The sequence below is a fragment of the Candidatus Methylomirabilota bacterium genome, assembly GCA_036002485.1.
Taxonomy (GTDB): Bacteria; Methylomirabilota; Methylomirabilia; order Rokubacteriales; family CSP1-6; genus AR37.
This window is the reverse complement of the sequence record DASYTI010000035.1, coordinates 1-55,626: the sequence shown is the minus strand read 5'-3', so window position 1 is coordinate 55,626 and position 55,626 is coordinate 1. Positions and strand designations below refer to the sequence as shown.

General features: G+C 68.0%; 53 protein-coding genes (1 of these 53 only partly in view). 31 read left to right on the top strand and 22 right to left on the bottom strand.

The features are described 5' to 3' along the window. From VGT00_04385 to VGT00_04360, 6 genes are all read left to right on the top strand, one after another. Positions 1–538, top strand: partial view of an N-acyl homoserine lactonase family protein gene (locus tag VGT00_04385; protein ID HEV8530635.1) — the 3' portion only. 218 nt of this gene lie to the left of the window's left edge; the window shows 538 of its 756 coding nt (coding positions 219–756); its start codon lies off the left edge, out of view; its stop codon occupies positions 536–538. A gap of 262 nt (positions 539–800) precedes the next feature. Continuing rightward, positions 801–1,769 carry a D-2-hydroxyacid dehydrogenase gene (locus VGT00_04380; protein HEV8530634.1) on the top strand — a complete coding sequence of 323 codons (969 nt, stop codon included), beginning with the start codon at positions 801–803 and terminating at the stop codon, positions 1,767–1,769. A gap of 10 nt (positions 1,770–1,779) precedes the next feature. Next, a complete protein-coding gene (locus tag VGT00_04375; GenBank protein ID HEV8530633.1) occupies positions 1,780–2,667 on the top strand; it encodes an LLM class flavin-dependent oxidoreductase in 888 nt (295 codons plus the stop codon). Between the two features lie 31 nt (positions 2,668–2,698). Continuing rightward, positions 2,699–3,259: a thiamine pyrophosphate-binding protein gene (locus tag VGT00_04370; GenBank protein HEV8530632.1), complete on the top strand. Its 561-nt coding sequence runs from the start codon at positions 2,699–2,701 to the stop codon at positions 3,257–3,259. Positions 3,260–3,362: 103 nt separating this feature from the next. Then, entirely contained in the window at positions 3,363–3,947 is a 585-nt protein-coding gene (locus VGT00_04365) for a thiamine pyrophosphate-dependent enzyme (protein ID HEV8530631.1), read from the top strand. Positions 3,948–4,250: 303 nt separating this feature from the next. Next, positions 4,251–5,390: an amidohydrolase family protein gene (locus VGT00_04360; protein ID HEV8530630.1), complete on the top strand. Its 1,140-nt coding sequence runs from the start codon at positions 4,251–4,253 to the stop codon at positions 5,388–5,390. Positions 5,391–5,509: 119 nt separating this feature from the next. Here VGT00_04360 and VGT00_04355 read toward each other — a convergent pair whose 3' ends face one another. Continuing rightward, complete coding sequence (locus VGT00_04355) at positions 5,510–6,457, bottom strand: patatin-like phospholipase family protein (GenBank protein ID HEV8530629.1); 948 nt, start codon at positions 6,455–6,457, stop codon at positions 5,510–5,512. A 115-nt stretch (positions 6,458–6,572) separates the two neighbouring features. On the opposite strand from VGT00_04355, the gene VGT00_04350 reads away from it, so the two are divergent. Continuing rightward, entirely contained in the window at positions 6,573–6,902 is a 330-nt protein-coding gene (locus VGT00_04350) for a carboxymuconolactone decarboxylase family protein (GenBank protein ID HEV8530628.1), read from the top strand. 38 nt (positions 6,903–6,940) lie between these two features. Here VGT00_04350 and VGT00_04345 read toward each other — a convergent pair whose 3' ends face one another. Beyond that, positions 6,941–7,135 (bottom strand): hypothetical protein, encoded by a 195-nt coding sequence (locus VGT00_04345; GenBank protein HEV8530627.1) that lies wholly within the window; start codon positions 7,133–7,135, stop codon positions 6,941–6,943. Positions 7,136–7,210: 75 nt separating this feature from the next. Here VGT00_04345 and VGT00_04340 point away from each other — a divergent pair, with 75 nt between their 5' ends. Both VGT00_04340 and VGT00_04335 read left to right on the top strand, forming a co-directional pair. Continuing rightward, positions 7,211–8,668, top strand: a complete 1,458-nt coding sequence (locus VGT00_04340) for a chlorohydrolase family protein (protein ID HEV8530626.1) — start codon at positions 7,211–7,213, stop codon at positions 8,666–8,668. 26 nt (positions 8,669–8,694) lie between these two features. Beyond that, positions 8,695–9,780 carry an Ldh family oxidoreductase gene (locus tag VGT00_04335; GenBank protein HEV8530625.1) on the top strand — a complete coding sequence of 362 codons (1,086 nt, stop codon included), beginning with the start codon at positions 8,695–8,697 and terminating at the stop codon, positions 9,778–9,780. 127 nt (positions 9,781–9,907) lie between these two features. On the opposite strand, the gene VGT00_04330 is transcribed toward VGT00_04335, so the two are convergent. Genes VGT00_04330 through VGT00_04315 form a run of 4 tightly spaced genes read right to left on the bottom strand, consistent with a single transcriptional unit; the run spans position 9,908 to position 14,064 of the window. Continuing rightward, the gene (locus tag VGT00_04330; protein HEV8530624.1) at positions 9,908–10,954 is read right to left on the bottom strand and encodes a Gfo/Idh/MocA family oxidoreductase; all 1,047 of its coding nucleotides are present in this window, start codon (positions 10,952–10,954) and stop codon (positions 9,908–9,910) included. Between the two features lie 10 nt (positions 10,955–10,964). Next, entirely contained in the window at positions 10,965–11,750 is a 786-nt protein-coding gene (locus VGT00_04325) for a substrate-binding domain-containing protein (GenBank protein HEV8530623.1), read from the bottom strand. Positions 11,751–11,806: 56 nt separating this feature from the next. Then, complete coding sequence (locus VGT00_04320; protein ID HEV8530622.1) at positions 11,807–12,562, bottom strand: SDR family oxidoreductase; 756 nt, start codon at positions 12,560–12,562, stop codon at positions 11,807–11,809. Continuing rightward, positions 12,559–14,064, bottom strand: a complete 1,506-nt coding sequence (locus tag VGT00_04315; protein ID HEV8530621.1) for an amidohydrolase family protein — start codon at positions 14,062–14,064, stop codon at positions 12,559–12,561. Before VGT00_04315 ends, VGT00_04320 begins: the two co-directional genes overlap by 4 nt. Positions 14,065–14,228: 164 nt before the next feature. On the opposite strand from VGT00_04315, the gene ligD reads away from it, so the two are divergent. The 7 genes from ligD to VGT00_04280 all read left to right on the top strand — a co-directional run bounded on the left by ligD (position 14,229) and on the right by VGT00_04280 (position 23,853). Then, the gene (gene ligD, locus VGT00_04310) at positions 14,229–16,907 is read left to right on the top strand and encodes a DNA ligase D (GenBank protein HEV8530620.1); all 2,679 of its coding nucleotides are present in this window, start codon (positions 14,229–14,231) and stop codon (positions 16,905–16,907) included. Beyond that, the gene (locus VGT00_04305; protein ID HEV8530619.1) at positions 16,904–17,515 is read left to right on the top strand and encodes a hypothetical protein; all 612 of its coding nucleotides are present in this window, start codon (positions 16,904–16,906) and stop codon (positions 17,513–17,515) included. The genes ligD and VGT00_04305 overlap by 4 nt, the downstream gene beginning before the upstream one ends. Before the next feature lie 33 nt (positions 17,516–17,548). Further along, positions 17,549–19,246: a thiamine pyrophosphate-binding protein gene (locus tag VGT00_04300; GenBank protein ID HEV8530618.1), complete on the top strand. Its 1,698-nt coding sequence runs from the start codon at positions 17,549–17,551 to the stop codon at positions 19,244–19,246. Positions 19,247–19,275: 29 nt separating this feature from the next. Beyond that, complete coding sequence (locus tag VGT00_04295; protein HEV8530617.1) at positions 19,276–19,680, top strand: MoaD/ThiS family protein; 405 nt, start codon at positions 19,276–19,278, stop codon at positions 19,678–19,680. A gap of 6 nt (positions 19,681–19,686) precedes the next feature. Continuing rightward, a complete protein-coding gene (locus VGT00_04290) occupies positions 19,687–21,504 on the top strand; it encodes an aldehyde ferredoxin oxidoreductase family protein (GenBank protein ID HEV8530616.1) in 1,818 nt (605 codons plus the stop codon). Positions 21,505–21,656: 152 nt separating this feature from the next. After that, positions 21,657–22,433, top strand: a complete 777-nt coding sequence (locus VGT00_04285) for an SDR family NAD(P)-dependent oxidoreductase (protein ID HEV8530615.1) — start codon at positions 21,657–21,659, stop codon at positions 22,431–22,433. 211 nt (positions 22,434–22,644) lie between these two features. Further along, the gene (locus tag VGT00_04280; GenBank protein HEV8530614.1) at positions 22,645–23,853 is read left to right on the top strand and encodes a CoA transferase; all 1,209 of its coding nucleotides are present in this window, start codon (positions 22,645–22,647) and stop codon (positions 23,851–23,853) included. Between the two features lie 211 nt (positions 23,854–24,064). Here the strand turns inward: VGT00_04280 and VGT00_04275 are convergent, their stop codons facing one another. The 7 genes from VGT00_04275 to VGT00_04245 all read right to left on the bottom strand — a co-directional run bounded on the left by VGT00_04275 (position 24,065) and on the right by VGT00_04245 (position 28,745). Further along, positions 24,065–25,294 (bottom strand): methyltransferase, encoded by a 1,230-nt coding sequence (locus tag VGT00_04275; protein HEV8530613.1) that lies wholly within the window; start codon positions 25,292–25,294, stop codon positions 24,065–24,067. After that, complete coding sequence (locus VGT00_04270) at positions 25,291–26,199, bottom strand: lysophospholipid acyltransferase family protein (protein ID HEV8530612.1); 909 nt, start codon at positions 26,197–26,199, stop codon at positions 25,291–25,293. The genes VGT00_04275 and VGT00_04270 overlap by 4 nt, the downstream gene beginning before the upstream one ends. Before the next feature lie 21 nt (positions 26,200–26,220). Beyond that, complete coding sequence (locus tag VGT00_04265; protein ID HEV8530611.1) at positions 26,221–26,526, bottom strand: hypothetical protein; 306 nt, start codon at positions 26,524–26,526, stop codon at positions 26,221–26,223. A gap of 68 nt (positions 26,527–26,594) precedes the next feature. Then, complete coding sequence (fabG, locus tag VGT00_04260; protein ID HEV8530610.1) at positions 26,595–27,335, bottom strand: 3-oxoacyl-[acyl-carrier-protein] reductase; 741 nt, start codon at positions 27,333–27,335, stop codon at positions 26,595–26,597. Beyond that, positions 27,335–28,126, bottom strand: a complete 792-nt coding sequence (lgt, locus tag VGT00_04255; GenBank protein ID HEV8530609.1) for a prolipoprotein diacylglyceryl transferase — start codon at positions 28,124–28,126, stop codon at positions 27,335–27,337. Before lgt ends, fabG begins: the two co-directional genes overlap by 1 nt. 41 nt (positions 28,127–28,167) lie before the next feature. Next, a complete protein-coding gene (locus VGT00_04250) occupies positions 28,168–28,485 on the bottom strand; it encodes a putative quinol monooxygenase (protein ID HEV8530608.1) in 318 nt (105 codons plus the stop codon). A gap of 20 nt (positions 28,486–28,505) precedes the next feature. Further along, on the bottom strand, positions 28,506–28,745 hold the full coding sequence (locus VGT00_04245; GenBank protein HEV8530607.1) for a hypothetical protein: 240 nt from the start codon (positions 28,743–28,745) through the stop codon (positions 28,506–28,508). A 160-nt stretch (positions 28,746–28,905) separates the two neighbouring features. On the opposite strand from VGT00_04245, the gene VGT00_04240 reads away from it, so the two are divergent. From VGT00_04240 to VGT00_04215, 6 genes are all read left to right on the top strand, one after another. After that, a complete protein-coding gene (locus tag VGT00_04240) occupies positions 28,906–31,320 on the top strand; it encodes a PAS domain S-box protein (GenBank protein ID HEV8530606.1) in 2,415 nt (804 codons plus the stop codon). A gap of 59 nt (positions 31,321–31,379) precedes the next feature. Beyond that, positions 31,380–32,747, top strand: coding sequence for an acyclic terpene utilization AtuA family protein (locus VGT00_04235; protein HEV8530605.1), 1,368 nt, complete (start codon positions 31,380–31,382; stop codon positions 32,745–32,747). After that, positions 32,744–33,070 (top strand): DUF4387 domain-containing protein, encoded by a 327-nt coding sequence (locus VGT00_04230; protein HEV8530604.1) that lies wholly within the window; start codon positions 32,744–32,746, stop codon positions 33,068–33,070. Before VGT00_04235 ends, VGT00_04230 begins: the two co-directional genes overlap by 4 nt. A gap of 40 nt (positions 33,071–33,110) precedes the next feature. Beyond that, positions 33,111–33,386, top strand: a complete 276-nt coding sequence (locus VGT00_04225; protein HEV8530603.1) for a GlsB/YeaQ/YmgE family stress response membrane protein — start codon at positions 33,111–33,113, stop codon at positions 33,384–33,386. Positions 33,387–33,661: 275 nt separating this feature from the next. After that, a complete protein-coding gene (locus tag VGT00_04220; GenBank protein HEV8530602.1) occupies positions 33,662–34,591 on the top strand; it encodes a bifunctional helix-turn-helix transcriptional regulator/GNAT family N-acetyltransferase in 930 nt (309 codons plus the stop codon). Positions 34,592–34,609: 18 nt separating this feature from the next. Then, entirely contained in the window at positions 34,610–35,503 is an 894-nt protein-coding gene (locus VGT00_04215) for a DMT family transporter (GenBank protein HEV8530601.1), read from the top strand. On the opposite strand, the gene VGT00_04210 is transcribed toward VGT00_04215, so the two are convergent. The 4 genes from VGT00_04210 to VGT00_04195 are packed head-to-tail and all read right to left on the bottom strand — an operon-like array spanning position 35,500 to position 39,210. After that, positions 35,500–36,216 (bottom strand): SCO family protein, encoded by a 717-nt coding sequence (locus VGT00_04210; protein ID HEV8530600.1) that lies wholly within the window; start codon positions 36,214–36,216, stop codon positions 35,500–35,502. The two genes, VGT00_04215 and VGT00_04210, sit on opposite strands and share 4 nt — an antisense overlap. A 34-nt stretch (positions 36,217–36,250) precedes the next feature. After that, positions 36,251–37,567: a selenium-binding protein SBP56-related protein gene (locus VGT00_04205; GenBank protein ID HEV8530599.1), complete on the bottom strand. Its 1,317-nt coding sequence runs from the start codon at positions 37,565–37,567 to the stop codon at positions 36,251–36,253. A 39-nt stretch (positions 37,568–37,606) separates the two neighbouring features. Further along, complete coding sequence (locus VGT00_04200; protein HEV8530598.1) at positions 37,607–38,773, bottom strand: acetyl-CoA acetyltransferase; 1,167 nt, start codon at positions 38,771–38,773, stop codon at positions 37,607–37,609. Beyond that, a complete protein-coding gene (locus VGT00_04195) occupies positions 38,770–39,210 on the bottom strand; it encodes a Zn-ribbon domain-containing OB-fold protein (protein ID HEV8530597.1) in 441 nt (146 codons plus the stop codon). Before VGT00_04195 ends, VGT00_04200 begins: the two co-directional genes overlap by 4 nt. Positions 39,211–39,228: 18 nt before the next feature. Between VGT00_04195 and VGT00_04190 the strand changes: the two genes are divergently transcribed. From VGT00_04190 to VGT00_04180, 3 genes are all read left to right on the top strand, one after another. Further along, positions 39,229–39,570, top strand: coding sequence for a hypothetical protein (locus tag VGT00_04190; protein HEV8530596.1), 342 nt, complete (start codon positions 39,229–39,231; stop codon positions 39,568–39,570). Between the two features lie 299 nt (positions 39,571–39,869). Continuing rightward, entirely contained in the window at positions 39,870–40,667 is a 798-nt protein-coding gene (locus VGT00_04185) for a lipopolysaccharide assembly protein LapA domain-containing protein (protein ID HEV8530595.1), read from the top strand. Between the two features lie 150 nt (positions 40,668–40,817). Then, positions 40,818–41,885 (top strand): tartrate dehydrogenase, encoded by a 1,068-nt coding sequence (locus VGT00_04180; protein ID HEV8530594.1) that lies wholly within the window; start codon positions 40,818–40,820, stop codon positions 41,883–41,885. A gap of 36 nt (positions 41,886–41,921) precedes the next feature. Here the strand turns inward: VGT00_04180 and VGT00_04175 are convergent, their stop codons facing one another. After that, positions 41,922–43,184, bottom strand: a complete 1,263-nt coding sequence (locus VGT00_04175; GenBank protein ID HEV8530593.1) for a DUF3179 domain-containing protein — start codon at positions 43,182–43,184, stop codon at positions 41,922–41,924. Between the two features lie 354 nt (positions 43,185–43,538). Here VGT00_04175 and VGT00_04170 point away from each other — a divergent pair, with 354 nt between their 5' ends. From VGT00_04170 to VGT00_04160, 3 genes are all read left to right on the top strand, one after another. Beyond that, positions 43,539–43,733, top strand: a complete 195-nt coding sequence (locus tag VGT00_04170; protein ID HEV8530592.1) for a hypothetical protein — start codon at positions 43,539–43,541, stop codon at positions 43,731–43,733. Next, positions 43,734–44,051 (top strand): OsmC family protein, encoded by a 318-nt coding sequence (locus VGT00_04165; protein HEV8530591.1) that lies wholly within the window; start codon positions 43,734–43,736, stop codon positions 44,049–44,051. A gap of 331 nt (positions 44,052–44,382) precedes the next feature. Continuing rightward, positions 44,383–45,657 carry an NAD(P)/FAD-dependent oxidoreductase gene (locus VGT00_04160; protein ID HEV8530590.1) on the top strand — a complete coding sequence of 425 codons (1,275 nt, stop codon included), beginning with the start codon at positions 44,383–44,385 and terminating at the stop codon, positions 45,655–45,657. 132 nt (positions 45,658–45,789) lie between these two features. Here the strand turns inward: VGT00_04160 and VGT00_04155 are convergent, their stop codons facing one another. Genes VGT00_04155 through VGT00_04145 form a run of 3 tightly spaced genes read right to left on the bottom strand, consistent with a single transcriptional unit; the run spans position 45,790 to position 52,519 of the window. Beyond that, positions 45,790–46,689: a hypothetical protein gene (locus VGT00_04155; GenBank protein ID HEV8530589.1), complete on the bottom strand. Its 900-nt coding sequence runs from the start codon at positions 46,687–46,689 to the stop codon at positions 45,790–45,792. A 14-nt stretch (positions 46,690–46,703) separates the two neighbouring features. After that, complete coding sequence (locus VGT00_04150; protein ID HEV8530588.1) at positions 46,704–48,449, bottom strand: GMC family oxidoreductase; 1,746 nt, start codon at positions 48,447–48,449, stop codon at positions 46,704–46,706. Next, a complete protein-coding gene (locus VGT00_04145; GenBank protein ID HEV8530587.1) occupies positions 48,446–52,519 on the bottom strand; it encodes a sigma 54-interacting transcriptional regulator in 4,074 nt (1,357 codons plus the stop codon). The genes VGT00_04150 and VGT00_04145 overlap by 4 nt, the downstream gene beginning before the upstream one ends. Positions 52,520–52,733: 214 nt before the next feature. Between VGT00_04145 and VGT00_04140 the strand changes: the two genes are divergently transcribed. The 3 genes from VGT00_04140 (at position 52,734) to VGT00_04130 (ending at position 54,881) form a co-directional block, all read left to right on the top strand. Continuing rightward, complete coding sequence (locus tag VGT00_04140) at positions 52,734–53,141, top strand: response regulator (GenBank protein HEV8530586.1); 408 nt, start codon at positions 52,734–52,736, stop codon at positions 53,139–53,141. Positions 53,142–53,352: 211 nt separating this feature from the next. Next, entirely contained in the window at positions 53,353–53,976 is a 624-nt protein-coding gene (locus VGT00_04135; GenBank protein ID HEV8530585.1) for a nitroreductase family protein, read from the top strand. After that, on the top strand, positions 53,949–54,881 hold the full coding sequence (locus VGT00_04130) for an LLM class flavin-dependent oxidoreductase (protein HEV8530584.1): 933 nt from the start codon (positions 53,949–53,951) through the stop codon (positions 54,879–54,881). Before VGT00_04135 ends, VGT00_04130 begins: the two co-directional genes overlap by 28 nt. 122 nt (positions 54,882–55,003) lie before the next feature. Here VGT00_04130 and VGT00_04125 read toward each other — a convergent pair whose 3' ends face one another. Further along, positions 55,004–55,258 (bottom strand): hypothetical protein, encoded by a 255-nt coding sequence (locus VGT00_04125; GenBank protein ID HEV8530583.1) that lies wholly within the window; start codon positions 55,256–55,258, stop codon positions 55,004–55,006. Positions 55,259–55,626: the final 368 nt, after the last annotated feature.

Genomic DNA, 55,626 nt, shown 5'->3' with positions numbered 1-55,626 from the left:
CGCCGGCGTCAAGGCCGCCGACGTGCCGGTGTCGCTCATCACCCACCTCCACTACGACCACTGGGCCGGACACAGCCTCTTCCCGAGCGCCGAGTTCTGGATCCAGCGAGAGGAGGTGGCGTTCTGGACGGGGCGCTACGGGTCGATGCCGGCCTTCCGCGGGTCGGCCAACGTCAATGCCCTGGCCGGCCTGGTGACGCTCAACTACGCCAATCGCATCCGCATCCTCGACGGCGACCAGGACGTGCTGCCGGGGATTCGCGTCCATCGCGTGGGCGGCCACACCGCCGGCCTGCAGATCGTCACCGTCAAGACCGCGCGCGGCACCGTGGTCCTGACCTCCGATGCCTCCCACTTCTACCGCAACGTCGAGACGCGCCAGCCCGTGCAGATCATCACCAGCCTTCCCGAGATGCTCGAGGCCTTCGAGACCATCCACGCGCTGGCGGGGGCCGAGAAGCTCATCGTGGCCGGCCACGATCCCGAGGTCGCCGGCCGCTTCACCACGGTCGAGCCCGGCATCATCAAGATCGCCTAGTCGGCCGCTCAAAAAGGTCCAGATGCGAGGCGGCGCCCCGCAGTTCGAGTTGAGCGGCGGCCATTGGCCGACGCGAGACGAGGGCTGAGTTGATCCGCACGCGAGGCGTAGTTCTCACTCAGCCCTCGCCTCGTGGCTGCGCCTCTCAGCTCGAACTGCCACGTACGTTGAGCGTGCGATCGAGGGCGCCGCACTCCCGCAGATGGGCCTTTTTCAGCGGCCGTTGACCGAGCGAGGCGGGATCGCGTAATGTCGAGGCCCGATGCCCGCCAACCTCCTCATGCTGCCGCCCCAGACCAAGACGACGCACCAGTGGGCGGCGCGGCTCGCCCTCGAGGTGCCCGATGTCTCTGTCGTCGTTGCCGAGGACGCCGACAAGGCCGCCCAGGCCATCGCCGAGGCCGACTGCGCCTTCGGCACCCTGCCCCGCGCGCTCCTGCCCGCGGCCACGCGCCTCCGCTGGCTGCAGGCGCCCCAGGCGGCGCCGCCCGCGGGGTGGTATTACCCGGAGCTGATCGACCATCCGGTGGTCGTCACCAATTTCCGCGAGATCTATAACGACCATATCGCCGCGCACATCATGGCCTTCGTCCTGGCCTTTGCGCGCGGACTGCATCAGTACCTGCCCCGTCAGCTGAAGCAGGAGTGGCGCCCGGGGGCGCACGACACCGGCGTGATTCATCTGCCCGAGGCGACGGCGCTCATCGTCGGGGTGGGCGGGATAGGCGCGGAAGTGGCCCGGCTCGCCTCGGCCTTCGGGATGCGCGTGATCGGCGTGGACGCGCGCCGCCGAGACACGCCGCCGGGCGTGACGGCCCTCCACGGCGCCGACGCGCTCGACGCCCTGCTGCCGCAGGCCGACTTCGTGATCCTGACCGTCCCGCACACCCCCGCTACCGAAGGCTTCATGAACCGCGCGCGCTTCCAGCGGATGAAGCGCACCGCGTTCTTCATCAACATCGGACGCGGCATGACCACCCGCCTCGATGACCTCGTGGCCGCGCTCAAGGCCGGAGAGATCGCCGGGGCCGGGCTCGACGTCTTCGAACAGGAGCCGCTTCCCGCCACGCATCCCCTCTGGACGATGCCGGGAGTGCTGATCACGCCTCACACGGCGGGCTATGGTCCCTATCTCGACGACCGACGCTACGAGATCCTCCGTGACAATTGCCGGAGCTTCCTGGCCGGGCAGCCGCTGCGCAACGTGGTCGACAAATCCAGCTGGTTCTGAGGAGCCGTCCATGCCCATCCCCGTGGGTCTCAATGTCTGGTCGAGGCTGATGGAGGACACCTTTCCGTATCTCGACCAGACCGTCGGGCCCTTCGAATCGCTCTGGTTTCCCGATCACGTGCAGTACGGCGCTCACAAGGTCGCCGAGGGCTGGACGCTCCTCGCGTATGCCCTCGCCCGCTATCCCGACAAGATGTGCACCCACGAGGTGATCTGCAACAGCTTCCGCAATCCCGCGCACCTGGCCAAGATGGTGGCGACCGCTCATGCCCTCTCCGGAGGCCGCGTGGTCCTGGGCATCGGCGCCGGCTGGAACGAAGAGGAGTATCGCGCCTACGGCTGGCCCTTCCCGCCCACGCCCGTGCGCATCGCCCAGATGTGCGAGGCCATCGAGCTGATCCGGCTCATGTGGACGACCTCGCCCGCGAGCTACAAGGGCGAGCACTACCAGATCAGCGGCGCCTACTGCGAGCCCAGGCCCGATCCCCTCCCGCCCGTCGTGGTGGGCGGCCACGGCGAGAAGTATCTGCTGCGCGCCGTGGCCAAGCACGCGGACTGGTGGAACTACAGCTTCCGCGACGACGCGACGTACGCCCACAAGCAGGAGGTGCTCAAGACCCACTGCAAGGAAGTCGGCCGCGACTATGACGAGATCGTCCAGGTCCTCCGCGCGGGCATCCTGATCGCCGAGACGGAGGGCGAGGTGGAGCGACTCAAGACGCAGCCCCATATCCGGCCCATGCAGGACATCCGCCTCGCGGGCACGCCGGCCCAGGTCACCGACGCCCTCCTCGGCATCATCAAGCGCGGGGCCCGCCGGCTCACCGTGAACTTCGCCGACGCGCCACGCCCGGAAGGTACACGGCTCTTCGCGGCCGCCGTCTTACCGCATCTCTAGCCGGTACCGCAACGACTCGAAGGGGAGATCCATGGCCGAATCCATTCCCGCCCCGCTCATCATCGACACGCTGAAGGACACCTTCCGCGAGGCGCGCGCCGCCCTCGCTGCGGAAGTCGCCGAGCCCCCGCGCCACAGCCACCTCGGCTGGATCCTGAGCGTGCCGGACACCCACCAGAAATCGGTGCTCGCCGCGCTCGACAAGGAAGAGGCCATCCGCGTCGTCACCTGCGCCACGGAGGACGAGGCCACCACCATCGCGGCGGGGCTTCACATCGGCGGCGAGCCGGTAGTGCTCATGATCCAGCACGCGGGCCTCTATGCCTCCATCAACACGCTCCGGGGCGTGGCCATGGACGGCCGGGTGCCCGTCTTCTACATGATCGGGCTCCTGAGCCGCGAGAAGGACAAGGATCCGAAGGAGTCGCGCCACTCCATGGTCCGTTACTGCGAGCCGCTCCTCGATACCTTCGGAGTCCCGCATGCGCGGCTCGAGGGCCCCAACGACGTGCGCCTGATTCCCGAGTACTACCGGCTGAGCCGCCAGCGGCGCGGCCCCACCGCCGTCCTCGTCGGGCTGGAGACCATCTAATGAGGACACGATCCGAATCACCCACAATGGGTCAGGTAAATGTGGTGGGGGGGGTCTGGGGGAGGAGCGACGCCGCTCCCTCCCAGATCAAACTAAAATGGCTATGAAGCCAGAAGAAGTCCTGAGCCTCATCGCGGCTCAGCGCGGCACCGCCGTCTGCATCCCGACCATGACCACGGCGCCGGCCTGGCGCACCATCGCTCCCGATGATCTGTCCGCCACCTGCGCCGGTTTCATGGGCGGCGCGTCCTCTCTCGGCCTGGGGATTGCTCTGGCCCGGCCAGATCGGCGCGTCATCGTCTTCGATGGAGACGGCTCGCTCCTCATGCAGCTCGGATCGCTCGCCACGGTCGCGGGCGCCGCCCCGCGGAACCTCGTGCACCTCCTCTTCAAGAACGGCGTCTATCACACGTCGGGCGCTCAGGTCATCCCGGGCGGCCTCACCGTCGACTTCGTCATGATGGCCAAGGCCGCGGGCTATCGTCATGCCTCTGCCATCCGCGACATCGACGACTTCAAGCGACGGCTTCCCGAGCTGCTCAAGACGGAAGGTCCTGTCTTCGTCGAGCTTCACACGGGCCTTGCCGAGCAGACGCCGATGACCGCACGAGGCGGCACGCCGTTTCCCCAGCAAGTGGAAGAGCTTCGCGCGAAGCTCTTGAAGCCCCGAGCGCGCGCGACCTCGTAGCAGAACGTACGTTTCACGTGCCTTTCTTCATCCCTCTCCCCTCTGGGGAGAGGGTCAGGGTGAGGGGCTCGATCGATCACGCGTACCCTTTGCCCCCTCACCCTGCCCTCTCCCCCGAGGGGGGAGAGGGATCACGGAAAGCGCGCCCGCTCTGCCCCGGAATCGCATCGGTCAGACCCGCCGGTAACCCCTGCTCTACCGCTGGGAAGCGAAATCGCCGAGTCTGTGCTAGCGTGGGCGCATCCGGCCCTTTGAGCATCCCGGCGCGGCCGAGCGAGAGAGCCTTCACCGCGGAGGAGCGACATGAGCTACACGAGGATTTCCGCCGACTGCCACCTCGACCTTCCCTGGATGCCGCCGGATCTTTTCACCTCGAATGCTTCGGCGGCCCTCAAGGACCGCATGCCCTTCACGGCAGAAGGGCCGGACGGACCGTACTGGACCTGCAAGAACGGCACGTCTTTCGGCCTCGTCAACGGGGTGGGGCCGGCCGGCCAGAAATATGTGCCCGGCCAGCATCACCGGGTGGACGTCATGGCGGCCACCGGACTCTACGACGACGGCAAGAAGGGCATCCGGCGCGTGTCTGACCCCGCGCTGCGGGCCAAGGACATGGACCGCGACGGCGTCCAGGCCGAAGTGATGTACGGCATTCTCGGCGCGGCCACCCGCCTCCGCGATCACGAAGCGGCCACGGAGATGTTCCGCATCTACAACGACTGGCTCGTGGACTTCTGCCGCCACGATCCCGGCCGCTTCATCGGCCTGGCCTGCCTGCCCTACGGCGACATCGACGCCGCCGTGAAGGAGATCTACCGGGTGGCCAGGCTCGGCCTCCGCGGCGTGGAGCTCTCCTGCTCGTGGGACATGGAGCCGATGTGGCACCCCATCTGGGAGCCGCTCTGGCAGGCCGTCAACGACGTGGGCCTGCCCCTGCACTTCCACACCTTCCCCGCCCTCGATCCGAGCGTGCTCGACAAGGCGCAGGGCCGCGTCCGTCGGGCCGCCTTCTTCACCGTGGTGTCCGCCTTCCAGATGAACCTCGTCAACATCCTGGCCGCCATCATCGGCAGCGCCGTCCTCGAGCGCTATCCCCGGGTGCGCATCGCCTTCGGAGAGAGCGGTATCGGCTGGGTGCCCTACGCGCTCGACCGGATGGACTTCGAATGGGAGGACCGCTTCCACGACCTCGGCCTCAAGATGAAGCCGAGCGACTACTGGCGCCGCCAGTGCAAGGCCACCTTCCAGTTCGACCGCATCGGCACCAAGCTCATCGACGACATGGGTGTCGAATCGCTGATGTGGGGCTCGGACTATCCGCACGGTGACGGCGTGTGGCCGGAGTCGTCGAAATACATCGACGAGCAGTTCGGCCATCTGCCCGCCGAGCTGACTCACAAGATGACCTGCGAGAACGCGGGCAAGTTCTACGGGCTAATTTAGTTCGGAGGGGGCTCCGTCCCCCTTCCGAACCTCCCCCCAGAATCACATTGCGCCGGCGAAGCCGGCGCTCGAACGCGGAAGGTCCTCGCGCGCTGGGCTTCGGCAATCACGGCAGGTCCTCAGCGGCGGTCCCACGCTTCGAGGCAGGTGAGGGCGTCGGCGCGCCCGAGGGCGAGCAGACGCGTGATGGCCTCGGCGTCGAAGTCGAGGGGCCGGAGGAGGAGCGGCGACGAGGGCGCCAGGAGCTGGACGTCCACGGCCGGGTGCCGGAGCCTGGCCAGCTCGGTGTCTCGTCGGATCTGCTGGATCATCATGAGCTCGAAGCTCTCCTCGAGGGCCCTGCGCATCGTCGTGGGCTCCGCCCCGCGCTCCGTCGGCGCATAGCTCATCACCACCACCGCGCGACCCACGGAGGCATCCGCTTCGAGCGCTTCCAGGACCGGCGCGCGACCCGTCAGCCCGCCGTCCACGAGGAGGGTGCCGTCCACCTCCACGGGCGGGAAGAGTCCCGGGACGGCCGCGGCGGCCATGAGGGCATCCACGGTGACGGTTTGGTTGTCGAACACGCGCTTCTCGCGGCTGGCCAGGTCCGTGGCCGTCACGAGGAGACGCAGGGGGGACGCGCGAATGCGGTCGAAGTCGAGGGAGGTGGTGATCAGCTCACGAAGCGGGGCGGGATCGAAGAGCGAGCTGATCTCGTTGAGGGCAAAGAGGGTGAGCCAGCCCGGCAGGAAACCTGCGAAGAACACAGATGCGCGCAGCGTGTAGACCCGCTCGCGCTGGACGGTGCGCCACATCGTCTCCAGCCGATCAGCCCGGCCGCTGGCGACCATGGCGGCATTGAGCGCTCCCGCCGACGAGCCGGCCACCAGGCGGATCGGCAGCCCGCGCTCCACGAAGGCCGCGGCCACGCCGGCCTCGTAGGCGCCCTTGGCGCCTCCGCCCGAGAGCACCAGGACCATCGGCGCGTCGCGGGGAAGGCTGGACCGGGCGCACGCCGCGCCGGCGGGAGTCGGCATCAGCAAGGCGGCGAGGGCCACCACACCAGCAATTTTACGGCGCGTCATCACAATATCTCCCCGATGTCATCACGATTCCCGGTTCCTAGACGAGGGTATACCCGCGCACACCTGTCCCATGTCGGGCTGATTCTCACCCAGCGATTCAACGAGGGGGAACCGCATGAGCCACTATCACGACACCGATGACCTCAAGGTTCTCGGGGAGTTCAAGAAGCTCGCCCCCGCGGAATTCAAGGGTTTTGTCGAGCTGGATTCCATCGTGGGGCGGGACGACGGCAGCATTCCGCGCAAGTATCGCGAGCTGATCGCCCTCGCCGTCGCCTGCACCACCCAGTGCCCGTACTGCCTGGATGTCCACACGCGCAACGCCAAGCAGGCGGGGGCCACCCGCGAGCAGGTCACGGAGGCGGCCTTCATCGCCGCCGCCCTGCGCGCCGGCGCGGCGGTGACGCACGGGGCCCTCGCCCTCAAGCTCTTCGACAAAGCATAGAGGGGGGCGGGAGCCCGAGCTCCGCCCACGGGCTTGGCTCAGCCGAGGAGACCGATCTCCCGGGAGCGGGGCTCGAGGCGCGGGGAGACGCGCCCGGCCGTCACCTGCCCCGTGGTCATGCCGTCACTCCTCTCTGCGGTCGCCGCAGGTCCGCCAAGACTACCCACGCCCGCGTGGCCGGTCAAGAGCCGCACGGGCCCCGCCCGCTTTCGAGGCCAGGCCAGCCTCTCCATCTTGACATCACGGGCCCGGGTTGCTATCGACGGGGGGCCGGTTCCGCGGGTTCCCCTCTTCAGGGAGGTCAGGCCATGAGGACGCTCATCGAAGGCGGCTGGGTGGTCGCGTTCAACGGCAAGAGTCACGAGGTATACGAGCAGGGCAGCGTGGTCTTCGACGACGACCGCATCGTGCATGCCGGCGGATCGTACGCGGGCCCGGCCGACACCCGCCTCTCCGCGCGGGGCAAGCTCGTCTCGCCAGGCTTCATCAATACCCATGTCCACACGACCGGCAACGCGGGCGACTATCTCCTCCTCGACATGGCGAAGAACGACTACCGCACCTCGAACTACATGAGCTTCGCCGCGCCGCTGAAAGGCAAGATGACCCCGCCGCCGCCCGAGGCGGTGGCCGCCCTCCGCACCTTCGTCTTCCTCCACGCCCTCCGGCAAGGCACCACCACCATCATCGACGTGGGGGGCCAGCGCGGGGACTGGGAAGGGTACGTGCGTCTGATCGACGAGCTGGGCGTGCGCGTGTACGGCAGCCCGCCCTTCCGCGATCGCAACACCTTCACCGACGCCCAGGGCCGCCTCTATTACGACCATGACACCAATCTCGGCATGCAAGGACTGAAGGACGCCGTGGCCTTCATCCGCGAGTACGATGGCGCCGCGCAGGGGCGGCTTCGCGGCATGCTCAACCCGTCTCAGGTCGAGACGTGCAGCGAACCCTTGCTGCGCGCGTGCAAGGACGCCGCGCAGGAGCTGGACGTGCCCGTGCACACGCACGCGGGGGGCAACCTCGTGGAGTTCCAGCGGATCATGGACGAGTACCGCAAGACGCCCATCCAGTTCCTCGCCGATATCGGATTCCTCGACGATCGCGCCCTCATCGGCCACGCCGTCTTCACCACGGCGCATGCCTGGAGCCATTACCCGTTCGGAGACGACCTCCGCGTGCTCGCGGAGCGCGGCGCCACCGTGGGGCACTGTCCGTACAAGTACGCCAAGATGGCCATGATCCTGTGCTCCTTCCAGCGCTACCTCGATGCGGGGGTGAACCTCGCCATCGGTACCGACACCTTCCCCATGGACATGGTGGCGGAGCTACGCTGGGCGTCCATCCTGGCCAAGGTCGCCGACGCGAACTACCAGGCGGGCCAGCATCGCGACGTCTTCAATGCCGCCACCCTCGGAGGCTGCAAGTTCCTGCGCCGCGACGACCTCGGGCGCCTCGCTCCCGGCGCCAAGGCCGACATCCTCCTCATCAACCTCGACCATCTCGGCGCCCCCGTCTACGCCGATCCCATCAAGGCCCTGATCGACGCCGGGTCCGGGCGCGACGTGGACACGGTGATCGTGGACGGCAAGATCCTCGTCCAGGGCGGTCGCACCACCCGGATCGACGAGGACGAGGTGTATGCCAAGGCCCGCCAGGTGACCCAGCGCTTCTGGACCCACGTGCCCACCTGGCGCTGGGATGGCGCGTCCGTGGACCGGATCATCCCGCCCGCCTTTCCCATTCACGGCGCCGCCGCCAAATGAGCAGACCCCAGCTCGGGAGCCAAGCCATGCGAGTCCCCTCGGAACAGATCCGCCAGCAGCTCGTGTCCGTGTTTCGCGCCTGGGGCATGTCCCCGCCGCATGCCGACACCACGGCGGAGATGATGGTGGAGACCGACCTGCGCGGCGTCGATTCTCACGGCATCTCGATGCTGCCCAGCTACGACCAGGAATTCCGCCGGGGCCGCCTCAACATGCACCCGGTGTTCAAGACGGTGCGCGACGGAGCGGCCATGGCCCTCATCGACGCGGACGCTTCGCTCGGCCATCCCATTTCCGTGCACGCCATGAACCTCGCCGTCGACAAGTGCCTCGTCACCGGGGTGGCCGTGGTGTCGGTGTTCAACTCCCACCACTTCGGCGCCGCCGGCTGCTACTCGAAGATCGCGGCCGATCGTGGCGTCATCGGCATGGTCACCGCGTCCACCCGGGGCGTGACCCTGGTGCCGACATTCGCTGCGGAGCCCATCATGGGCACGAACCCGCTCGCCTTCGCGGCGCCGGCCCGGCGCAATCCGCCCTTTCAGCTCGACATGGCCACGACCACGGTGGCGGCGGGAAAGGTCAAGGTCTACAAGCTCAACCACAAGTCGCTGCCCCCGGGCTGGGTGGTCGACGCGAGCGGCCAGGCAGTGACGGACCCCGTGGAGGCATTCAGCCATGTCTTCGAAAAGCCGGAGGGCGGTATCACGCCTCTCGGCGGCACGCGTGACCTGGGCGGTCACAAGGGCTACGGCCTGGCCGTCCTCGTGCACATACTCGGCGGAGCGCTCTCCGGCGCCTCGTTCTCGCCGATTCGCAAGCGCACGCAGCGAGAATCGGATCCCCACAATATCGGCCACTTCTTCATGGCCATCAATCCGCGGGCTTTCCGCGCGGAGGGCGAGTTCGAGCGGGATCTCGACGAGGTGATCGACGTGCTGCACGACGCCAAGCGGGCCGATCCGGACCAGCCCGTGCTCGTGGCAGGCGACCCGGAGATGGCCACGCGGAAGGAGCGGCTTCAGAACGGGGTGCCCGTCCCCGACGACCTGATGGAGCAGCTCAGATCAGTGGCGAAGAGCGCGGACGTCCCCTTCCTCCTCGCTCCTTAGCCTGGGTCATTCGCGAGACAACGCCACCCCTCACCCCACCCTCACCCACCCTCTCCCTCTCCGAGGGAGAGGGATTCATTTTGATCCCTCGCCCCCAGAGGGGGAGAGGGCAGGGTGAGGGGTGATTCTAGAGGTCGGCGACGTTCTCGGTCTTGCCGGAGGCAACGCTCCGAGCCACGGCGTCGGTGAACTCCATGTAGCGCACGCCGTCCTCGAAGTTGGTGCGCGAGATCTTCTCGCGGCCACGGATGGCGTTGACGAACTCCTCCTCGACGCGCCAGCCGATCCGCTTCTCCTTGGGAATGGGGATCTCCCGCAGCTCCTTGTCGCCGCGCCGCCCGCCGGACACGCGCTTGGCGTCCGCCTCGAGCCGCAGCGTCCCCTCGCTGCCGAAGATCCACACCTCGGACTGCGGCCCGAACGCCGTGACCGCGCTGAAGCGAAGGTGGGCGACGCCGCCGCCCCGGAGGGCTCCCAGGATGTCTATGTGATCGGCCACCTTGACATCCTGCAGGGCGCCTTTGGCGTCGCGCCGTCGTGGCACGGCGATCTTGGTCATGGCCGTCACGCGCTGGAGCGGACCCAGCCAGCGCATCATCGCTTCGTACCAGATGCCCATGTTGAGGACATTGTTTCCGCTGAGCGACACGTCTTGGCGCCAGTGCAGCGGCTCCTCGCGCTCGACGAAACGGCCGCCCTGGGTGGTCTGCAGCTCGACGGCGAGCACCTCACCGACATACCCCTCGCCCAGCAGGGACTGCAGAGTCGAGTCGACCTCGAGGGTGGGGGGCGAGGGCACGAGCTGGGTGATCAGGTGGGGCGCCCGTCGCGAGGCCTCGAGCATGCGCCGCCCCTCGGCGGCATTCATGGCCATGCGCGCCTCGCAGAGGACGTGCTTGCCCTGCTCGAGGGCGGCCAGGGTGATCTCACAGTGCATGTAGGGCCAGGTACCGATGCAGACCGCGTCGATGTCCTTGGCCCCCACCACCTCCCGCCAGTCCCCGTGGACCCGGCCGATGCCGAACTCGCTGGCCACGCGCTCGCCCGATTCCTTGCTGCGATTGGCCACGGACACCAGCTCGACGCCAGGCTGCGCCTTGAGCTTCGGAATGTGGTGGAGCTTGGTGTTCTTGCCGGCTCCCACGAACCCCACGCGTATCGGTCGATCGGTCATGATTCGGTCCTCACTCGCGGTAGTCGAGACCCGCAACGACGAATTTTTGCTTGAAGGAGGGTCTGGTCACGAACGCGATGAAAGAACGCGCCGTCTCGGGGGTGGCCGCCCGTGTGGAAATGGCGGCGGAATAGGTGGTGATCTTCTGAAGCTCCCTCGGCAGCGGCCCCACGAGCGTCACGCCCTTCACGGGGAGGATCTCGCTGATCTGATGCACGCAGAGCTCGGCCTGGCCCTTCACGATCGCCTCCGCCGCGTAGCCGCCCGGCCAGAGCACCGTCTTGTCCTTCACCGCATCGGCAATGCCCAGGCGCTGGAGGACCCCGGCGAAGTGAATCCCGCTGGTGGCGCCGCGGCCCGGATCCGTGTACACGAGCGACTTCGCGGCCAGCACCGTCTGCTTGAACGCCTCTACCGTCGAGATGTCGGGAAGGGGGGCGCCCTCGCGTACCGCGACCCCGATGGCCGTCCGGGCCAAGTCGGCCCGCGTGTCCGCCACCACGAGCCGCTTCGCCGCGAGCTGCTCCAGCACGGTGTCGGTGACGATGACCACATCCGCAGAATCGCCCGCCTCGACTTTCTGCCTCAGCTCGCCCGCCGTCCCCGGCGTGATGGTGACCGTGTGGCCCGTCTCCTGTCGGAATGTCTCCGCGAGCTCCGTCACGATACCCTTCACGGCACCAGCGCTCAGCACCTTGATCTCCGCGGCCTGGGCCGAAGTTGTCCAGGTCCACATCCCCAGCCCGGCGATGGCGAGGGCCAGCCACCGGCTCGTAGGCGAAGCTTTCCGTCTCATCGCGCCTCCTGGTCGTCCGCGCTCGGACGAGCTGATGTCACTAGCCCCAACTGCTGCTATCCAATGATCCGCCCCCCCATCACGCGGATCTCGTCCCCGGTGATATAGGCCGAGGCATCCGAGGCGAGAAACACGCAGGCGTCGGCAATCTCCTCGGGCCGCCCCAGCCGCCCCAGCGGGATTTGCTTGAGCTGCTCCGGCGCCCCCGGCGGCGTCGGATACCACTCGGCATAGCGCCGCTCGGTGTCCATGGTGCCCGGGATGACCACATTGGCGCGAATGCCGAACGGCCCCAGCTCGGCGGCGAGGGCCCGCACGAAGCCGAGCATTCCCGTCTTGGCCGCGGTCACCGCGGCGGTGTTCGGCCGACCGGTCAGGCTCGACTGCCCGCCGATCGCGATGATGCTGCCCCGCCTCCGCTCCTTCATGCCCGGTATGACGGCGCGCGCGAGGTAGAAGGCGGAGTGGAGATTGACGCCCATCACGTGATGCCAGTCCTCGAGCGAGGTCTCCGCCATGGACTTGTGGGGCCGGATGGCCGCATTGCACACGAGAATGTCGATGGCCCCCAGCTCCGCCAGCCCCTCCTTCACCATGAGGTCCACGGCCGCGGCATCGGCGATGTCGCCGAGGGCGGGGACGGCACGCACCCCGGCCTTGCGGCACTCCTCGGCCACCGCTTCCAGCTCGTCCCGGTTCACCCGCGTGTTGACGATGAGATCCGCGCCCTCGGCGGCGAAGGCCAGCGCGATGGCGCGGCCGATGTTGCGGCTGGCCCCCGTGATGAAGGCCGTCTTCCCGCCGAGCTTCATGCCGAGAGGCGCGAGGGAAGGACATACCCGTAGCGCAGGTTGCTGCGGGTCCCGCCCTCCTTCTCGTACTCGCTCTTCAAGGCCGAGAGACGGTCGGTAGCCAGAGCGGCCCGCTTCTCGTACTTGTAGAGTCGGGCATTGGTCTCGCCCAGGATGGCGCTCTTGACGGGTCCGTCGGCCGCTCCCAGGGGCTTGAATCCGTGCTTCTTCTGCATGTCCTCGGGGATCTCCAGACGCCGGAGCGCCTCGATCTGCCACTGAGGCGAGCCGGTCCAGATGGCGTCCGAGCCCCACACGACGCGGTCCGCGCCCAGCCCGCGCACGAGCTGTCCCATCATGGCCGCGGCGACCCGCGGGTCGGCAATGGTGCTCTGGGCGAAGATCTGGCCGAGGTCGCCGTAGACGTTGGTCACGCCGAACTTCGATGGGATCTCGGCGAGGTCGGTCACCCACTCGATGCGTCCGGTCTGCTCGAACTGGGCCCAGGCCGCTTCGACCTTTCCCCCGCCCGCGAATCGATAGGCCGAGTGATAGATGATGAAGTTGAGCTGCGGCCAGTCCTTGGCCGCCTTGCCCACGTCCCGGACGTCCGAGTAGGCGAGGAGGTGTGGAAATTGCTGCTCGACGGACGGCGGGAAGAGCCCCTTGTGGACACAGACGTTCACCAAACCCGCCTTGAGGAACTTCTCGTAGGCCTTGTAAGTGACCTTGGTGTCGTCCATGCGCCACGGATACTGGCTGAGCTTCTTGTTCGTGTTGTCGCCGATGGTATAGCCCTTGAACGAGTCAGGCTTCAGGTCGCTGATCGCCCGGTCGATCGCTTCCAGCCAGCCGGGCTGCCCCGGGGTGAAGATGGCATGGCTCAGCATCCGGCGGGACCCCGCCTCCCGGTTCACCCGCGCGCGCGCCTCCGCCTTCATCTCGTTGGTGAGGAACCAGTCTTGCGCGATGTCCGACGGCGCCCCCGAGATCAGCGCGACCTTGGTGTCGCTATCGAGAAAGACCTCCTTGTAGTAGTTCGCGAACTTCAGGTCCTCGATCGTCTGCTCCTTGCCGGACAGCGCGGGATTCCATCCCGCCTTCCCCACGGCCTGGCGCTGCATGACGAAGGTCTGGATGCGCGTGTCATCGCGCAGGAAATGCGTGTGGCAGTCCATCACGAACTGGCCCTTAAGCGAATCCGCCCGCTCGGCGGCCATGGCGCGGTCGACGGCCTCGGCCCGGCTCACCCCGTAGAGCGGGCCGTAGACCTCGTTCATGGCGAGGAACGCCGTGGCCATGCCGGAGGCAGTGGCGAGGAAGTGCCGGCGGGACATCCCATGCTTCTTCGCCAGCTCGCCCCCCCAGTCCTTGATCCGCGTCTCCACGCGGCGTTGCTTGTCGGTCTGGGGCGCCGGCATGAACTCATCGCTGGAGACGCTCTGGGTGGGAATCGGGCCGGGAAAGGATGCCGTCTCCGCCCCCCGCAATGCCTTCCGCTCGCGGTCGCTGAGTAATCTCATGACTTCCCCTCCTCGTCGCCAGCTTCAGTTGGTCCGGCCTATCGCCTTCAGAAGATCGACCCTCGGCGGAGATACTGCTCCGGCAACAGCGGCCGCGTCAAGCCGCTCCGGAAGCTCTGGGGCTTCCGGTAGACGGAGAGGGCCACCCGTGGAAAGATGAACCCATGGGATTGCGCGAGTATCGTCGAAAGCGCAACTTCAAGAAAACTCCAGAACCCTCGGGCAAAGCCGCGCCCCGGCGTCGCAAGGGCGAGCTCCTCTTCGTCGTCCAGAAGCACGCGGCGAGCCGGCTGCACTACGATTTCCGGCTCGAGCTCGACGGAGTGCTGAAGAGCTGGGCGGTGCCCAAAGGGCCGAGCCTGGACCCCGCCGACAAGCGCCTCGCCATGCACGTGGAGGACCACCCGCTCGAATACGGCAGCTTCGAGGGCATCATCCCGAAAGGCGAGTACGGAGGCGGGACGGTGCTCCTGTGGGATCGCGGCACCTGGGAGCCCGTCGGCGATCCTCACCAGGCCTACCGGGCCGGCAACCTCAAGTTCGTTCTCAAGGGCGAAAAGCTCCGCGGGGGCTGGGCGCTCGTGAGGATCCGAGGCGGGCGTCGTGGCGACGACAGCGGACGGAGCTGGCTCCTGATAAAGGAGCGCGATGCCGAGGCGCGCTCCGGGCGCTCGGCCAACGTCGTCGAGCTCAAACCCAAGAGCGTGCTCACGGGGAGAACGCTGGAGGAAATTGCCGCCGCCGAGGACCGCGTGTGGCACTCCGATGGGGACGGCGGCAAGAAGACCGCCACCCCGCGGAAGCCGCCGGCCGCGCCTCGCCCGGCCCCGGCGCGCCGGAGCCGCGGTCACGCGCCCGTCTCGGTCGCCGACGTGCCCGGAGCCCGCCACGCGGCGCTTCCGAAGTTCGTTCCACCCCAGCTCGCCACTCTCGTGAGCCAGGCCCCGAGCGGAGATGCCTGGCTCCACGAGATGAAATACGACGGCTATCGCATTCTCGCCCGGCTCGATCATGGGCGCGTCAGGCTTCTGAGCCGCAACGGGCGCGACTGGACCGAGAAGTTCCCCAGCATTGCCGAGGCGGTGGGGCATCTTCTCGCCGAGCGGGCGATGCTCGACGGCGAGATCGCGGTGCTCCACCCCGACGGCACCACCAGCTTTCAGGCCCTGCAGAATTTCCTCTCGGGCACGGGTCGCGGCCAGCTCGTCTACATGGTCTTCGATCTTCTGCACCTGAATGGCTGGGATCTCACGGGGGCCCGGCTCGAAGAGCGCAAGGCGGTGCTCGAGCGTCTGCTCGCGTCGGGCAACGGCAAGTCAGGGTCGGTGCGATACAGCGATCACGTGGCCGGCGACGGGCCGGATTTCTTCACGCATGCCTGCCGGCTCGGGCTCGAAGGCGTGGTCGCGAAGCGACGGGATGCGCAATACCGGAGCACGCGAGGCGCGGACTGGCTCAAGATCAAGTGCGTCAAGCGGCAGGAAGTGGTGATCGGCGGCTATACCGACCCGGAAGGCTCGCGCATCGGGATCGGCGCTCTCCTCGTCGGCGTCTACGAGGACGGGCGCCTCGTCTATGCTGGCAAGGTGGGAACCGGCTTCGACCAGAAGACCCTCCGTGCGCTCAAGAAGCGACTGGCGCCTCTCGAGCAGAAGGCGTGCCCGTTCGCCACGAATCCGACCGGCGTCGGGCGGCCGCACTGGGTCAAGCCCGAGCTGGTGGCCGAGGTGAGCTTCAGCGAGTGGACGGCCGATGGCAAGATGCGCCATCCGTCCTTCCAAGGTCTGCGCGAGGACAAGCCGGCGACCTCGGTGGTGCGAGAGCTTCCAGTGCGCGTGGAGGAGGTGGTCGAGATGCCGACCTCGTCGACGAAAACGGCCAAGGGAAAGAATCGCCAGAGCCCGACCCCCGCATCCGTGAAAGGACCCGGCGAGGCCGTGGTCGCCGGCGTCCGGCTCACCCACGCCGACCGCGTCCTCTATCCAGCTCCGAAGACGACGAAGCGCGACCTCGCGCTCTTCTACGAATCGATCGCCGACTGGATCCTGCCGCATCTCGCGGGCAGGCCGACCGCGCTCGTGCGCTGCCCCGAGGGCGTCGCCAAGGAATGCTTCTATCAGAAGCACGTCGGCACCTGGGCACCCGAGAGTCTGCGACGAGTCAAGATCCGGGAGAGAACGAAGATCGGCGAGTACCTGGTCGTCGATTCGCTCGCCGCCCTCATCGGGCTGGTCCAGATCGGCATCCTCGAGATCCACACGTGGAACTCGGTGGTGGAGCGGCTCGAGCAGCCGGACCGCCTCGTCTTCGACCTCGATCCGGGCCCCGGAGTCACCTGGAAGCGCGTGGTCGAGGGCGCCCGGCTCATCCGCGAGCGGCTCCTCGCGCTTCACCTCGAGAGCTTCGTCAAGACCACGGGGGGCAAGGGTTTGCACGTGGTGGCGCCCCTCTCACCTGGGCCGACCTGGGACGAGGGCGCCGCCTTTGCCCGAACGCTGGCCCAGGGCATCGCCAGAGAGGACCCGCGCGGCTACGTCGCGCACATGGCGAAGAGCGTGCGCCAGGGCAAGATCTTCATCGACTACCTGAGGAATGTCCGGGGAGCGACCAGCGTGGCCGCCTACTCCACGCGCGCCAAGCCCTCGGCACCCGTTTCCGTACCGCTGGGCTGGGAGGAGCTCTCGCCCGCGATCACTTCCGACCACTACACGATCGTGAACCTGCCGCGACGTCTGGCCGGCCTCAAGGTGGACCCGTGGGCGCGCTACTGGACGATACGGCAGAAGCTACCGAAGGTAGGAGCTCTCGAGGCCAGGCCAGTGGCCGCGGCCAGGCGGGCGTGAGCCGCATCTTCCTGCTCTCCCCCGCCCACTGTGGCGGAGAGCGTGCCCTGCTCATGCTGAGCGCGCGCGCTCGGTTCGATCTGGCCATGCGCGTCCGTAGCGTGGCCGGGGCACCTCTCGGTGAGGTCTTCTCCTTCCTGAGCGGGCTCTATTTCCGGGGCAAGCTCACCTACGCAGAGGCCTTCGCGAGCCCGCCCCCCGGGCTGCCCGGCGTCTACGTGATCACTCCCACCGACGGGCTCGAGCCCCCGGAGACGCGCGTCGACGTCAAACGACTGCGGCGGTTCGCCAGCGTGGACATTCACGTGGACGACCCCCGGTATCGTCGTCCGCTCTTGCAAAAGGCGCGTCGTCTCGCCGACGCCCTTGGGCCCGGCGGCGAGGTCGTCTTGCTGGGCAGCATCGCCACGGGCAAGTACCTCGATCCGCTCCTCGAAGTCCTCGGCGAGCGTCTGCGCTTCCCGCCGGCCTTCGTGGGCCGCGGCGATATGAGCCGCGGCGGACTCCTCCTGCGCCAGGCCAGGGCCCGGATCGAGCTCGACTACATTCCCGTGAGGGGTGCCCCGCGCCGCGGGGCCCGTCCACCCCGTCTCTTGCCGGTCCGCTGACCTCCCTCCGAGCATGCTAGTGTAGCTGGACCGATGAGCGAGCGGAGCGCCGGACGCGCGGTCGTGGAGCTGCTGAAGGCCGAGCAGGTCCGGTACATCTTCGGGATCGTCGGCTCGACCTTTCTGGATGTGCTCGACGCGCTCTACGACGACCGCAGCGTCGAGTACATCAATGTCCGTCACGAGCAGGCGGCCGCCTTCATGGCCGACGGACTGGCCCGGGTGACGGATGTGCCCGGCGTCTGTCTCGTCACGAGCGGCCCCGGGGCCACCAACCTTCTCACGGGCGTGGCCGCGGCCCATGTCGCCCATTCCCCCGTGGTGGTCCTGGTCGGCGGCGTCGACCTGGACCACTACCGGAAGGATGCGTTCCAGGACTTCGATCTCGTGAGCATGTTCCGACCCGTGACCAAGCTGGCCATCCAGATCCCCTCGCCGGGGCGCATTCCCGAGCTGCTGCGCGCGGCCCTGCGCGCGGCCATGACCGGACGTCGCGGACCCGTCTTCGTGGAGATCCCGCGAAATGTCCTGAACGATCAGACGCTCCCGGGAGGAGAGCTCGCGCCGGGAGGGTATCGAGTGACTCATCCGCTGCCTCCGCATCCAGACGCCATCGCGGAGGCGGCGCGCCTCCTGCGGCAAGCCGAGCGACCGCTTCTCCTGGTGGGAGGCGGCGTCACGCGGGCCGACGCGAATGCCCTCGTGGTGCGTCTGAGCGAGCAGCACGCGATCCCGATGATCACCGCGTATGGCCGCAACGACGCCGTCCCCAATGGGCATCCTCTCTACATAGGGCCGCTCGGCCGCGCCGGATCGCCGGAGGCGGCCGCGGCCTGCCGGCGCGCCGATCTCCTCCTCGTCATGGGCTCGCGGCTTGCGCACTTCACGACCCACTTCGACCACCGCCATATCCGGCCCGAGACCGCCATCATCCAGATAGACGTCGAGAGCAGAGATATCGGCCGCTACTACGCGACGTCGATAGGAATCCAGGCGGATGCGCGGGAGGCGTGCCGGGCCTTGCTGGACACCCTCGGCCGCGACGGCGTTGGCTCGGCCCGCCAGGCGTGGCGACACGAGGCCGAGGCGCTGCGGGCCCAGCGCGAGGCCCGGCTCGCCGCCGAGGCTGGCTTCCAGGCGACGCCGCTCAAACCCCAGCGGGTCTATGCCGAGCTCCGCCGCGCGCTGCCCCCAGAGACCATCGTCGCGCTCGACGCGGGAGCGGCGCCGGCCTACGGATACGATCGCTTGCACTTCAGCCGGCCCCGCACCTTTCTCACTCCCCTCGACCTCGGCGGACTGGGCTTCGCATTCCCGGAGGCTCTGGGGGCCAAGCTCGGCCGTCCCGATGCGCCCGTGCTGGCCATCCACGGCGATGGCGGCTTCCTCATGAATGCCCAGGAGATCGAGACGGCGGTACGGCATGGGATCAATGTCGTCACCCTGGTGATGAACAACAATTGCTGGGGCTCCGAGAAGGCCTACCAGAAGCATTTCTATGGCGGACGCTACATCGGCTGCGATCTCGGGAACCCACGCTACGACCAGTTCGCCCGACTCTTCGGCGCCGAGGGATACTACGTGGAGCATCCCGATCAGATCGGAGACGCCATCACGGCGGCCCTGCGCTCGGGCAAGCCGACCATCGTCGAGGTCCCCATCGACCCGGAGGAGTTTCCCACTCCCGCGACCGCCGTCCGGGGTGAGAAGGCAACCCCCCAGGTCCCATGACCGTAAGGTATACTTTCGCCCAATCGCCCATGAGCCGGCCCAGCGATTCGACTCGCGCGGATGCTCGCACCATCACGATCGCGGTCACCTTCTTCGCCGATCTCCGCCGCTTTCTGCCCCGCGGCGCCGAAGGGCCCCAGCGCTATACCGTGCCGGAGGGCGCCACCGCGGCCGACCTGCTCGTCGCCATCGGCGTCGAAACCGGAGCCGAGGTGACCATCGCGGTGGACGGAGAACTGGCGGGGCGTGAGACACCTTTGCGCGACGGCGCAGACGTCATGCTGCTGAACCCGATGGAAGGGGGAGCCGCAGCCGCAGGCGAGGCGACCACCAAGATGGAAGGGGGAGCCGCAGCCGCAGGCGAGGCGACCATTCAAGACATAGGGGGAGCCGCAGCCGCAGGCGAGGCGACCACCAAGATGGAAGGGAGATAGGAATTCATGGACCGCTACGGCTACTGGAACAAGATCCTGCACGTGAATCTCGGCGACCGGAGCACCTGGATCGAGGAGCCGGGAGACGCTTTCTTCCGTCGCTACGCCGGTGGCCGTGGCCTCATCGGCCACTATCTCCTCAAGTACGTGCCCAAGGGGGCCGACCCCCTCGGGCCCGACAATATCCTGATCATCGCGCCGGGGGTCATCACGGGCGCGCCGGTGCCCGGGGCGGGCCGTCACAGTGTGGGCGCGAAGTCCCCCCTCACCGGAGGCTTCGGCGAGTCGGAGTCGGGCGGCTACTGGGGCGCCGAGCTCAAGCGCGCGGGCTGGGACGCCATCGTCTTCCACGGCGTGGCACCCACGCCCGTCTACCTGTGGATCAACGATGGCGCCGTCGAGATTCGCGACGCCTCCCACCTCTGGGGAAAGATCACCGGAGAGGTGGAAGACGCCATCCTCGCCGAGCTTGGCGATCCGCGCATCCGCGTGGCCCAGATCGGTCCGGCCGGCGAGAACCTCGTCCGCTTCGCCTCCATCGCCAACGACCTGAACGAGGTGGCGGGCCGCACCGGCATGGGCGCCGTCATGGGCTCGAAGAAGCTCAAGGCCATCGCCGTGCGTGGCAAGATCCCTGTCAAGATCGCCGACCAGCCCTCGCTGCTCGGAGTCGCCAAGTGGGTCTCCGGCACCATGGACGAGAAGCACCGCGCCTTCCACGAGTTCGGCACGGGCGCGGCCATGCAGGGCAAGAGCCTGGAGGGGGGCATGCCCGTCCTCAACTATCGCCTGGGCGCCGCTGACACCATCGCCAAGGTGGACGCCATCGCGGTGCGCGACCAGGTGCGCGTGAGGATGGGCGCCTGCTACGCGTGCTCGGTCCGCTGCAAGAAAGTCGTCCACATCGAAGAGAAGGAAGAGAAGGCGCGCGAGCTGTCGGAATCGCTCTACAAGGGCCGCGCCCGCGTGGCCGTGGACCCGCTCGGACGTTATCGCGTGGACCCGCGCTACGGCGGGCCCGAGTACGAATCGCTCGCGTCGCTGGGCGTCAATCTCGGGCTCGACGACCTGATCGCCATCTGCAAGTCCAACGAGATGTGCAACTATCTCTGCATGGACACCGTCTCCCTCGGGGCCACCCTGGCCTGGGCCATGGAGTGCTTCGAGAAGGGCATCCTGACCCTCGAGGACACGGACGGGGTGCCGCTCCGTTTCCACGACGCCGACGGCGTGGTCAAGCTGGTCGAGATGATCGCCTATCGCCGGGGCATCGGCGATCTCCTGGCCGAGGGATCGCAGCGCGCGGCCCGGCGGCTCGGCCGCGGCTCCGAGGCCTTCCTGACCACGGTCAAGGGCATGGAGATGGCCATGCACGACCCGCGGCACATGCCCGTCATGCGGGCGTCGTACTTGCTGGCCCCGACGGGCGGGGACCACATGCGCCAGACCAGCAACCGCAACGGCCTGCGCAACCAGATCGGGCTCTGCCACTTCCTGGCCTACGAGGACGACCAGTCGCTGACCATCCTCCGGGCCGTCACGGGCTGGGACATCACCGCCGAGGAGATGATCACCACCGCGCACCGTGGTCTCACCCTGGCCCGGCTCTTCAACATGCGCGAGGGCTTCGGCCGCGCCCACGACCGCCTGCCCGCGCGCTTCAGCGATCCCCTGCCCAAGCATGCCGGCTTCACGTCGGAGCAGCAGGACAAGATCGTCACCGACTACTACGTCGAGCAGGGCTGGGACCTGGCCACCGGCGCGCCCACGGCGGAGACCATCCGCGCCCTCGAGCTCGAGGAAGACGCCGCGCGCGCGGTCTAGCCGGACCACCGAGGGAGAGCATGGACCGGCTGCGCCCGGTGGGTCGCCTGTGCGGAAACCTCTACACGCACGTCCACGGCATCTTCGAGATGAAGCGCCCCGGGGCGAACCGTCGCGGCTGAGCACCCACTCGACACGCCAGGAGAAGACCCATGGAGCTGGACGGACAGATCGCCATCGTCACCGGCGCCGGACGCGGCATCGGACGCGCCACCGCCCTCGAGCTGGCGCGCATGGGCGCCGACATCGTGATCGCGGAGCTTGACCGGGCCGGCGCCGATCGCACGGCCTCCGAGGTCAAGGGCCTCGGGCGCCGCGTGCTCATCGTGCCGACCGACGTCACCTTGCGCGCCGACCTCCAGGCCATGGCGGATCGCGCCCGGGGAGAATTCGGGCGGATCGACGTGTTCGTCAACAACGCGGGCATCTACCGCGCGGCGCTGCCCCTGGAGGTCACCGAAGAGCACTGGGACGCCGTCCTGAGCGTCAATGCCAAGGCCGTCTTCTTCGCCAGCCAGGCCGTCCTGCCCACCATGATCGCGCAGAAGCGGGGGGCCATCATCAGCCTCGCCTCGCTGGCCAGCAAGGTCGGCAGCCGCAACAACCTGCCCTACAATGCGAGCAAGGCCGCGGTGGTCAGCATCACGAAGAGTCTCGCCCTCGCCCACGCCGCCGACGGGATCCGGGTCAACTGCGTCTGCCCCGGCTTCGTCGAGACCGACATGTGGACCCTCGTCTCGCGCGAGCAGGGGGCGCTCCAGGGTGTGTCGCCCGAAGAGTTCACGCGCCAGCGCCTCGCCCAGATCCCGCTCGGACGAATGGAGACTCCCCAGGACGTGGCGAACGTGATCGGCTTCCTCGCCTCGAGCCGCGCCGCCTACATGACGGGGCAAGCGATCAATGTCACGGGCGGCGTCATCATGCACTAGAGGTTCGGCGGCTGAAAAAGGCCCATCTGCTTCGTTGGCGCCCTCGGCCGCAGGTTCAACGTACAGAGAGTACGCCTCACCTGCGACCTTCGGGCGCCGCCTCGCATCTGGGCCTTTTTGAGCCGCCGAATGGGCAACTGGCCCGGTTGTTGAATTCGGAAGAAACAAGGCACCACATGGTCGTTCCTCTCAAGTGTGGCGTGAGGTAGCGATGAACACGGATTCGCTCCCGCTGGCGGGATTGGTGGTGCTGGATCTCACCCGCGTGCTGGCCGGCCCGTACTGCACGCGGCTGCTCGCCGACATGGGAGCGCGGGTCATCAAGATCGAGCGGCCGGGCGATGGTGACGAGACGCGTCACAACGTGTATCAGCTCGAGCCCGGCCGCGGGGACCAGAGCACCTATTTCGCCCGCGTCAATGCCGGCAAGGAAAGCGTGTCGGTGGACCTCTCCAACCCCGAGGGGCGCCCCGTGGTCGTCGATATCGCCCGCCACGCCGATGTCTTCATCGAGAACTTCACGCCCGGGGTGGCCGCCCGCCTCGGCTGCGACTACCCGGCCATCCGCGAGGTCAAGCCCGACATCGTCTATTGCTCGATCTCGGGATTCGGCCAGAGCGGGCCGTGGCGGCTTCGCCCCGCCTTCGCGCACATCACCAATGCCATCTCCGGACTCATGCATCTCGAGCAAGGAGACGAGGCGAATCCGCGGTCCTCGAACCTCCAGGCCGCCGACATGCTCGCGGCCACCCACGCGGCCACCGCCATCCTGGGCGCGCTCCTTCGCCGCACGCGCACGGGCCAGGGCGCCCGCCTCGATGTCTCGATGCTCGAGGCGCTCGTGGCCTCGGACAGCGTCACCTTCGCGTCCGTGCTGAATGGAGGCGGCGAGCACGGCAATCCTCGGCCGGGCATGCTCGTCCACAAGATCGGCGACCGCTATCTGGCCCTGCAGAGCGTGGGCGCCCCCGATCTCTGGTCGAGGCTCCTCACGGTGATGGAGCGCCCGGAGCTGGCCAAGGATCCGCGCTTCGCCACCCGGGATGGGCGCCGCACGAACTGGCGCGCGCTGCAAGAGCTGATCGGGCAGTGGCTGAACAGGTTCGAGAGCGTGGAGGCCGCTCTCGAGGTTCTCGACAAGGCGCGGATCCCCAGTGCCCCCGTGCTGAACCCCTCCGAGGTCATCGCCTCGCCCCATCTCGCCGAGCGGAGATTCTTCGCCACCCTGCCCCATCGCGCGCGGGGGAGCGTTCGGGTCACCGCCAGCCCCTATCACCTTGACGGAGAGCCCGTGCATCCGCAGCGGCCCGCTCCGTATCGCGTGGGCGAGCATACGCGCGAAGTCCTTGCCAGTCTGCTCGGCTACGACGAGGAGCGCATCAGCGCCCTCCTCGCCTCTCACGCGGTCGAAGCACCCTAGCCCGCGCTATTCGCGAGTTAGCGCCACCCTCACCCAGCCCTCTCCCTCTCCGAGGGAGAGGGATTCATTTTGATCCCTCGCCCCCGAAGGGGGAGAGGGCCGCAATTCGAGCTGAAGGGCGAAGCCCTGAGGCGAGGGCTGAGTAGACAAGGAGGGGGAGGCCAGGATGCGGTAGGCGCTCTCGTGAATAGTCCCGGCTAGAGGAAGGCCCTCAGCCGGGGCGCGTCGCGCCGACGGCGGCGACCACGAAGCGTGGCGCCTTGTCGCGGAGGCGCGGGATGTCCGGCAGGAAGCGCGTGTCCACGAATCCGGCCGCCTCCATGGCCCCCCTCCACTGCTCGGGGGTGAGGAAGCCGCCGCTCGGGCGGTAGAGCGGATGCAACCGAGGCGATCGGAAGGTCTCGGTGAGGTTGAAGACGAACTCCGCCTCGATGGGCTGCCGCGGGCGCGGGCGCACGCACTCGGAGACGACGAGGCGGCCGCCGGGCTCGAGGGCCTGGAATATCTCGCCCAGGGTGAAATCCAGATCGCGCGCCACGTGGAGGGTGTTGACGGCGTAGACGACAGAGACGCTGGCGGGCGCCACGCCCTGCTCCGCGAACGGGCGGTTCATGTCGAGGGTGGCGGCGCTCAGGGCCGAGAGCGCCGGGTAGCGCGCCCGCAGCGTCTGTTCTCCGCGGCGGAGGAAGGCGGGCACGAACTCCGTGAAGCGGTATCCCGCGATCGTGCCGAGCCTTCCTTCGGCCTCGAGGTGTTCCAGGAGCGCCAGGGCGCCGCTGCCCAGGCCCCCGCCCAGCTCCAGAATGGTCCCGCCGGCCGCGGGCATCCACTGCTCCGCCGCGATGGCCCCCACGCGATTGTTGACCACGTAGAGGCCATTGTCATTGGAGAAATAGTCGATCCAGAGCCGGAGCCGCCGAGGGGAAAAGAGCACGTCCTCGCCGGACGTCTCGCCGCGCAGGAACGCCGGGTAGTCGCGAGCCACGGTCTCCGCCAGAACATACGAGGGCATCCAGGTCGGCGCGCTCCGGAGCTGTTCCTCTCTCACCGAGGCGGGGTCGAGCATGGGCAGAGGGCCGAGCGCGCGATACCGGCCTTGTCCTTCGTCCGCCAACGCCTCGAGCAATCCGCGGGCGGCGAGGGTTCGGAGCATCCAGTCCAGCGGCACGAGCGCCTGAGCGCCGAGCTTGGCCCGGCGCGCGATGTCCTCCGCCCTCCCCTCCTCCTGCATGGCGTCCTCGAGCCCGGTCTCCCGGACGACCTGGAGCACGAGCCGGTAGACGAACTGCTCGTAGAGGACATGGGAGCGCACGAACGCAACGTCGAAGAGCGGTCGCAGCTCGAGGGGCAGCAGCCGCGCGAGCAGCGCCGCCGTCTCCCGCGCTTCCTTCTCTCCGCCGGCTCCGAGCACCGGCCCCTCGGCGGCCCCGGGCTGGCTCATGCCGGCCACGGGCTCCAGATGTCGAAGAAGTTGAACCACTGGGTCGGATGCGCGCGGACGACCTCTTCGAGGACGGCGACCCAGGCGCGGGCGGCGTCTTCCGCTCCGCCCCGCGCCACCTCCATGGGCTCGGCCACCTTGACGAGATAGCGATGATCAGGGTCGAGCAGGCAGAAGGCGGGCACCAGGGGCACCCCGACAGCGCCGGCGAGGAGGAATGGACCCAGCGGGAAGGGCGCGGGCGTCCCGAAGAAGGGAATCAGCGCGTCCCCGCGCGTGCCCAGCGCCCGGTCTCCCTGCACGGCCACCACCTCGCCGCGGCGGAGGGCGGCCACCAGCTCGAGCGAGATGGTCGGGCGTGTGCGTGGAACGAAGCGGACTCCATCGCCGTCGCGACGGACCCAGCGCTGAAGCTCGCGCGCCTCTTCCTCGGCCACGACCACGTGAGTCTTCCGCGCCGTGCGGCCGGCCAGGAGGCGGCCCGCCAGATCCCAGTTGCCGACATGGGCGCTCGGCGAGATGAACCCGCCACGGAGCCGGTCCATGTGCTCGACCCCCTCGACCTTTCGGACATGCGCGGTGAGCCGTGCCACGGGTTGGCGATTCGTGGAGACCAGATCGCTGAAGCACATCGCGAAATCCGTGAAGGTCCGGAGCGTCAATGACGCCAGCCGGGATCCCGTGGCGCCCGTCACGCGGGCCAGGGTCTTTTCGATGGCGATCCGCTCCCGCGGCATGAGGCGTGGGGCAAGCCGTCCGAGCTGGCGCGCCAGCGTGAGTCGGATGGGGCGGGGCAGCCAGCCGAGCCCCGCCGCGAGCCGGTACAGATCCGCCCGGTTATAGGCGTGCGAGTACCACCGCGGCCGGGGGGCCGGACGGTCGACGCGGGTCAGCGAGGCGGGCACACGGGCTCGCCGGCCGTGGCGCTAGTCTCCCCAGCGGATCAGCATCTTGATCTTGGGGAACTCCGGGGCCTTCCCCTCGACGTCGACGACCCGCAAGGTGCGATCCGGCGCCTCCAGCAGGAGGTTGTTATTGCTGAAACCGATGAACTTGCCCCAGGCCTTCGGCACCACCACCTCGTACCTCGGCAAGGGGGTCTGCGCCACCGCCGGCTGAGGGCGAAGCAGGGCAGACCATCCCACCTCGGGCAGCCAGGGGCGCGCGGCGATCGCGATGAGCGCCGCGGCGATGACGGTCAGCACGGCCTTGCTGTAGCGGTCGGCGATCATGGGCCCCTCCTGGTGAGAGTGGCGACCGGTTGATGCGGTCCATTCATACCACAGGGTCAGGGCGTGACTTACGTCAAGCCTCCGTCCACCGCGATGATCTGGCCGGTGACGTAGCTCGCCGCGTCGGAGGCGAGAAACGCGACCACGCTCGCCACCTCCTCCGCGGTTCCCATCCGACCATACGCGGTCAGGCCCACGATGCGCTCTCTCACCTCCTCCGGCAGCCCCGCCGTCAGATCGGTCGGCACATAGCCGGGGGCCACGGCGTTCACGGCGATATTCTTGGCGCCGTACTCCTTGGCCATGGCCTTGGTGAATCCGATGATCCCGGCCTTGGCCGCGGAATAGTTCGTCTGTCCCGCGCCGCCGATCAGGCCCACCACCGAGGTGAGGTTGACGATGCGGCCGTAGCGCTGCCTGATCATCTGGCGGACGGCCGCCTTGCTGCAGTTGAAGACGCTCTTGAGATTCTGCGCGATCACGAAGTCGAACTCCTCCTCCTTCATGGAGACGAGCAGGCCATCGCGCGTGGTGCCGGCATTGTTCACCAGGACATCGAGCCGCCCGCGCGCCGCCGTGGCCGTCTTCACCACCTCGAGGGCGGTTTCGAAGCGGCTCACATCGCCTTGCACGGCCAGCGCGCGGCCCCCACCCTTCTCGATCGCGGCGACGACTTCGGCCGCCGCCCCCGCGCTCGTGTGGTAGTTCACGACAACGGTAGCCCCCAGGGCGCCCAGCCGGATGGCACAGGCCCGGCCGATCCCGCGCGAGGCGCCGGTCACGAGGGCAACCTTGCCGCCGAGATCGATCACTGCTTCCCCGGGACCGGAGCCTGGCGGAACACCCACACGAGCCCGCCCATGGCGAAGGCGAGGCCGACCAGACTCGCCAGCTGGGCCACACGGAATCCCGCCACGAAGAAGCTATCCAGCCGCAAGGCTTCGATGGCGAAACGGCCCACCGAGTACAGGCCGATATACGCGAAGAACAAGACGCCCGGCCGCCTCCCATATCTCGGACGGAGCCACCAGATCAGGACCACGAAGAGGGCGAGGTCCCAGAGCGATTCGTAGAGGAAGGTCGGATGGAAGAACTCCGCGGCGGCGTACTCGGGCGGCCGATGCGGAGGCGAGATGTAGAGTCGCCACGGCAAATCCGTGGGCCGTCCAAAGGCTTCCTCGTTGAAGAAGTTGCCCCAGCGCCCGATGGCCTGGGCGATGGCCAGGCTGGGCGCCGCGATATCCAGGCAGCGGAGCACGGGCAGGCCACGTCGCGCGGCGAGCCCGGCCCCCACGAGGCCTCCCACGATGAAGCCGCCGTGAATGGCGAGGCCGCCCTCCCACACGGCGGGGATCTTCTCCAGGTGTCGGCCGTAGTAGTCCCAGTTGAAGGCAACCTCGTAGAGCCGCGCGCCGATGTACCCGGTCACCACGGCCCACCACGCGCAGCGAGAGATCTCCTCCCCGGGAAGATCTTCGGCCCGGGCCTGGCGGTCGGCGAGCCAGAGGCCCAGCGCGATGGACGCCGCGGTGAGGATGCCGTACCACCGGATGGCCAGCGGACCCAGGTGAAAGGCGATGGGGCCGGGAGACCTGAACATGCCCTCCGCTTACCTGCGCGAGCGGTCGACCTCGTTCAGGGCTATGGCTTGCCCCAGTACCCGCGCTCCGCCGGAAAGACGGTCTGGCAGCGGATGGGCTCGGTGGGGCCGTCCAGCGAATCCGCCGCCGCGCGCCACACGGCATAGTGCGGAGCCTTGCGATGCGCCTCCAGGGCCGCCTCGTCCTTGTAGACCTCGTAGAAGTAGTAGACGTTCTCGTCCTGCGCGTCCTGGAGCACATTGAAGCGCAGGCAGCCGGGCTCGTCCTTTTCCGATCCGAGCGCGTCGTGTTCGATGGCCTTGAGGAAGCGCTGACGCTCCGCCGGCTTGACGCGCACCTTCACCCAGATCGCGAGCATAGGGTCTCCTTAGGGAATGATCAGGCGGCGCCGCCCAGCTGCCGCCGGGCCGCGGCGATCTCCTGCTGTACAGCTTGAGGGCCGGGAAACGCGCGGTCGGCCTTCCGATACCAGTAGCGCGCATTGTCCAGATCGCCCTCGAGGGTGTGGACGATGCCGTGCAGCCACGCCGCCAGGGTGGACTTCTCGGCCTGGACGATCTCGTGGGCCTTCTGCCAGGCCCCCGCCTCCAGAAACTCGAGCGCCTCCTCGAGTGCCATGGGGGGAAATATACCATCGTCAAAGAAGATTGGGTCGACGGGGACTTGGGCGGCATGGGCGAGCGCGAAGGGGAAACCCTTGGGTATCTCAGCCTGGGGGCTATACTCGAAGCGAATCGAGCGCTACCAGACCTGGCAACGGAGCCTGGAGGTTGGGGAGATGTCCGCAGCTTCTCGTCTGACCATTGGTCTCGTTGGCGGTGGACAGGGCGGGTCGGCGCTCCTCGATCTGCTGCTGGAGTGGCCGGCCGCGCGCGTGGCCATCGTCATCGACTCTCGTCCCGACGCCCCGGCCCTCGCCCACGCCCGGGCGCTCGGGATCCCCACGAACGCGCATCACCTCGAGGTCTTCTCCCATCCCGTCAACCTCGTGCTCGAGGTCACCGGACACCCCGAGGTCCTGAACGATCTTCTTCGTACCCGACCTCCGGGTGTCGAGGTCATCGGCGCGGGCAGCCTGCGATTCTTCTGGGATCTGCTTCAGGACCGTCGCGAGAGCGACGCTCGTATGAAGGCGATCCTGGAGACCGCCCTCGATTGCGTGATCACCATGGATCATGCGGGCAAGATCCTCCAGTTCAATCCGGCGGCCGAGCGGACCTTCGGGTACTCGCGGAGCGAGGCGCTGGGCCGGGAGCTCGGTGAGCTGATCGTGCCGCCGTCATTGCGGGCCCGCCACCGTCAGGGCCTGGCCCACTACATGGCCACGGGAGAGGGGCCGGTCATCGGCAAGCGAATCGAGCTGACCGCCATGCGGGCCGACGGCACCGAGTTCCCCGTCGAGCTGGCCGTCACCCGCATCGGCCTGGACTCGCCCCCCGTGTTCACGGGATACATTCGTGACCTCAGCGAGCGGAAGCGGACCGAGGCGATCCTGGCGGGAGAGCGGCAGCTGCTCGAGATGATCGCGGCGGGGATCGAGCTGCCGAAAGTGCTCGCCACCCTCTGCGGGATCGTGGAGACCCAGACCGATGGCATGCTGTGCTCGGTCCTCCTGCTCGATCCGGATGGCGTGCATCTTCGTCACGGGGCGGCCCCCAGTCTCCCGGAAGAGTACGTCATGGCCATCGACGGCATCGCCATCGGGCCGAGGGGCGGCTCCTGCGGAACGGCGGCCTACCGGAAGGAAGCCGTCGTGGTGACCGACATCGCCACGGATCCGCTCTGGGTCGGGTTTCGCGACCTCGCCCTCCGGCACAATCTCCGAGCCTGCTGGTCGACGCCCATCCTGGCCTCCGACGGCAGTGTCCTCGGCACCCTCGCCATGTACTACCGGGAGCCGCGGAGCCCGGACGACGCCCACCGTCTCATCGTCGAACGGGCCACCCACATCGCGGGCATCGCGATCTCGCGGAGCCGCTCGGAAGAGGCGTTGCGCCACAGCGAAGCCCAGCTTCGACAGAGCCAGAAGATGGAGGCGATCGGCCGTCTGGCCGGAGGCATCGCCCACGATTTCAACAATCTCCTCACCGTCATCCGCGGGCGGAGCGATCTCTTGCTCCAGCGCCTCAGCCCTCGCGATCCCGTCCAGGCAAGCATCGAGCAGATCAGAAAGACGGCCGAGCGGGCCACCGAGCTGACCCAGCAGCTCCTGGCCTTCAGCCGCAAGCAGGTGCTCCAGCCGCGCGTGCTCGACCTGACCACGGTGGTGAGCGAGCTGGCCCCGCTGCTGCGCCGCCTCATCGGCGAGGACATCAACCTCGTGGTGGTTCCGGCCTCCCGGGGGCGGGTGAAGGCCGATCGAGCGAGCCTCGAGCAGGTGGTCACGAATCTCGTCATCAATTCCCGGGACGCCATGCCGGGCGGCGGGAGGGTCGCCATCGAGACGGCCGATGTCGATCTGGACGCGGCCTTCGTCGGGCAGCACCCGGGGACCCAGGCGGGACCATATGTCGCGCTCCTCGTGCGTGACGAGGGCACGGGCATGAGCCAGGACGTGCAGGCGCAGGCCTTCGAACCCTTCTTCACCACGAAGGAGGTGGGCAAAGGAACCGGGCTCGGCCTCTCGACGGTCTACGGGATCGTGAAACAGCACTCCGGGCACATCACCGTGGAGAGCGTGCTGGGGTCTGGATGCACCTTCACGATCTATCTTCCCCGCGTGGACATGACGTCGGAGGCGGCCTCCCGGCCCCGACCGTCGCCTCACTCACTGCGCGGTACGGAAACGCTGCTCCTCGTCGAGGACGAGGACGACGTCCGCGCCGTGGCTAAGGAAAGTCTCGCGCTCTATGGCTACACGGTGCTCGAAGCGCGCGACGGCGAGGACGCCCTTCGGATCGCGGGGGCGGAGAGCGGCCGCATCGACCTCATGGTCACCGACGTCGTGATGCCCGGCATGAACGGCCGAGAGCTCGCCGAGCGATTGCTGGCCATCCGTCCACACACCCGGGTCCTCTACGTGTCCGGCTATACCGACGATGCCCTCAGCCAGCATGGCATTCTGCATCAGGAGCTCGCCTTCCTGGCCAAGCCCTTCGCGCCGGAGACGCTGGTGCGGACGGTGCGCCAGGTCCTGGACGACATCTCGGGCCCCAGCCCTCCTCCACGAGACAGTAACGCGTTAGACTGCTAGCGCCCCAGGAGCGACGGCCCGCGGTCAAGGGCCGTCGACGGAAAGGGACGCGAGCATCCATGTCGGATCGTCTGACCATTCTCTCGCCGACCGGGCATCTGGGGTTTACCCCCATCGAGCGAGGCAGCTTCGAGATCGGGGTGGCACGTCGGCCCGATGCGATTGTCGCGGACTCCGGGAGCTGCGATATCGGCCCCCAGCCCCTGGGCGCCGACGAGCGCTGCAGTCCCGAAGAGTGGCAGCGGCACGACCTGGAGCTGATGCTCCTGGCCGCGCGGGGGCTCGGCGTTCCCATGATCGTGGGCTCCGCCTCCGACACCGGCACGGATCGCGGCGTGAACGAGTATGCGGAGATCATCCGCGACCTCGCGCGCCAGCATGGTCTGGCGCCTTTCAAGCTCGCCACCATCTACTCTCAGGTGAGCCGCGAGGAGCTGGCGCGACGCCTCGAGAATGGCGTTCACGTCGACGGACTGGACGGACGCCCACGCCTCACCACGGAGACTCTGGCCCGGACCGCCCGGCTCGTGGCCGTCATGGGCGTGCCCATCATCCGGGCGCTGGACGAGGGCGCCGACGTGGTCATCGCCGGGCGCTCGAGCGACTCGTGCCTCTTCGCGGCCCCGGCCATCCGCGCGGGCTTTCCCGAGGCGGCGTCGTATTACCTGGGCAAGGTGCTCGAGTGCGCCTCCTTCGCGGCCGAGCCCTTCATGGGCAAGGAGAGCATCATGGGCACGGTGACGCGGGATACCGTCTCCGTCACCGCCATGCACCCGGGGCAGCGCTGCACGGTCGCCTCGGTGGCGAGCCACGCCATGTACGAGCGCGCGAATCCTTTCTTCGAGCACGTGGCGGGGGGCGCGCTCGACATGACCCACTGCCGCTACGAGCAGGTCGACGAGCAAACCGCCCGGGTGAGCGGGTTCGCGTTCCGGCGAGATCCTGTCTACCGCATCAAGCTCGAGGGCGCCGGGAAGGTCGGCGAGCGCGCCCTGGCCATCGCGGGGATCCGGGACCCGTACACCATCCGCCACATCGATGCCGTGATGGCCTGGGCACGCTCCAAGGTGGAGGACCGCTGGGGCCCGCCGGGCCAGCAATACCAGCTCTACTACCACGTGTACGGGCGCGACGGGGTCATGGGCCCGTGGGAGCCGCGGCGCGCCCTCCCCGCTCACGAGCTCTGTCTCGTGGTCGAGGCGGTCGCCCCGCGCTTCGAAGACGCCGAGGTCATCTGCGCCCTGGCCACCCGCAACCTCTTCTATGCGCGGCTGCCCGAGGTCAAGGGCACGGCGGGGACGGCGGCCCTCATGATGGATGAAGTGCTCCGCGGGAAGGCCGGCTACGAGTGGACGGTGAACCACGTCCTCCCCCTCGCCGACCCGCTCGAGCTCATCACCGTCAAGCTCGAGGTGGCGGGCGGATGACCACGAGACCGCTCGTGGAGCTGGCCAAGACCATCCGGAGCAAGAACGCGGGGGTGGACCAGATCACCTTCGACATCATCTTTCCTGACCGCGCGAGCTACGAGCTCGTGAAGCGAAGCGGGGCCCTCACGGCCGAGGTGGTGACCCGTCTCTACGCCATCCCCCGCGAGCGCCTCACCGCCTTCGTCGAGTACGATCCCGCCTTGGCCATCAAGTTCACCATACGTCGGGAGCGACCGAGCGGGAGCCCGGGGGAGCGCGACGTGTTCGGCGCTCAGCAGTACGCGCCCCTCTTCGACCTGCCCATCCCCATCGGCTCCTGACCATGCGGCTCAGTCCTGGGACACCTGGAGGTAGTGCGCGATGACCTTGCTCGAGTTCCTCCTTCTGCTCGTGATCGCGGGTATCTGTGGATCGCTCGGTCAGGCCATCGGGGGCAGCTCGCGCGGGGGCTGTCTCGTCTCCATCGCCCTCGGCTTCATCGGGGCCCTCATCGGAACCTGGCTCGCGAGAAGCCTCCACCTCCCGGAGCTCTTCACGGTCACCATCAGCGGCAAATCTTTCCCCATCATCTGGTCGATCATCGGGTCGGCCCTGTTCGTCGCCGTCATCAGCCTGATCAGCCGCAGCCGTCCCTAGCAGATTGCTGAAAAAGGCCCATCTGCTTCGTTGTCGCCCTCGGCGGCACGCTCAACGTACGTGGCAGTTCGAGCTGAGAGGCGCAGCCACGAGGCGAGGGCTGAGTGAGAACTACGCCTCGCGTGCAGCCTTCGGGCGACGACTCGCATCTGGACCTTTTTGAGCAATCTGCGAGGTCGTGAGTAAACCTCTCCGGCGCTGCGACGTTAGTTGACGTAGTCAAGCATCTATGTGACTATGTCACCTACCTCGAACGGCCTTCCCGGAGGTGACCCATGGCCCAGAGCGACTTCGAGCGGCGCGTGGCCGCGGTGCGACGCTTCAACCGCTTCTACACTCGCCAGATCGGCCTTCTCCAGGAGAGCTACCTCAGGAGCCAGTTCTCTCTCAGCCAGGTGCGCGTGCTCTACGAGCTGGCGCATCGCGAGCGCCCCACCGCCACCGAGCTCGGCCGGGAGCTCGGGCTAGACCCGGGCTATCTCAGCCGCATCCTCCGCCTCTTCGAGAAGCGCGGGTTCCTCAAGCGCACGCCGTCCAAGGCAGACGGACGGCAAAGCCATCTCTTCCTGACCTCACGCGGGCAAGCCGCCTTCGCGCCCCTCAATGCGCGTTCCCGGGACGAGATCGGCGCCATGCTCCGGCCCTTGCCCGCCCGTGAGCAGATCCGGCTCGTCGAGTCCATGCACGCGATCGAAGGGGTGCTGGGCGCCCAGTCCGAGACGCGCGTGCCGTACCTGCTTCGGCCCCATCGCCCCGGTGACATGGGGTGGGTGGTGAGCCGACATGGGGCGCTCTACGCCCAGGAGTACGGCTGGGACGAGACCTTCGAGGCGATGGTGGCGGGCATCGTCAAGAAGTTCATCGAGCGCTACGATCCGAAGAAGGAGCGCTGCTGGATCGCGGAGAAGGACGGCGAGCCCGTGGGCTCCGTCTTCGTGGTCAAGCAGTCGCCCACGGTGGCCAAGCTCCGCCTCATGCTCGTGGAGCCCAAGGCGCGCGGGCTGGGCATCGGCGCGCGCCTCGTCGATGAGTGCGTGCGCTTCGCGGGACAGGCCGGCTACCGGAAGATCACCCTGTGGACCAACAGCGTGCTCCGCGCCGCGCGCCGCATCTACAAGGAAGCCGGCTTCCGCCTCGTCCACGAAGAGCGCCACCGGAGCTTCGGCCACGACCTGGTCGGCGAAACGTGGGATTTGAAGCTGTGACGCGGAGATGAAGGTCTGATGGCCCGCGCCCTGGCCGCGGCCGCGGCGGCCGCCACCGGCGTCCAGGTCGGATCCGCCATGGTCGCCACGCGCTTCGTGGTCGATCAGACGGGCCCGACCTCGCTGGCCCTCCTGCGCTATGCCATCGGATTCTGCTGCCTGCTGCCCGTGGTGTGGCTTTCCGCCAAGCCCATGCGGTTCGCGCGACGCGATGTGCTCCCCATCGCGCTCCTCGGGATCGTGCAGTTCGGTGTCCTCATCGCGCTCCTGAACTACGGCCTCCGCTTCATTCCTTCCGCACGGGCCGCCCTGATCTTCGCGACTTTTCCGCTGCTGACCATGCTGCTGGCCGCCGCCCTCGGCCACGAGCGGCTGACCCTGCCGAAGATTCTCGGCGTCCTGTCGACCATAGCGGGCGTCGGCCTCGCCATCGGAGAGAAGGCCCTCGCGGGCGGGAGCGGTCTGGAATGGGTCGGCGAGCTGGCCGTGTTCGCCAGCGCGCTGAGCGGCGCCGTGTGCAGCGTGCTCTATCGGCCCTATCTCCGCAAATACCCGGCCTTGCCCGTCAGCGCCTTCGCCATGCTCGCCTCGGTGGGCTTTCTCGCCGTCCCGGCCGCCGGCGAAGGGTTCTTCGCCTCCCTGCCGCGCTTCTCGCCAGGCGGGTGGCTCGCCATCGTCTTCATCGGCTTCAGCAGCGGGGTCGGCTACTACCTCTGGCTCTGGGCCTTGGGCCACGCTCCGGCAACTCAAGTCACGGTCTTCCTGGCCCTCAGCCCCATCACCGCCGCGGGGCTCGGCGCTCTCTTCCTCGGCGAGCAGATCTCGCCCCTGTCCGCTCTCGGCCTCGCCAGCGTCGCCCTCGGTCTCTGGTTGGCCCACTGGCGCGCTCCGGCTTCCGGAATCCCGAGCTAGCGCCTGACCACCTCGCGCGGCGCGCTCTCGCCGAGCACGGTTTTGATGTCGTTCAGGACGAGATCCGGAACCAGAAAACCCGCGCTGTAGACATTCCTGATATACCCGGCGGGATCGACCAGGAACACCTTGAGCACGTGACGGTACCGGCCCGTGAACCGGCCCTGCTCGTCGTAGACGGCCGCGCGATCCTGGCCGTAGCTGTCGAGCACATGATCGAGGGCGCGCTCCGATGGGGCCGTCATGAAGCGCCACAGCCGGGGATCGGCGCCATAGATCCGCGCGTACTTGGCAAGCTGACCGGGCGTGTCGCGAACGGGATCGAAGCTGATCGACAGCAGCATCGCGTGCCGCGACAGGCCCTCGTCCTTGAGCTTGGCCTGAAGCTCCTGCAGGGCAAGACTGGCCAGGGGGCAGCCCAGGCGCTCCGGACAGGTCGTATAGATGAAGCTGACCACGGCGACCTTGCCCGCCGTCACGTGGCGGGTACTCACCGGGCGCCCGGCCAGATCCTTCAGGACCACGCCCGGCACGCGCTTGACGGCCGGAAGCTCGTAGCTTCCCGCGGCCGGCGGCGTGAAGGCCGGCGAGAAGACGCCCTTGACGAACTCGTCTTCAAGGCTCAGGGCTTCGTGGGCGCTCAGGGGAGCCGTGGCGAGCAGTCCACCGGCGACCCCGGCCAGCAGAGCGAAGGCGCGCAGACCTCTTCGCATCGGTCAGAGACCGCGGCCTTGCGCAGCCTCCAGGTCAGCGGGGCGCGGCATACGCGCTGACCCGTTCGCCACTCGGAGCCGGACGCGCGGCCTTCGGGCCGAAGACCTTGCTCCCGAAGTTCATGATGTGGGCCCGGCCCGCGGGATTGAAGTCGGTGGTGAACTTCGCGACCAGCTTGCCGCCTTCCCACGCATAGCCCTTGAGCCAGTAGTCGCCCGGCTTGTCCCATTGCGAGAGGAGCGAGTTGGTCGCGTAGACGCGCGTGCCGTCCCAGGACGAGGACACCATGTTGGCCATCTCCCCGAGCTTCACCTGCTCGATGAGCTTGCCCTCGAAGGGGTTCGACACGTCATAGACCCGCAGCGTGCCGTCCATGAAGGTGTTGACGTAGACCTTGCTGTCGTCGGGCGCGATGCTGATATCGACGGGAATGGTAGCGCCGATATCGGCGATGTCCTTGGCCGCCCACTTCCCGTCCTCTTGCTGATGGATGAGCACCAGCTTGCCCGTGAGGGCCGTCGAGGTGAAGGCGTAGTGATGATTCGGCAGGAGGGCCCAGCGCAGCTCGAGGGGAGCGCCCGGCACGCGCAGGATCTGGAGCGGCTTCCGGGCATGGAAGTCCCACACGATCACCGAATCCCCGAACTGCTTCATGGCCTCCGCGTCCTTCACGAGGTCGCCGAACGGCCGCATGTAGTTCTTCTTGCCGCTGAAAGACGACGTCAGCATTCGATTGAGATTGACGTTGACCCGCACGTCATAGCCGTAGGGGGCTTCCTTGGGCATCCAGATGGTGCGGATGAACTTGCCGTCATTGCTGTACTCGGCGAGGCCGGTACGGCCGGAGCTGTCCTGGGCATTGGACAGGGCCGAGATGAGCATGCGCCCGGGGAGCGCGTAAAAGGTGTGAGGGCCGACGAGGCCGCCCGTGTCCTTGACGAAGGTGGAAATCTTCTTCACGAGCCGGGGCTGGGCGGGGTTCGACCCGACGTCGAAGATGAAGATCTGGCTCGTGTCGAGGCCGCCCGCCCACAGGAAGCGCCGGTCGTCGGTGAAGCCGGCGTGATGGGCCTCGTGCCGGCCCGTCACGGGCGCCCGGTGGATGATCTTGCCAGAGCTCGCCGACTTGGGATTGGCGTCCACGGTGACGATGCTGTCGTTGCCATCGGCCACGCCCTTGACGCCGAGGGTCCACACGTAGATGTAGTCCTCCTGTCCGGTGACCTTGGGCAGGAAGGGGGATTGACAGGTCTCGTCCGCCGCGGCGGAACCGACCAGCCCGCCGATCACCGCGAGAATGACGGCCACGAGGACTCGCAGAAGTCGCGTTTTCAGGTCGCCGCTATGCATGGCCATGTCTCCTCACTCGACTCGAGGGTGGATGGTGGATCATTTCGGTTGGGTGGAGAGCACGAGGGTGCCCGCGGCCGAGAACATTCCCCCCATGCCGTTCACCAAGCCCAGCTTGACGTTCGGCACCTGCCGGGCCCCGCACTCGCCGCGGAGCTGCCGCACGGATTCGATGATGGGGAAGATGCCGTACATGCCCGAGTGCGTGTACGAGAGCCCGCCGCCGTTGGTGTTGATGGGGAGCTTGCCGCCCGGGGTCGATCGTCCCTCCTCGAAGAAGTGCACGCCTTCGCCCGGCTTGCAGAGACCGAGCGACTCCAGCATGATCGGCGGCCCCGAGGTAAAGGCGTCGTAGAGCATGATGTGGTCGAAATCGCCGGGCTTGACGCCGGCCATGGCGAAGGCCTTCTCGCCGGACAGCCGCGTGGCCACGCTCGTGCTCAGGCTTTGCATCTGGGTCAGCATCACGTGCTCGACCCCCTCGCCCGCCCCTCGGATATAGACGGGCTTCTTGGCGCAGTCCTTGGCGCGGTCGGCCCGGGTCATCACCACGGCGCCGCCCGCATCGGTGACGAGACAGATGTTCAGGACATTGAAGGGCCAGACCACCGGGCGGGAGTTGAGGACGTCCTGCACCGTGATGGGCTCGCGGTTCTTGGCCTTGGGATTGAGAGCGGCCCACTTCCGTGTGGACACCGCGACCTGCGCCCATTGCTCGAGCGTGGTGCCGTGCTCGTGCATGTGGCGCGTGGTGATGAGGCCGAACATGGTCGGAGCCCCTCCGAAGCCATACGGCGTCTCGAACTGCCCGGGCAGCGCGGTGTCGCGCCGCGGGGTGACGCCTACCCCCGAGCGCCCCGACTCGCCGTGGGCGATGACCGCTACGTCACAGAGGCCGTGATGGAGGGCAAGCATGGCGTGGCCGACCATGATGATGAAGGAGCAGCCGCCCACCGTGGTGCCGTCGACATAGCGCGGGGTCACCCCCACGGCCTCGGCGATGGTGGCGGGGGAGTGCTGGCCGGCGGTGAAGACCCCGTCGATGTCGGAGACCTTGAGGCCGGCATCCCGCACGGCGTTGTGGACGGCCTCGACGTGCAGGCTCAGCTGGCTCTTGTTCGGCAGGGTGCCGAGCTCGTCGCTCTCGTCCACCCCGACGATGCAGGTGGAGCCGACCAGCTCCTTCATCCGGGAGAGGTCGCTCATCGCGAGCCTCCCGCGGCGGCAGCCCCCACGGGCTGGAACATGGGCAGGCTGATCTCGTCCGTGAGCTTCTCGAAGACCACCTCCACGGGCATATCGCACGAGATCGCCTTCGGGTCCGGCGCGACATTGACGAGGTTGGTCATGAGGCGTGGGCCTTCTTCCAATTCCACCATGGCCAGAATGACGGGCGGCTTGACCTTGAAGGCCTTGTTCAGGATCTGGTGGGCGATCTCGAAGGAGTAGAGAGTGCCGCGACCGCTCGCCTGGAACCAGGCGATATCCCGAGAGGAGCAGAAGGGACAGCGCACGCGCGGGTAGAAGAAGGCCTTCCCGCACGCCTGGCACTTGGGCAGCATCAGCTTGCCGTCCCGGGCGCCGTCCCAGTAGGGCCGGGCCTCAGGAGTGATGGGTTGGGGCACGGGGCGTTGCAGGTCCACGGTCGCCTCCCTCGGGTGATGGGATCCTCACTTGACTCCACCGGCTGCCGGCTGCCCCGCACTATACCGCTACTCGGCCGACACCTGGCGACGGACCTCACCAATGCCCATGCCGCTGAGCGATCTCTCGTCACGGTTCCTCGCGATGCGGGGCTCTGGCGCTACGAGCTCGTCGGCCGCAGCCCGGGCAGCGCGCTCCGCCAGGAGATGCGGATCTTCGAGAGCGCCGAGGGCGACCCCGTGGGCTTCCTGACCCACTCCCCGAGACTTGCCGGCGCGCGTTTCGACGTGACCGGCTGGGAGCTCAAGCCGGGAGTCTCGTGGCGGGCCGTGTGGTTTCCCCTGCTCGCGCACCCATGAGGTCCGCGCGCTCCTGACCGCGCTCTTTCCGAAGCAGGCCTCCGACGTCTGGGCCCTCGTCTAGCGTCTCCGGTCCTGGCACCGAGCGCCCGGACCGTGCCCGGTAGTTCCTACCCAGCGAACCCGGAAGACCTTACTGGGCATCGACCACCTCCTCTGCGGTTTTCCTTCCGCCGCCCGGCAGTTCCGTCGAAAATGCGGCGAATCTCTCGGCTTCTGAACCCCTGAGCGGCTGGCATATGCGATGCAATATTTCCCGATGGTGTCGGCTGGCTAACCCCTTTGGCGGGGAGGACTCCATGCTCTTCGTATACCTCCTGGTCGCGATTCTCGGCGTGGGAGCGGCCCTGTTCACCCTGCAGAACTCTGACATGGTGGCGGTGAACTTCCTCGGCTGGCGCACGGTGGAACTGCCCATGTCGCTGGTCATCCTGCTCTCGGCCTTCGTGGGCATTGTCGTGGCCTCGATCAGTGCCTTCGCCCAGCAGATCCAGCTCGAACGGAGAATCCGGAAGCTTCAGCGCCGCCTGGCCGAGCTCTCTCCGGAAAGGTCATCTCCATATGTGGTTCGTCCCGTCGGCCAGCCCCGCTTCTTGCGGTCCGCGGCACCACCACCGACGCCCAGCAGAGGAGACTATTCCGGGAATGCCATCGAGTTCTTGAAGCAGGAGCATCAGAGGGCCAAGGCCGCGTTCGACAAGGTCCTGCGGGCCTCGCCGCAGCAGCGCGGCGGCCTGTGGCAGGAGCTGGCGCCCGAGCTCAAGCTCCACGAGGAGATCGAGGATGCCTGCCTGTACGAGCCGCTCTCGCGCGATGCGGCCCTGAGCGACCGTGAGCTCGCGGGCTGGAGAAAGCGTCACCAGGAGGAAGCGCTAGAGGTCGGCAACCTGCTCGAGGTCATCCGGTACCTCCGTTCGGAGGAGGCGGCATGGTTGGGCAAGGTGAAAGAGGTGCACATGAGCCTCGAGCGTCACATCCGGGAAGAAGAGGGGACCATCTTTCCGCGGATCAGCAAGGCGTGTGACGAGAATCGCCTCGAGCGCGCCGGCGCCCAGATGGCCGACATGAAGTCGAAGCATATGGGGCGGGTGGCCTAGGCCCCAAGAAGACGACGGTCGGCCAAGAGGTCGCGCCCTCGTCGCCACGCGGGCGCGACCTCTCACTCTGTGGCATTCCCGCTGCCCTCGTGCCCGCCACGTGCTCATCTTGCCAAGGCGCGCCCGGGCAGCTATGCTCGCCGCACGTCCATGAAGACCTATCGCATCGCGGTCATCCCCGGTGACGGCATCGGCAAGGAGGTCATGCCGGAAGGCGTGCGCGTCCTCGACGCCGCCGCCCGCAAGTTCGGCTTCACCCTCACCCTCGAGCACTTCGACTGGAACTGCGACCGCCTGGTCAAGAGCGGCGAGTGGATGCCGGAGAACTGGAAGGAGCTGGTGGGCGGCCACGACGCGATCTATTTCGGGGCCACGGGCTGGCCCGCCCAGGTGCCGGACCACGTGTCCCTGTGGAGCTCGCTCATCAAGTTCCGCCGCGAGTTCGACCAGTACGTCAATCTCCGGCCCGTGAAGCTCATGCCCGGCATCCCCTGCCCGCTCGCGGGCCGCAAGCCCGGCGACATCGACTACTACGTGATCCGCGAGAACACCGAGGGCGAGTACTCCTCGGTGGGCGGCCGGATGTTCGAGGGCACGGAGCGCGAGTTCGTCACCCAGCAGTCCTGCTTCACCCGCAAGGGCGTCGATCGCATCATGAAGTTCGCCTTCGAGCTCGCAGTCAAGCGGGTCAGACAGCACGTGACGTCGGCCACCAAGTCCAATGGCATCTCCATCACCATGCCGTACTGGGACGAGCGCTTCGCGGCCATGAGCAAGCAGTATCCGCAAGTCCGCACCGCCCAGTACCACATCGACGGCCTCACCATTCAGATGGTGCTCAACCCGCAGCGCTTCGACGTCATCGTCGCCTCGAACCTCTTCGGCGATATCCTGTCCGACCTCGGTCCGGCCACCGCCGGCACCATCGGCATCGCGCCGTCGGGCAATATCAATCCAGAGCGCGCCTTCCCCTCGCTCTTCGAGCCCGTGCACGGCTCGGCCCCGGACATCTATGGCCGGGCCATCGCCAACCCCATCGGGCAAATCTGGTCAGGCGCGATGATGCTCGAGCATCTCGGGGAGCCCGCGGCGGGCGCGGCCATCGTGAAGGCCATCGAGCACGTGCTCGAGTCCGGCTCCGACGCGCCTCGCACCCCCGACATCGGCGGGGCGGCCAGCACCTCCGATCTCGGCAAGGCCGTCGCCGACGCCGTCTAGGGCCGGGAGACGCGGGGGACTATCTGGCCCTTCGCCTCAGCGCCCGTAGACGGCCGTCTCCGGGTGAAAGGCGAACCAGCCGAACCAGAAGGCGTTGTGCCCAGCCAGGCGCGCCAGCCGCCGCCCGCTCCCGGGATGCACCAGCGCCTCCTCCTCCACGCGCCAGGACTCGCCACTCCCCCGCTCGACCAGCTCGTCGGGCCCGCCCCCGAGCCGGAAGGTGCGCGCCCCGCGCTCGTATGCGCGCGCCGTCCGCGTCGCGCGGCGACCAACGAGCACGACGGAGGTGCCCCCCACCGCGTCGTTGATCACGGGTTCGCGGTCGAAGACGGCCAGCGGATAAACCTTGCGGTGCGGATCGAGACGGAGGACGAAGATGACGTCCTTGGTGGCCAGCCCGGTACTCCGGGGAAAGACCGGGAACATGGTGTCGGGGCTCGCGTAGTACCCGCCGTAGGGCCGCCCCGGCGTGTAGTCGCGGACATGACCCGTGTCGATGTCGAGGACCTTCGTCTTCGGGTGGGCACGAGCCCAGTCGCGCCAGGTGGTGGTCACCACGGGGCGCGGCGCCAACCGGATCCCGCTGTCGGCGAGCGGCCCCACCACCGGTTCGCCGCGCATGTGGTGCCAGAGACTCTTCGTCTGCTCGTCGTACATGAGCTTGTTGCTGCGGAAGAGGAAGCCCGAGGAGCCGAACACGAAGGTGCGACCACGCACGGTGGTCTCGTAGTGGATCGCCGATCCACACAGTGTTCAGTACGCGATGCTGATGGGCACCCCGCCGACCACGTCGTTGGCCATCTCGTGCCAGTCCATGATCCGGAGCGGATAGGCCCGCGCCTCGCCCCGCACCACCACGCCGAGCACCAGCTCGTCGGAACCGAGGTAGGTCGCCGCAGCGGCGGGAAGGTGCCGAGGGTTCGTGAGGGCTGGGATGCCGTCCTTGCGTACGCCGCCCCACTGGATCTCCTCCAGCCGCGCCCGATGCTTCACGCCCGGGTAGAGGAACTCGCCGAAGGCGGGGTCGATGAGCTGAAAGAGCGCGCCCTTCCACGCCGCATAGCCCGGGTGTGGGCGGATGTCCTCGCGCTCGGCGAGCCACTCGACCCAGCGCGCCCAGTCGTGACCGAACGATTGGCCGGAGAACCGGTCGAGGGCGTCCGCCACGCTGGAATCGAGAAACAGGTCGAAGCGAAGGACGTCGATGAGCCCGGGAATCGCGCGGCGCTCGCCGCGGCGGACGATCTCGCGCAGCGCGGGCTCACGGCGGGCGGTCTCCGGGCGCAGCAGCTCGGACATCAGCACGTCGAGCGTCGGAGCCTCGGCGCGTGCCGGAGCGAAAGCGACCAGGTACCCGCCGACCGGGCCGCCGCTGAAGACGGCCAAGCCCACGACCATGACGATGGCCTTTTTCATGACGCACCTCCTCGGGCTGCCGGGCTCGGGCGATGGGCGCGCAGGCGCGGGGGGTTGGGTGGACTCGTCACCGGTTGGACGCATGGTCCGCGCTCCAGACTTGTCCGCCCGGGCCCAGAATGGTGTGTGGATCGTAGCATCTCACCGGATGAAGTTTCTCGAATCGGGCTCGTGCTACTCTGCCTTCGTCGCGACACGACAACCGCGCGGCGGCCACCCACACCACGGAGAGCTCTCATGCCTGAGCCATTCGAGTACATCTCGCGCTCGCGTCTCGAGTACCGGCACGGCTATCGTCACGCATATCTCGGCGACGTCCCCGCCCCCGTGGTCTATGGCGTGCAGGGCGGCCTGCGCGAATACTACGGGGTCGCCGAGGGACCGCCCGTCGCCTCCACCCTCGACCACATCGTGGCCGCCGTCGCCGGGTGAATGTACGGCACCCTGCGCGGCGCCCTGGCAGGGCGCAAGATCGCCTTCGACCGCGAGTCCTTCGTCGCCACCGCCGAAGGCCGGATCGCCGGCATCGGCAAAACCATCCACATCAAGTCCATCCACGTGCACTACGAGCTCGCCGTGCCGGCGGACTCGCGGGAGGCGACCGAGCGGGCCCTGGCCGCGCATCCTCAGGGCTGCCCCGCCCATCAGAGCGTCAAGAACGCCATAGAGATCACCTGGTCTGCCGCGCTCAAAGCCGGCGACCAGACGCTCTCCATACGGGAAGAGACGCCCCATGCCGCTTCGTCCTAGCGAATTATTCACGAACGCACGTACCGCTTCCTGGCCGCCCCCTGATCTACTCAGCCCTCACCTCGCGGCTACGCCGCTCAGCTCGAAGTGCGGCCCTCTCCCCCGATGGGGAGAGGGATGAAAATGAATCCGCAGTTCGAGCTGAAGGGCGTAGCCCTGAGGCGAGGGCTGAGTAGACCAGGGTGACGTTGTCTCGCGAATAGTCCAGGCGAGGGACTTCGCCACGATCGGCCCCCGCTAAGCGCCGACCGATATCGGCGCGCCGCCTCGGCCTCCCCGCGCCCGCCTCGAGCGTTTGACAGCTCGAGCGTCTGGCCCACACCATACGCGCATGCCTGGAGCGACCACGCCTCCGCACGTCGTGATCGTGGGGGGTGGCTTTGGCGGACTCTACGCCGCTCGGGCCCTGGCCAACCGCCCCGTCCGCGTGACCCTGCTCGACCGGCGCAACTATCATCTCTTCCAGCCGCTTCTCTACCAGGTCGCCACCGCCGCCCTGAGCGCCGCCGATATCGCCACCCCGCTCCGCTCCATCCTGCGCCGCGCGACCAACATTACCGTGCTCCTCGCCGAGGTGGAGAAGGTGGACCTGGCCAGCCGTCGCCTCGACCTCGATCGAGGGCACATGAGCTATGACGCCCTCATCCTTGCCGCGGGAGCCAGCCACTCCTACTTCGGCCATGACGAGTGGGAAAGGCTGGCCCCCGGCCTCAAGACTCTCGAGGATGCCCTGGAGATCCGCCGGCGCGTGCTCCTGGCCTACGAGGCCGCCGAGCGCGAAGAGGACGGGGCGGAGCAGCACGCCCTCCTCACCTTCGTCGTCATCGGGGGCGGCCCGACGGGCGTCGAGCTGGCGGGCGCACTCGCCGAGATCTCCCGCGAGACCATCGCCCGGGACTTCCGCCTCATCGATCCGACCAAGGCGCACATCATCCTGCTGGAAGGCGGCCCGCGCATCCTGAGCGCCTTTCCCGAGACGCTCTCACTGCGCGCGGAGGAGGCGCTCCGAAAGATCGGCGTCGAAGTGCGCACCCACGCCGTCGTCGCTCGGGTGACCCCGGACGCGGTGTGGATCGGCGGCGAGCAGATCCGCGCCCGCACCGTGCTCTGGGCGGCCGGGGTGGCCGCCACTCCGCTGGCCCGCACCCTCGGGGTGCCCCTCGACCGGTCCGGACGCGTCCTCGTCGATCGCGATCTCTCGATCCCCGGCCACCCCGAGGCCTTCGCCATCGGCGACATGTGTGCGCTCGTGGAAGAGGCGGGCGGACCGCTGCCCGGTCTCGCTCCCGTGGCGATACAGGAAGGGCGCGCGACGGCCGCCAACGTGCTTGAGAGGCTCGAGGGCCGGCCGACTCGAGCCTTCCGGTATCGCGACCGGGGCACCATGGCGACCATCGGGAGAGCGGCGGCCGTGGCCGTGATAGGCCCGCTCAAGCTCTCGGGGCTCGTGGCCTGGCTCGCCTGGCTCTTCGTCCACATCATGTTTCTCATCGGCTTCCGCAATCGCTTCCTGGTGCTCTTCGAGTGGGCCTGGGCCTATGTCACCTGGCATCGTGGGGCCCGGCTGATCACGAAACCCTGGAAGGGAGACCATGGGAAAAGCTGAGCCCCTAGCCTGGACTATGCATGTAGCCCATTCAGGCCGCCCCCTGATCTACTCAAAATGAATCCCTCTCCCTCTCCGAGGGAGAGGGTTGGGTGAGGGTGGCGTTGTCTCGCGAAGAGGGCCACGACGTGGTCAGCGGGCGGCGGGCAGGACGGGCTCGAGAATCTTCGTGACGCTCGCCGCATAGGCGCGGGCGCCCTTGGGGTTCGGATGGAAGGCCATGTCGATGGGACAGATGGGATCCCACGGCTTCTGCCGGATGCACTCGCAGCGTCGCCGTCTTCCCACGGCGCTCCAGTCGGTGAAGGCCTCCTTCAGTGTCCAGAGGTACGTGTCGGGAGCGCCGTAGCAATTCTCGGGGCGGAAGTCCGCGTTGGCGTAGAGCACCCGGGGCACCGGGCTCGCGGAGACGTGCAGGTTGGCCTGGTGGACGGCCCACTGCAGCCACTCCTCGGATGCTCGACGCCACTCTGCCGAAAGATCGACGAGCCGAGTCCGGAGCCTCGGCACCGGCGCGAGGGCGCGAACGAACCAGGTCTGACCCGACACGAGCGGGTAGTAGCCGGTGACGACCACGCGGGCCTTCGTGAAGGTGTCGAGCAGAGGGAGGAGCAGGTTCTTCATCTTCCGGCCGCAATGCTCGGCGGCCTCCTCCCGCACCCAGCGCGGCGAGTGCCATGGGAAAAAAAGATTCAGGGGGCCCAGATCATTGATCCCCCCGTCCACGAGCACGAGGTCGATGGAGGGCGGAGCGGGAGCCTTCATGCGCGGATCCGAGAGCACCTGGTAGGTGATCGAGGGGTGGCGGAAGCGAATCTCCCCCCACGCGGGCGAGTCCGGGTCCTTGGCCGCATCGGGGGCGATTCCCGCCAGCGAATGCGCCAGGACCTGGACATGGACCGGTCGGCCCAGCCTTTGCTCGACCCACCGGCGCACCAGGCTCCAGCACTTGTCGTCCTCGGACAAGCCCGAGCCCCAGAGCACCGAGTCACCCAGCACCGCCATCTCGTAGGGAAGGCCGCCGATCGCCATGTCTTCCCCGCTCCCTACCGAGGACCGGGGGGATGGTCGCGGATGATGTGCTCCGCGATGCGCTCGGCGAGGGCGGCGATGGTCTTGGACGGGTTGAGTCCGAGCGCCTCCGGCACGATGGCACCGTCGGCGACGTAGAGCCCGCGGTATTCGAACACCTCGCCCGTGTGATCGACGACGCCAGTCTCCGCATCGGTTCCCATGTTGCAGCCTCCGAGCGGGTGCGGAGTGATGAGCGAGTGAAACCAGGTCCAGGTGATGGGCGGCAGAACCCACCCTCCCGTGGAGCGGGCGAGTCGGCGGTGGGTCTCGTAGATCGCGTCGATCACGGGCTTCGAGTGCTCGTAGGGCCAGTCCAGATGTAGCTCGCCGTGCCGAATGGACAGGGTGCCGTCCGCCTTGTCCTGACCCTGCGCGAACCACGGCATGAGGTGATTGATCGGATCCGCGTGCTCGAACAACGGCCGCAGGAACCGCAAGGCGGAACGCCGCGTCACCCAGTGCACGAAATCATAGAGACGGGCGGCGATCTTGAGTCCGAGGTGGAGGACACGGTGGCGCAGGCGCACGTCATGACCGCGGTTCATGGCGAGGTGGCGGATGAGGGCGCCCGCCACCTGATAGGGGAAGCCCCCGTCCTCGATCAGGAACTTGGGCTTTTCCTGGGGCGGGGCGGGATCATCCGGGCGACCGTCGAGGAAGTTGATGGAGCCCGCGATCGTGATGCCCCGGCCTGGGTAAAGCAGGGGCCGGCCAAAGTGCAGGGCGGGCGTGAGGAAGTCGCCATTGCTGCTCCAGCCCTGGCCGAGGACACGGCTCAGCCGGGGAAGCGTGCGGTACTGGTCCCGGCAGCGGAGGAGAAGCTCGGTCGAGCCCAGCGAGCCCGCCGCCACGATGACGAGACGGCCGGTCACGCTGCCCGGCTCGAATCGGTCCTCGACGATACGGTCGAAGTGGACACGGTAGCCGGCTCCGAATACTTCGATGGAGCGCACCAGGTGGAGCGGCCTGATCTGGGCGCGCTCTCGCTCGGCCACGAAGAGATAGTTCTTGTCGAGCGTGTTCTTGGCTCCCACATCGCAGCCGATGTCGCAGTTGGCGAGATGGGCGCACGAGCCCTGCCAGGCGCCATGACGGTTCCGCTCGCGCAGGAACTTCGCGGGATCGGGTCTTTGCGAGGAGTCATAGGTCATCTCCGGATCGAAGCGGACGGCCACGTCAACCGCGTGAAAGCGCTCGCCCCAGCCATTGGCGTGCGCCGCGTCGCGCATCAGGCTGACGCGCTCGGACCTCTGTCTCTCCGGCACGCGGCCGAGCTCGAGCATCTCGCCCACCCGCGCGTAGTAGGGCGCGAGCTTCTCGAAGGTGATCTGCTCGGGCCAGCCCCGGGCAAACGATTCCGGGTTCGCATCGATGGACACATTGGCGTAGATGAGCGAGCCGCCGCCCACGCCGGCGCCCTGGATGACGCGCATGTGAGGGAACTGCCGGAAGTCCACCCAGCCCCGCGTGCGCTCCGGATGCTCGTGGTCCCAGAGCCACGGATCCCGGCTCGTGCGCGGGTAGGCCATCACGTCTGCGTCCGGCTGATCTCCCGTCCGGCTGCCCTCGTTGCGATAGCCTTTGCGCGGGCCCCACCGGTGACCTCGCTCGAGGATCACGACCCCATAGCCGGCTTGGGCGAGACGGCATCCCGTCACCGCTCCCCCGAAGCCCGAGCCGATCACCACCGCGTCGTAGTCGTACCCTTCGGCCATCATGGGGCGGCCAGCGGCACACCCCAGCCCGCGGCGAGGCGCTCCGTGCGCCCGATATAGCGGGGCAGCCCGAGCCGCGCGAAGAGCGCGTGCGCCCGCGCGAGGTGCGTTCTCGCCGCCTCCTGGTCGGCCTGGGCGTGGGCGAGCTCGGCCAGGGCCAGCTCGGTGCGGCCCACTTCGTGCTGCGCCTCGATCGAGGCGAAGAGCTCGCGGGCCTCGCCGAGGAGCCTCGAGGCATCGGTGGGCGATCCGTCGGCCTGAGCGAGGCGCCCGAGCTGACGGCGGACGAGGGCCGTTCCGAAGTGAAACTTCGCCTCGGTGGCGAGGGCGAGTCCTTCGGCGGCCACCCGGCGTGCGCGGGCGAGGTCGCCGGTCAGGAAGAGAGCCTCGGTCAGATACGCCGTGAACAGGCACTGGAAGTGCCGGTGGCGGAACCGCGCGAACATCGCGATGGCCTGATCCAGATGTCCGATGCCTTGATCGGGCTGGCCGTTTTCGAGATAGGAATAGCCGAGAAAGCCGAGAGCGTCGGCCGTGTTGAAAGGATCCGGCGAGCCCTCGAGGCTCTGGCGGCAGGCTTCGATCCCCAGCCCGGCCTCACCCATGAAGGCGCGGATGGCCCCGGTCGCCCAGCCCGCATAGTTCTGAAGCCGCGAGCCCCCCATGGCGAGGCCGATAGCCCCGCACTTCGCTTGCTCGGTCAGCGCCGTGTCGAACTGCCCGATGAGGGCGTAGTTGAGTCCGAGGATGCAGTGGGTGAGTCCCAGCCAGTACCGCTCGCCCGTGCGCTCGAGCAGCTCGACGGCCATGGACCCGTGGGTGATGACCTCCTGAGGCCGACCCCACCAGACGCCATCGAGGGCCAGGACGTAGTGGGCCTTGCCCAGGGTCGCCTCGTCCCCCGATTGCCGGGAGGCCTCGAGAGCCTTGCGCGCATGCGCTTCGGAGCGCTCGTTGTCGCCCATGAAGCTCCAGACCAGTCCGGCCTGGAAGTGAAAGAGACCCGTGAGGCGCGGATCGGCCAGCCGGTTGAGCCGCTCCTCGTGGCCCAGGAGGAGGTCGAGGATCTCCCGGAAGCGGCCCAGGTAGAGCAGCGAGCCGCTCTGGCGCAGAACGAGGGCCAGGGCCAGCCGGTCCTGCACCTCGGCCGGGAGCTCGGACACTCGCGCGCGAGCCTCCTCCAGCGCCGCGATCGCCTCCACGTAGGCATGACGAGAGGCGGCCTTGTCGGCGAAGCGCGTCAAGTAGTCGACGGCCTTGGCCGTCTCGGCCGTCCGGGCGAAGTGATAGGCCAGTCGATCGTAGACATCTTCGAGCCGATCGGCGTGCAGCCGCTCGATGGCGTGGCCAGCCGCGGCGTGGAGCTCCCGACGCTGAGCCTCGAGTAGGCTCTCGTAGGCTACTTCCTGGGTGAGGGCGTGCTTGAAGACAAAGTCCGTGCCCTCACCGGCGCGCTGCTCGTAGAGGAACTCGAGACGCTCCAGCTCGCGCAGATGCAGGCCCAGGTCGGCGGCATCGCCCCAGATGATCTCGAGCGTTCTCAGCGGCGCGACGCGCCCAAGGACCGAGGCGGTCTGGAGCAGACGCCGGGGCTCCTCGCCCAGCCGCTCGATCCGCGCCATGAGCACCCCCTGCACGGTGTCCGGCACGGCCTGGTCGACGCGGAGATCGCTGCGCTCGGTGACCGCGCGAGTCAGCTCCTCGAGGAAGAACGGATTGCCCTCGGCCCGGTTCAGGATGACCCGGGCCAGCGGCTCCGGGAGCGGCGCCGCGGGCACGATGGACTGGGCGAGGGTCAGGCTCTCCTCGGACGACAGGGGGGCCAGGGCGATCTGGGTCGCATAGGACTTGCCGATCCAGGGCGGGCCATACCCGGAGCGGTACGTGGTGACGAGGAGCACGGGCGCCCCGGGGAGACTCTCGGCAAGAGACGCGAACAGTTCCTCCGAGGTCCGATCGATCCAGTGCAGGTCTTCCACCGCGATGATCAGCGGGCGATTCTGGTTCGCGCGCAGCGTGATCTGCCGGAGCGCCTCGAAGGTCCGCGTCTTCACCGCCTCGGGACTGAGGCTCTCCAGCTGCCTCGTCCCTTCCTTGAAGCCCAGGAGATTGAGCAAGTACGGCAGCCACTCGTCGCGGGCCAACCCCAGGACTCCGAGCCCCGACCGGATCTTCTCGGCGACCGCCGCCGGTCCATCCGCATCGGTGATGGCGAAGCCCTGCCGGATGAGATCGATGACCGGCGAGTAGGGGATGGTGCTGCCGTACGAGACACAATGCCCTTCGAGATAGCCCACCCCTTGCCCGGCCGCCCACCGGCGGAACTCAAAGAGCAGCCGCGACTTTCCGATGCCCGCATCGCCCGCGATGCTCACGAGCTGCCCCTGCCCTCCCACCGCGGCCGCGAGCCGGCTCTGCAAGACCTGGAGCTCCTGGCTCCGGCCCACGAAGGCGGTCATCTGTCCCGAGGGGCCGAGAGCGTGCGGGGCGAGCGCGATGAGCCGGTACGCCTTCCCCGCTGGTTCAAGTTCGAAGTCCATTCGTTCGAGGTTGAATCGCCGGTCGAGAAATGGTCGGGCCGCCCCGCTCACGACGATGGCGCCGGGCGGGGCCGGATCCAGCAGCGCCTTGACGGCCGCCCAGGCCCGCTGCCTGGTCTCGGCATCCATGGTGGCGGCCCCGCTCAGCCGGGTCACCAGGAACGGGCTCGTGTGAATGGCCAGCTTCACGCGGGAGACCGCGCCGAGCTCCGCCTGCAGCCGCTCGAGGGCCTTGCCGATGGTCAGCGCCGCATGCGCCGCGCGCTGGGGCGCGTCCTCCGCCGGCTCCAGGCCGAAGACGGCCGCGATGCCGCTCTGGCTCAGCTCGTCGATGTGCCCGCCAAAGCCGCGCACCTTGTTCATCAGGACCTCGAGCTCCCGACTCTGGCTCGAGGGGTCCTCGCTCTGGGCGTTCGGGATGAGCTCGGCGCGCAGCAGGGTGATGCGCCGGCGCTCCCAGCGGATGCGCGTGGGTGCGGGGACGGGCGCGGGAGCCTGACGGAATGGCTCGGGGGCGGGTACGGGGGCTCCGCGCTCGGGAGCCTCCACGACGGCCGTGTCCACCTCGCCACGGAGACCGTACTTCCGGATACGCGCGCGCAGGGTATTGCGCGAGATGCCCAGCATGATCGCCGTGCGCGAGATGTTCCAGCCCGTCCGGGTCAGGGCCGCGTGCAAGTGCTCCCGCATCGCGTCCTGGAGCGACGGTCTCGAGGCCGACGGCATGAGCGCGCTCCCCGGAGTGGCGGGCGCCGCCTCCGGCAGCTCGAGCATATCGGCGCTCACGACTTGCGCCTCCGCGAGCAGCGCGACACGCTCGGCCACATTGGCCAGCTCGCGGACATTGCCGGGCCAGGGATAGCGGAGGAGCCGCCCTTCGGCCTCCGGCGAGAATTTCTTGGCCGGCAGCCCGTAGTCGTCGCAGGCGCGGGCCAGGAAGCGCTCGGCGAGCACGAGCACGTCGGAGCCGCGCTCGCGGAGGGCGGGCAGCGACACGGTCAGCACGGCCAGCCGGTGGTAGAGATCTTCGCGGAAGACTCGTTCGAGAATGGCGGCCTTCAGGTCGGCATTGGTGGCGCTGATGATCCACGCATCGACCGGCTCATTCGTGGTGCTCCCCAGGCGACGCACCGTCTGCTCTTCGAGCACCTTGAGGAGCTTGGCCTGGAGGGCGAGCGGGAGCAGGCCGATCTCGTCGAGGAAGATCGTGCCGCGGTGGGCGGCCTGGAAGAGCCCGGGCTTCGCCCGTCGGGCATCGGTGAAGGCTCCGCGCTCGAAGCCGAAGAGCTCGGCCTCGATCAGGCCTTCGGGGATCGCGGCACAGTTGACGTCCACGAAGGGGCCGCCCGCGCGCGGACCAAGCCGGTGAAGGAGGCGGGCCACCAGGCCCTTGCCCGTTCCCGTCTCGCCCTGGATGAGGACGGCCGGCATCTTGCGGCCGGCCTGAGGACGCGCGAGCAGCCGCTGCACATTCTCACGCACCGCCTGGATGGCCGTGCTCTCGCCCACGAGCTCTTCCAGCCCCGCCGTCACGCGCCTAACATTACTCCATCCCATTGCTCAGAAGCATCCGTTCACGTCTGACCTCCAAGATCCTGGGCGCGATGCGTTTGCCCTCCTCCTTGTTTCGGCGTATCGGTGACAATTCTCAGATGGCTCCCGATCTCCGCGACCCGGCAAGTGGCCGATTTCATGATCGGATAAAACTGGCCCGTCGCTTGCTCCCCAAGAGGTCGAGACATACCCTATGCCCAATAACCAAGCGCCGTCTTCCGCCTCGGGCGCCCCCGCTCGAATCCTGGTCGTCGACGATGATCCTCTGCTCATTCGCCTCATCATGGACACGCTCGACGTCGAGGGCTATGAGCTCGACAGCGCGGAGAACGGCGTGGCCGCTCTCGAGAAAATCCGTCACGCCCGCTTCGATCTGATCCTGAGCGATCTCCACATGCCGCAGCTCGATGGGGTCGGCCTCTATCGCGCGCTGACCGAAGGTAAAGAACACCCGCCGACGAGGATCATCTTCCTGACGGGGAGCGCGGGAACGTCCGAGCAGCATCGTTTTCTCGACGAGCGCGGTCTGCCCTTACTGCGCAAGCCCTTCAATCTCGCCGAGCTCCAGCAGGTCGTTCGCCAGGCTCTCCAGTCCCCCTAAGCGTCTTGTGAATCCCTCTCCCCTCTGGGGAGAGGGCAGGGTGAGGGGCGAGAGTCAAAACAGCCTCGTCTGGATCAGATGAGGGGGTCCTGTTGCGCAGATTCCCTCTCGCGGCTATGTTCGACAGCTGTACCCGACCCACTCGATCGGCAAGGACGGCAGCGAACGCACGGCAGGCTCACCGCACCCACACCATGAAGGGGCTACCTGTATGAATGCAGATCGGTTGACCATGCCGCTCGGCGAAGCCCTCTTCACGCAGCGCTCGATCAGGAAGCTCAGGCCCGACCCCATCCCCGTCGAGGATCTTCGCCTCCTCCTCGAGGCGGCGGTCAAGGCGCCCAATGGCGGCAATCACCAGGTGGCGCGCTTCCTCGTCGTCACCGATCGCCAGCGGATCCGCGAATTCGGCGCTCTGTACCGCGAGGCCTGGTGGGCCAAGCGCCGCGACGACCAGGGCTGGAGCGGGCCACAGGACGTCCCGCCGGGAGAGACGAACTATCGCGCGGCCATGGAGCTGGCCGACGCGATGAAGGATGTCCCGTGCGTGGTCTTCGCGTTCGCGGCGCCCCCGGGCGGCGCCAACTCGGTCATCCCCGCCTGCCAGAACCTGATGCTGGCCGCCCATGGGCTGGGGATCGGCTCGCTCCCCACCACGCTCCACGCCACGGTGATGGAACGCTTCCGCGCGCTCTTGGGCATCCCCAAGGAGATGGTCTTTCACTTCTGCATCCCCTTGGGCTATCCGGCCGTCAAGTACGGCCCGAGCCGGCGCAAGCCCGTCTCGGAGACCACCTCGTGGAACCGATGGGGCAGCACGGTGCCGTGGGCATGACCGAGAAGCCGGCGGTGAGCCTCGCCGCCGTGCCGGGGCGGCGGAAAGCCACCCTGGAGATCGCCCGGCGTCTCGAGCAGGAAGGTTTCGCGGGCCTCTACTGTCCGAGCTTCGGCGACGGCCTGGGCTTGTGCGAAGCGATCGCCCTCCAGACCCGGGACATAAAGTTCGGGACCACCATCGCCAACATCTATGCCCGGCATCCCCGCGACTATGCCCAGACGGCCGCCCTCATCCACGAGCTTTCGGGGGGCCGGTTCCGCTTCGGCATCGGCGTCAGCCATGGCCCGACCCTGGAGCGGCTCAACGTAAAGCCGGGCACGCCGCTGGAGGACATGCGGCGATTCGTGGGCGAGCTTCGCGCGGGCGGCACGCAGACGGGGGCGCTCCCGCCCATCGTGCTGGCCACCCTCCGGCAGAAGATGGTCGCCCTGGCCGGCGAGATCGCCCAGGGCGCGGTGTGGGCCAATGCGGCCCGCTCACACATGGCCGCCTCGCTCGCTCATCTGCCCGCCCCCGCGAGACAGGACCCGGACTTCTTCATCGGCAACATGATTCCGACCTGCATCGACGCTGATCGCGCGGCCGCCGCCGCCGTCAATCGGCGCACGCTCACCGGCTACGTCAAGCTTCCCAACTATCAGAACTACTGGATCGAGGCCGGCTTCGAGGACGAGATGCTGGCCATCCGCAAGGCCATCGCGAGCGGCGAGGAGGAGAGCATTCCCCGCCTCATGTCGGAGCGCTGGCTCTCGCAGGTCACCCTCTACGGCAGCGCGGCCGAGGTGCGCGAGGGCATCGAGGCGTGGCGGGCCGCGGGCGTCAAGACATTGATCGTGGTGCCGTCATCGACGCGCGGCAACCAGATGGCCGCGCTCCAGGAGCTCATCGACCTCTACCGGTGACGTTTCGAAACCCTCTCCCCCAATGGGGGAGAGGGCCGTAGTTCGAGCTGAGCGGCGCCGCCGCGAGGCGAGGGCTGAGTAAATCAGGGGGAGTCTCGATGCGTAATCGATCTTCAGCGGGCTCAGCTCTTGGAAGTGGCGGACACCGAGACAGGTAGGGCGCCGGTGGCCTCACGGAACACGACGATGGTGCCCGCCTCGGGCCTCTGGCGGCCACGGCGATCGCCCTTGCGGCGGTCGCTGCCCGTCCGCATCGTCACGCGCTTGCGGCGCTGACCGACGCGTCTGTCCTCGATGACGCTAACCGTCGGCTCTCCGGCGACCGCGCGCTCCATCAGCTGCCGGAACTCGCGATCGTAGCGGGGCGTGACGATCATCACCCGAGCGATCATCGTGCCCACGCGCGACCGATTCGGCGAATCATCATGCGCCGAAGAGTGACGCCGGACGCCCCCATTGGCAAGAGTTTTCCGTCCGCCACGGCCCCGTCCTTTCCGGGGCCCGAGTCGGAAAAGCTTACAGTTCCGAAATCGAGCAGCCTGCAATGAGGGGCAAGGCGCTGTTCTTCCAGCAATCCCGTTTTTGGCTCGACGAATGCAATTTTCACGGCTTCCTCGCCGGAGAGGCGAGTCGGCGTCGTCGAGGATAGTGGAGATGAGGGAGGGACAGCCCATGAGGGACTGGATGGCCTTCGCGACCGCGGTAGTTGTCGCACTGCTGACGAGAATGTTGCTGGCCTAGCGAG

What these genes read in the sequence shown, in the direction of transcription:
- VGT00_04190 (HEV8530596.1), top strand. Translation starts at nt 39,229, where the DNA reads ATGGGATCCTCACTTGACTCCACCGGCTGCCGGCTGCCCCGCACTATA.
- VGT00_04135 (HEV8530585.1), top strand. Translation starts at nt 53,353, where the DNA reads ATGAATGCAGATCGGTTGACCATGCCGCTCGGCGAAGCCCTCTTCACG.
- VGT00_04280 (HEV8530614.1), top strand. Translation starts at nt 22,645, where the DNA reads ATGAACACGGATTCGCTCCCGCTGGCGGGATTGGTGGTGCTGGATCTC.
- VGT00_04295 (HEV8530617.1), top strand. Translation starts at nt 19,276, where the DNA reads ATGAGCCGGCCCAGCGATTCGACTCGCGCGGATGCTCGCACCATCACG.
- VGT00_04340 (HEV8530626.1), top strand. Translation starts at nt 7,211, where the DNA reads ATGAGGACGCTCATCGAAGGCGGCTGGGTGGTCGCGTTCAACGGCAAG.
- VGT00_04360 (HEV8530630.1), top strand. Translation starts at nt 4,251, where the DNA reads ATGAGCTACACGAGGATTTCCGCCGACTGCCACCTCGACCTTCCCTGG.
- VGT00_04160 (HEV8530590.1), top strand. Translation starts at nt 44,383, where the DNA reads ATGCCTGGAGCGACCACGCCTCCGCACGTCGTGATCGTGGGGGGTGGC.
- VGT00_04285 (HEV8530615.1), top strand. Translation starts at nt 21,657, where the DNA reads ATGGAGCTGGACGGACAGATCGCCATCGTCACCGGCGCCGGACGCGGC.
- VGT00_04345 (HEV8530627.1), bottom strand. Translation starts at nt 7,135, where the DNA reads ATGGAGAGGCTGGCCTGGCCTCGAAAGCGGGCGGGGCCCGTGCGGCTC.
- lgt (HEV8530609.1), bottom strand. Translation starts at nt 28,126, where the DNA reads ATGTTCAGGTCTCCCGGCCCCATCGCCTTTCACCTGGGTCCGCTGGCC.
- VGT00_04125 (HEV8530583.1), bottom strand. Translation starts at nt 55,258, where the DNA reads ATGATCGTCACGCCCCGCTACGATCGCGAGTTCCGGCAGCTGATGGAG.
- VGT00_04320 (HEV8530622.1), bottom strand. Translation starts at nt 12,562, where the DNA reads ATGAAGCTCGGCGGGAAGACGGCCTTCATCACGGGGGCCAGCCGCAAC.
- VGT00_04315 (HEV8530621.1), bottom strand. Translation starts at nt 14,064, where the DNA reads ATGAGATTACTCAGCGACCGCGAGCGGAAGGCATTGCGGGGGGCGGAG.
- VGT00_04300 (HEV8530618.1), top strand. Translation starts at nt 17,549, where the DNA reads ATGAGCGAGCGGAGCGCCGGACGCGCGGTCGTGGAGCTGCTGAAGGCC.
- VGT00_04380 (HEV8530634.1), top strand. Translation starts at nt 801, where the DNA reads ATGCCCGCCAACCTCCTCATGCTGCCGCCCCAGACCAAGACGACGCAC.
- VGT00_04370 (HEV8530632.1), top strand. Translation starts at nt 2,699, where the DNA reads ATGGCCGAATCCATTCCCGCCCCGCTCATCATCGACACGCTGAAGGAC.
- VGT00_04250 (HEV8530608.1), bottom strand. Translation starts at nt 28,485, where the DNA reads ATGCTCGCGATCTGGGTGAAGGTGCGCGTCAAGCCGGCGGAGCGTCAG.
- VGT00_04290 (HEV8530616.1), top strand. Translation starts at nt 19,687, where the DNA reads ATGGACCGCTACGGCTACTGGAACAAGATCCTGCACGTGAATCTCGGC.
- VGT00_04205 (HEV8530599.1), bottom strand. Translation starts at nt 37,567, where the DNA reads ATGCATAGCGGCGACCTGAAAACGCGACTTCTGCGAGTCCTCGTGGCC.
- VGT00_04330 (HEV8530624.1), bottom strand. Translation starts at nt 10,954, where the DNA reads ATGACCGATCGACCGATACGCGTGGGGTTCGTGGGAGCCGGCAAGAAC.
- VGT00_04375 (HEV8530633.1), top strand. Translation starts at nt 1,780, where the DNA reads ATGCCCATCCCCGTGGGTCTCAATGTCTGGTCGAGGCTGATGGAGGAC.
- VGT00_04220 (HEV8530602.1), top strand. Translation starts at nt 33,662, where the DNA reads ATGGCCCAGAGCGACTTCGAGCGGCGCGTGGCCGCGGTGCGACGCTTC.
- VGT00_04230 (HEV8530604.1), top strand. Translation starts at nt 32,744, where the DNA reads ATGACCACGAGACCGCTCGTGGAGCTGGCCAAGACCATCCGGAGCAAG.
- VGT00_04275 (HEV8530613.1), bottom strand. Translation starts at nt 25,294, where the DNA reads ATGAGCCAGCCCGGGGCCGCCGAGGGGCCGGTGCTCGGAGCCGGCGGA.
- VGT00_04265 (HEV8530611.1), bottom strand. Translation starts at nt 26,526, where the DNA reads ATGATCGCCGACCGCTACAGCAAGGCCGTGCTGACCGTCATCGCCGCG.
- VGT00_04325 (HEV8530623.1), bottom strand. Translation starts at nt 11,750, where the DNA reads ATGAGACGGAAAGCTTCGCCTACGAGCCGGTGGCTGGCCCTCGCCATC.
- VGT00_04150 (HEV8530588.1), bottom strand. Translation starts at nt 48,449, where the DNA reads ATGATGGCCGAAGGGTACGACTACGACGCGGTGGTGATCGGCTCGGGC.
- VGT00_04245 (HEV8530607.1), bottom strand. Translation starts at nt 28,745, where the DNA reads ATGGCACTCGAGGAGGCGCTCGAGTTTCTGGAGGCGGGGGCCTGGCAG.
- VGT00_04140 (HEV8530586.1), top strand. Translation starts at nt 52,734, where the DNA reads ATGCCCAATAACCAAGCGCCGTCTTCCGCCTCGGGCGCCCCCGCTCGA.
- VGT00_04170 (HEV8530592.1), top strand. Translation starts at nt 43,539, where the DNA reads ATGCCTGAGCCATTCGAGTACATCTCGCGCTCGCGTCTCGAGTACCGG.
- VGT00_04180 (HEV8530594.1), top strand. Translation starts at nt 40,818, where the DNA reads ATGAAGACCTATCGCATCGCGGTCATCCCCGGTGACGGCATCGGCAAG.
- VGT00_04355 (HEV8530629.1), bottom strand. Translation starts at nt 6,457, where the DNA reads ATGACGCGCCGTAAAATTGCTGGTGTGGTGGCCCTCGCCGCCTTGCTG.
- VGT00_04185 (HEV8530595.1), top strand. Translation starts at nt 39,870, where the DNA reads ATGCTCTTCGTATACCTCCTGGTCGCGATTCTCGGCGTGGGAGCGGCC.
- VGT00_04350 (HEV8530628.1), top strand. Translation starts at nt 6,573, where the DNA reads ATGAGCCACTATCACGACACCGATGACCTCAAGGTTCTCGGGGAGTTC.
- ligD (HEV8530620.1), top strand. Translation starts at nt 14,229, where the DNA reads ATGGGATTGCGCGAGTATCGTCGAAAGCGCAACTTCAAGAAAACTCCA.
- VGT00_04240 (HEV8530606.1), top strand. Translation starts at nt 28,906, where the DNA reads ATGTCCGCAGCTTCTCGTCTGACCATTGGTCTCGTTGGCGGTGGACAG.
- VGT00_04210 (HEV8530600.1), bottom strand. Translation starts at nt 36,216, where the DNA reads ATGCGAAGAGGTCTGCGCGCCTTCGCTCTGCTGGCCGGGGTCGCCGGT.
- VGT00_04335 (HEV8530625.1), top strand. Translation starts at nt 8,695, where the DNA reads ATGCGAGTCCCCTCGGAACAGATCCGCCAGCAGCTCGTGTCCGTGTTT.
- VGT00_04365 (HEV8530631.1), top strand. Translation starts at nt 3,363, where the DNA reads ATGAAGCCAGAAGAAGTCCTGAGCCTCATCGCGGCTCAGCGCGGCACC.
- VGT00_04215 (HEV8530601.1), top strand. Translation starts at nt 34,610, where the DNA reads ATGGCCCGCGCCCTGGCCGCGGCCGCGGCGGCCGCCACCGGCGTCCAG.
- VGT00_04155 (HEV8530589.1), bottom strand. Translation starts at nt 46,689, where the DNA reads ATGGCGATCGGCGGCCTTCCCTACGAGATGGCGGTGCTGGGTGACTCG.
- VGT00_04235 (HEV8530605.1), top strand. Translation starts at nt 31,380, where the DNA reads ATGTCGGATCGTCTGACCATTCTCTCGCCGACCGGGCATCTGGGGTTT.
- VGT00_04200 (HEV8530598.1), bottom strand. Translation starts at nt 38,773, where the DNA reads ATGAGCGACCTCTCCCGGATGAAGGAGCTGGTCGGCTCCACCTGCATC.
- VGT00_04130 (HEV8530584.1), top strand. Translation starts at nt 53,949, where the DNA reads ATGGGGCAGCACGGTGCCGTGGGCATGACCGAGAAGCCGGCGGTGAGC.
- VGT00_04165 (HEV8530591.1), top strand. Translation starts at nt 43,734, where the DNA reads ATGTACGGCACCCTGCGCGGCGCCCTGGCAGGGCGCAAGATCGCCTTC.
- VGT00_04225 (HEV8530603.1), top strand. Translation starts at nt 33,111, where the DNA reads ATGACCTTGCTCGAGTTCCTCCTTCTGCTCGTGATCGCGGGTATCTGT.